The 55,562-nt window shown below is 64.9% G+C and carries 54 protein-coding genes (1 of these 54 running past the window's edge); 29 read left to right on the forward strand and 25 right to left on the reverse strand.

Features of this window, described 5'->3' with window-relative positions:
• Nucleotides 1–43 precede the first annotated feature (43 nt).
• Nucleotides 44–445, reverse strand: a complete 402-nt coding sequence (locus I6F17_RS15115) for a DUF1330 domain-containing protein (protein WP_225126814.1) — start codon at nt 443–445, stop codon at nt 44–46.
• 92 nt (nt 446–537) lie between these two features.
• Between I6F17_RS15115 and I6F17_RS15120 the strand changes: the two genes are divergently transcribed.
• Both I6F17_RS15120 and I6F17_RS15125 read left to right on the forward strand, forming a co-directional pair.
• Nucleotides 538–1,473 carry a DMT family transporter gene (locus I6F17_RS15120; protein ID WP_036041062.1) on the forward strand — a complete coding sequence of 312 codons (936 nt, stop codon included), beginning with the start codon at nt 538–540 and terminating at the stop codon, nt 1,471–1,473.
• Between the two features lie 97 nt (nt 1,474–1,570).
• On the forward strand, nt 1,571–2,548 hold the full coding sequence (locus I6F17_RS15125) for a tripartite tricarboxylate transporter substrate binding protein (protein WP_036041063.1): 978 nt from the start codon (nt 1,571–1,573) through the stop codon (nt 2,546–2,548).
• A gap of 155 nt (nt 2,549–2,703) precedes the next feature.
• On the opposite strand, the gene I6F17_RS15130 is transcribed toward I6F17_RS15125, so the two are convergent.
• Nucleotides 2,704–4,389, reverse strand: coding sequence for a methyl-accepting chemotaxis protein (locus tag I6F17_RS15130; protein ID WP_225126812.1), 1,686 nt, complete (start codon nt 4,387–4,389; stop codon nt 2,704–2,706).
• Nucleotides 4,390–4,642: 253 nt separating this feature from the next.
• Between I6F17_RS15130 and I6F17_RS15135 the strand changes: the two genes are divergently transcribed.
• The 4 genes from I6F17_RS15135 to I6F17_RS15150 all read left to right on the forward strand — a co-directional run bounded on the left by I6F17_RS15135 (nt 4,643) and on the right by I6F17_RS15150 (nt 9,108).
• Nucleotides 4,643–5,686, forward strand: a complete 1,044-nt coding sequence (locus tag I6F17_RS15135) for a C-terminal binding protein (protein WP_036041065.1) — start codon at nt 4,643–4,645, stop codon at nt 5,684–5,686.
• A gap of 86 nt (nt 5,687–5,772) precedes the next feature.
• Nucleotides 5,773–7,113, forward strand: a complete 1,341-nt coding sequence (locus I6F17_RS15140; protein WP_225126810.1) for an extracellular solute-binding protein — start codon at nt 5,773–5,775, stop codon at nt 7,111–7,113.
• A gap of 146 nt (nt 7,114–7,259) precedes the next feature.
• Entirely contained in the window at nt 7,260–8,216 is a 957-nt protein-coding gene (locus I6F17_RS15145) for a sugar ABC transporter permease (RefSeq protein WP_035998865.1), read from the forward strand.
• A 49-nt stretch (nt 8,217–8,265) separates the two neighbouring features.
• Nucleotides 8,266–9,108 carry a carbohydrate ABC transporter permease gene (locus tag I6F17_RS15150; protein ID WP_225112986.1) on the forward strand — a complete coding sequence of 281 codons (843 nt, stop codon included), beginning with the start codon at nt 8,266–8,268 and terminating at the stop codon, nt 9,106–9,108.
• A gap of 5 nt (nt 9,109–9,113) precedes the next feature.
• On the opposite strand, the gene I6F17_RS15155 is transcribed toward I6F17_RS15150, so the two are convergent.
• Nucleotides 9,114–10,007 (reverse strand): LysR family transcriptional regulator, encoded by an 894-nt coding sequence (locus I6F17_RS15155; protein ID WP_225126808.1) that lies wholly within the window; start codon nt 10,005–10,007, stop codon nt 9,114–9,116.
• 133 nt (nt 10,008–10,140) lie between these two features.
• On the opposite strand from I6F17_RS15155, the gene I6F17_RS15160 reads away from it, so the two are divergent.
• Complete coding sequence (locus I6F17_RS15160) at nt 10,141–11,148, forward strand: alpha/beta hydrolase (RefSeq protein WP_225126806.1); 1,008 nt, start codon at nt 10,141–10,143, stop codon at nt 11,146–11,148.
• Nucleotides 11,149–11,296: 148 nt separating this feature from the next.
• Nucleotides 11,297–12,652, forward strand: a complete 1,356-nt coding sequence (locus I6F17_RS15165; RefSeq protein WP_225126797.1) for an esterase-like activity of phytase family protein — start codon at nt 11,297–11,299, stop codon at nt 12,650–12,652.
• 237 nt (nt 12,653–12,889) lie between these two features.
• Here the strand turns inward: I6F17_RS15165 and I6F17_RS15170 are convergent, their stop codons facing one another.
• The 6 genes from I6F17_RS15170 to I6F17_RS15195 form a co-directional block, all read right to left on the reverse strand.
• The gene (locus I6F17_RS15170; protein ID WP_225126795.1) at nt 12,890–13,717 is read right to left on the reverse strand and encodes a TonB family protein; all 828 of its coding nucleotides are present in this window, start codon (nt 13,715–13,717) and stop codon (nt 12,890–12,892) included.
• Complete coding sequence (exbD, locus tag I6F17_RS15175) at nt 13,717–14,157, reverse strand: TonB system transport protein ExbD (protein ID WP_225126793.1); 441 nt, start codon at nt 14,155–14,157, stop codon at nt 13,717–13,719. Before exbD ends, I6F17_RS15170 begins: the two co-directional genes overlap by 1 nt.
• A 3-nt stretch (nt 14,158–14,160) precedes the next feature.
• Nucleotides 14,161–14,937 (reverse strand): tonB-system energizer ExbB, encoded by a 777-nt coding sequence (exbB, locus tag I6F17_RS15180; RefSeq protein ID WP_225126791.1) that lies wholly within the window; start codon nt 14,935–14,937, stop codon nt 14,161–14,163.
• Between the two features lie 23 nt (nt 14,938–14,960).
• Nucleotides 14,961–15,476: a heme utilization cystosolic carrier protein HutX gene (gene hutX, locus I6F17_RS15185; protein ID WP_225126789.1), complete on the reverse strand. Its 516-nt coding sequence runs from the start codon at nt 15,474–15,476 to the stop codon at nt 14,961–14,963.
• A gap of 24 nt (nt 15,477–15,500) precedes the next feature.
• Nucleotides 15,501–15,836 carry an antibiotic biosynthesis monooxygenase gene (locus tag I6F17_RS15190; RefSeq protein WP_036041102.1) on the reverse strand — a complete coding sequence of 112 codons (336 nt, stop codon included), beginning with the start codon at nt 15,834–15,836 and terminating at the stop codon, nt 15,501–15,503.
• Between the two features lie 126 nt (nt 15,837–15,962).
• Nucleotides 15,963–18,353: a TonB-dependent hemoglobin/transferrin/lactoferrin family receptor gene (locus tag I6F17_RS15195; protein ID WP_225126786.1), complete on the reverse strand. Its 2,391-nt coding sequence runs from the start codon at nt 18,351–18,353 to the stop codon at nt 15,963–15,965.
• A 262-nt stretch (nt 18,354–18,615) separates the two neighbouring features.
• Between I6F17_RS15195 and I6F17_RS15200 the strand changes: the two genes are divergently transcribed.
• The 4 genes from I6F17_RS15200 to I6F17_RS15215 are packed head-to-tail and all read left to right on the forward strand — an operon-like array spanning nt 18,616 to nt 21,669.
• Nucleotides 18,616–18,822, forward strand: coding sequence for a hemin uptake protein HemP (locus I6F17_RS15200; RefSeq protein WP_035998834.1), 207 nt, complete (start codon nt 18,616–18,618; stop codon nt 18,820–18,822).
• 5 nt (nt 18,823–18,827) lie between these two features.
• Complete coding sequence (locus tag I6F17_RS15205; RefSeq protein WP_225126784.1) at nt 18,828–19,778, forward strand: hemin ABC transporter substrate-binding protein; 951 nt, start codon at nt 18,828–18,830, stop codon at nt 19,776–19,778.
• Nucleotides 19,775–20,860 carry an iron ABC transporter permease gene (locus I6F17_RS15210; RefSeq protein ID WP_225126782.1) on the forward strand — a complete coding sequence of 362 codons (1,086 nt, stop codon included), beginning with the start codon at nt 19,775–19,777 and terminating at the stop codon, nt 20,858–20,860. The genes I6F17_RS15205 and I6F17_RS15210 overlap by 4 nt, the downstream gene beginning before the upstream one ends.
• On the forward strand, nt 20,857–21,669 hold the full coding sequence (locus tag I6F17_RS15215; RefSeq protein WP_225126780.1) for a heme ABC transporter ATP-binding protein: 813 nt from the start codon (nt 20,857–20,859) through the stop codon (nt 21,667–21,669). Before I6F17_RS15210 ends, I6F17_RS15215 begins: the two co-directional genes overlap by 4 nt.
• Before the next feature lie 172 nt (nt 21,670–21,841).
• Here I6F17_RS15215 and I6F17_RS15220 read toward each other — a convergent pair whose 3' ends face one another.
• Both I6F17_RS15220 and I6F17_RS15225 read right to left on the reverse strand, forming a co-directional pair.
• The gene (locus I6F17_RS15220; protein WP_225126778.1) at nt 21,842–23,521 is read right to left on the reverse strand and encodes a mucoidy inhibitor MuiA family protein; all 1,680 of its coding nucleotides are present in this window, start codon (nt 23,519–23,521) and stop codon (nt 21,842–21,844) included.
• A gap of 166 nt (nt 23,522–23,687) precedes the next feature.
• Nucleotides 23,688–24,308 carry a response regulator gene (locus I6F17_RS15225; RefSeq protein WP_225126775.1) on the reverse strand — a complete coding sequence of 207 codons (621 nt, stop codon included), beginning with the start codon at nt 24,306–24,308 and terminating at the stop codon, nt 23,688–23,690.
• A gap of 200 nt (nt 24,309–24,508) precedes the next feature.
• Here I6F17_RS15225 and I6F17_RS15230 point away from each other — a divergent pair, with 200 nt between their 5' ends.
• Nucleotides 24,509–25,537: an AraC family transcriptional regulator gene (locus I6F17_RS15230; RefSeq protein ID WP_225126772.1), complete on the forward strand. Its 1,029-nt coding sequence runs from the start codon at nt 24,509–24,511 to the stop codon at nt 25,535–25,537.
• A gap of 2 nt (nt 25,538–25,539) precedes the next feature.
• On the opposite strand, the gene I6F17_RS15235 is transcribed toward I6F17_RS15230, so the two are convergent.
• Nucleotides 25,540–26,751 (reverse strand): NnrS family protein, encoded by a 1,212-nt coding sequence (locus I6F17_RS15235; RefSeq protein ID WP_225126769.1) that lies wholly within the window; start codon nt 26,749–26,751, stop codon nt 25,540–25,542.
• Between the two features lie 128 nt (nt 26,752–26,879).
• Between I6F17_RS15235 and I6F17_RS15240 the strand changes: the two genes are divergently transcribed.
• Complete coding sequence (locus I6F17_RS15240) at nt 26,880–27,590, forward strand: Crp/Fnr family transcriptional regulator (protein WP_225126767.1); 711 nt, start codon at nt 26,880–26,882, stop codon at nt 27,588–27,590.
• Between the two features lie 103 nt (nt 27,591–27,693).
• Here I6F17_RS15240 and I6F17_RS15245 read toward each other — a convergent pair whose 3' ends face one another.
• The 3 genes from I6F17_RS15245 to I6F17_RS15255 all read right to left on the reverse strand — a co-directional run bounded on the left by I6F17_RS15245 (nt 27,694) and on the right by I6F17_RS15255 (nt 29,589).
• Nucleotides 27,694–27,891 (reverse strand): DUF1858 domain-containing protein, encoded by a 198-nt coding sequence (locus I6F17_RS15245; protein WP_225126765.1) that lies wholly within the window; start codon nt 27,889–27,891, stop codon nt 27,694–27,696.
• Between the two features lie 179 nt (nt 27,892–28,070).
• Complete coding sequence (gene hemN / locus I6F17_RS15250; RefSeq protein ID WP_225126763.1) at nt 28,071–29,423, reverse strand: oxygen-independent coproporphyrinogen III oxidase; 1,353 nt, start codon at nt 29,421–29,423, stop codon at nt 28,071–28,073.
• Nucleotides 29,413–29,589: a hypothetical protein gene (locus I6F17_RS15255; RefSeq protein ID WP_225126760.1), complete on the reverse strand. Its 177-nt coding sequence runs from the start codon at nt 29,587–29,589 to the stop codon at nt 29,413–29,415. The genes hemN and I6F17_RS15255 overlap by 11 nt, the downstream gene beginning before the upstream one ends.
• On the opposite strand from I6F17_RS15255, the gene I6F17_RS15260 reads away from it, so the two are divergent.
• From I6F17_RS15260 to I6F17_RS15280, 5 genes are all read left to right on the forward strand, one after another.
• Nucleotides 29,588–29,788, forward strand: coding sequence for a hypothetical protein (locus I6F17_RS15260; protein ID WP_035998787.1), 201 nt, complete (start codon nt 29,588–29,590; stop codon nt 29,786–29,788). The genes I6F17_RS15255 and I6F17_RS15260 overlap by 2 nt on opposite strands.
• A 302-nt stretch (nt 29,789–30,090) precedes the next feature.
• On the forward strand, nt 30,091–31,188 hold the full coding sequence (nirK, locus tag I6F17_RS15265; RefSeq protein ID WP_225126758.1) for a copper-containing nitrite reductase: 1,098 nt from the start codon (nt 30,091–30,093) through the stop codon (nt 31,186–31,188).
• A 58-nt stretch (nt 31,189–31,246) separates the two neighbouring features.
• The gene (locus tag I6F17_RS15270) at nt 31,247–32,125 is read left to right on the forward strand and encodes an SUMF1/EgtB/PvdO family nonheme iron enzyme (protein ID WP_225126757.1); all 879 of its coding nucleotides are present in this window, start codon (nt 31,247–31,249) and stop codon (nt 32,123–32,125) included.
• Nucleotides 32,126–32,289: 164 nt separating this feature from the next.
• Nucleotides 32,290–33,315 carry a Fe(3+) ABC transporter substrate-binding protein gene (locus tag I6F17_RS15275; RefSeq protein WP_035998784.1) on the forward strand — a complete coding sequence of 342 codons (1,026 nt, stop codon included), beginning with the start codon at nt 32,290–32,292 and terminating at the stop codon, nt 33,313–33,315.
• Between the two features lie 67 nt (nt 33,316–33,382).
• Complete coding sequence (locus I6F17_RS15280; RefSeq protein WP_036041149.1) at nt 33,383–35,017, forward strand: iron ABC transporter permease; 1,635 nt, start codon at nt 33,383–33,385, stop codon at nt 35,015–35,017.
• 81 nt (nt 35,018–35,098) lie between these two features.
• Here the strand turns inward: I6F17_RS15280 and I6F17_RS15285 are convergent, their stop codons facing one another.
• Genes I6F17_RS15285 through I6F17_RS15295 form a run of 3 tightly spaced genes read right to left on the reverse strand, consistent with a single transcriptional unit; the run spans nt 35,099 to nt 37,131 of the window.
• Entirely contained in the window at nt 35,099–35,734 is a 636-nt protein-coding gene (locus I6F17_RS15285) for a GNAT family N-acetyltransferase (RefSeq protein WP_225126755.1), read from the reverse strand.
• 20 nt (nt 35,735–35,754) lie between these two features.
• Nucleotides 35,755–36,405, reverse strand: a complete 651-nt coding sequence (locus I6F17_RS15290) for a CoA transferase subunit B (RefSeq protein WP_035998776.1) — start codon at nt 36,403–36,405, stop codon at nt 35,755–35,757.
• Nucleotides 36,406–36,423: 18 nt separating this feature from the next.
• Nucleotides 36,424–37,131, reverse strand: a complete 708-nt coding sequence (locus tag I6F17_RS15295) for a CoA transferase subunit A (protein ID WP_035998773.1) — start codon at nt 37,129–37,131, stop codon at nt 36,424–36,426.
• Nucleotides 37,132–37,418: 287 nt separating this feature from the next.
• Here I6F17_RS15295 and I6F17_RS15300 point away from each other — a divergent pair, with 287 nt between their 5' ends.
• The 4 genes from I6F17_RS15300 (at nt 37,419) to I6F17_RS15315 (ending at nt 43,017) form a co-directional block, all read left to right on the forward strand.
• The gene (locus I6F17_RS15300; RefSeq protein WP_225126753.1) at nt 37,419–39,317 is read left to right on the forward strand and encodes an AsmA family protein; all 1,899 of its coding nucleotides are present in this window, start codon (nt 37,419–37,421) and stop codon (nt 39,315–39,317) included.
• 499 nt (nt 39,318–39,816) lie between these two features.
• A complete protein-coding gene (locus I6F17_RS15305; RefSeq protein ID WP_225126751.1) occupies nt 39,817–41,202 on the forward strand; it encodes an ABC transporter substrate-binding protein in 1,386 nt (461 codons plus the stop codon).
• 94 nt (nt 41,203–41,296) lie between these two features.
• On the forward strand, nt 41,297–42,169 hold the full coding sequence (locus I6F17_RS15310; protein WP_035998764.1) for a sugar ABC transporter permease: 873 nt from the start codon (nt 41,297–41,299) through the stop codon (nt 42,167–42,169).
• Complete coding sequence (locus I6F17_RS15315) at nt 42,166–43,017, forward strand: carbohydrate ABC transporter permease (RefSeq protein ID WP_225126749.1); 852 nt, start codon at nt 42,166–42,168, stop codon at nt 43,015–43,017. The genes I6F17_RS15310 and I6F17_RS15315 overlap by 4 nt, the downstream gene beginning before the upstream one ends.
• Before the next feature lie 141 nt (nt 43,018–43,158).
• Here I6F17_RS15315 and I6F17_RS15320 read toward each other — a convergent pair whose 3' ends face one another.
• From I6F17_RS15320 to I6F17_RS15340, 5 genes are all read right to left on the reverse strand, one after another.
• Nucleotides 43,159–43,971, reverse strand: a complete 813-nt coding sequence (locus I6F17_RS15320) for an ABC transporter permease subunit (protein ID WP_036041161.1) — start codon at nt 43,969–43,971, stop codon at nt 43,159–43,161.
• A 4-nt stretch (nt 43,972–43,975) separates the two neighbouring features.
• On the reverse strand, nt 43,976–44,890 hold the full coding sequence (locus I6F17_RS15325; protein ID WP_225126747.1) for an ABC transporter permease: 915 nt from the start codon (nt 44,888–44,890) through the stop codon (nt 43,976–43,978).
• On the reverse strand, nt 44,887–46,059 hold the full coding sequence (locus tag I6F17_RS15330; protein WP_225126745.1) for an ABC transporter ATP-binding protein: 1,173 nt from the start codon (nt 46,057–46,059) through the stop codon (nt 44,887–44,889). The genes I6F17_RS15325 and I6F17_RS15330 overlap by 4 nt, the downstream gene beginning before the upstream one ends.
• Nucleotides 46,060–46,228: 169 nt before the next feature.
• Nucleotides 46,229–47,701, reverse strand: a complete 1,473-nt coding sequence (locus I6F17_RS15335; protein ID WP_225126743.1) for a glycerol-3-phosphate dehydrogenase — start codon at nt 47,699–47,701, stop codon at nt 46,229–46,231.
• Between the two features lie 136 nt (nt 47,702–47,837).
• Nucleotides 47,838–50,522, reverse strand: coding sequence for an EAL domain-containing protein (locus tag I6F17_RS15340; RefSeq protein ID WP_225126741.1), 2,685 nt, complete (start codon nt 50,520–50,522; stop codon nt 47,838–47,840).
• A gap of 202 nt (nt 50,523–50,724) precedes the next feature.
• Here I6F17_RS15340 and I6F17_RS15345 point away from each other — a divergent pair, with 202 nt between their 5' ends.
• The gene (locus tag I6F17_RS15345) at nt 50,725–51,849 is read left to right on the forward strand and encodes an NAD(P)/FAD-dependent oxidoreductase (RefSeq protein WP_036041195.1); all 1,125 of its coding nucleotides are present in this window, start codon (nt 50,725–50,727) and stop codon (nt 51,847–51,849) included.
• A gap of 146 nt (nt 51,850–51,995) precedes the next feature.
• Here the strand turns inward: I6F17_RS15345 and I6F17_RS15350 are convergent, their stop codons facing one another.
• Nucleotides 51,996–52,178 (reverse strand): DUF465 domain-containing protein, encoded by a 183-nt coding sequence (locus I6F17_RS15350; RefSeq protein ID WP_008546178.1) that lies wholly within the window; start codon nt 52,176–52,178, stop codon nt 51,996–51,998.
• 331 nt (nt 52,179–52,509) lie between these two features.
• Here I6F17_RS15350 and I6F17_RS15355 point away from each other — a divergent pair, with 331 nt between their 5' ends.
• The 3 genes from I6F17_RS15355 to I6F17_RS15365 all read left to right on the forward strand — a co-directional run bounded on the left by I6F17_RS15355 (nt 52,510) and on the right by I6F17_RS15365 (nt 53,327).
• A complete protein-coding gene (locus tag I6F17_RS15355) occupies nt 52,510–52,716 on the forward strand; it encodes a DUF465 domain-containing protein (protein WP_008546179.1) in 207 nt (68 codons plus the stop codon).
• A gap of 118 nt (nt 52,717–52,834) precedes the next feature.
• On the forward strand, nt 52,835–53,053 hold the full coding sequence (locus I6F17_RS15360) for a hypothetical protein (protein WP_035998725.1): 219 nt from the start codon (nt 52,835–52,837) through the stop codon (nt 53,051–53,053).
• A gap of 22 nt (nt 53,054–53,075) precedes the next feature.
• Nucleotides 53,076–53,327: a hypothetical protein gene (locus tag I6F17_RS15365; RefSeq protein WP_036021965.1), complete on the forward strand. Its 252-nt coding sequence runs from the start codon at nt 53,076–53,078 to the stop codon at nt 53,325–53,327.
• Nucleotide 53,328: 1 nt separating this feature from the next.
• Here the strand turns inward: I6F17_RS15365 and I6F17_RS15370 are convergent, their stop codons facing one another.
• Nucleotides 53,329–54,036 carry a GGDEF domain-containing protein gene (locus I6F17_RS15370; RefSeq protein ID WP_225126738.1) on the reverse strand — a complete coding sequence of 236 codons (708 nt, stop codon included), beginning with the start codon at nt 54,034–54,036 and terminating at the stop codon, nt 53,329–53,331.
• Between the two features lie 142 nt (nt 54,037–54,178).
• On the opposite strand from I6F17_RS15370, the gene purE reads away from it, so the two are divergent.
• Together purE and I6F17_RS15380 are read left to right on the forward strand one after the other, a co-directional pair.
• Nucleotides 54,179–54,667, forward strand: coding sequence for a 5-(carboxyamino)imidazole ribonucleotide mutase (gene purE / locus I6F17_RS15375; RefSeq protein ID WP_035998720.1), 489 nt, complete (start codon nt 54,179–54,181; stop codon nt 54,665–54,667).
• Nucleotides 54,664–55,562, forward strand: partial view of a 5-(carboxyamino)imidazole ribonucleotide synthase gene (locus tag I6F17_RS15380; RefSeq protein ID WP_225126736.1) — the 5' portion only. The gene runs 208 nt beyond the window's last position; 899 of the gene's 1,107 nt are visible here — the first part of the coding sequence; it begins with the start codon at nt 54,664–54,666; its stop codon lies beyond the right edge, outside the window. The genes purE and I6F17_RS15380 overlap by 4 nt, the downstream gene beginning before the upstream one ends.

The following is a 55,562-nucleotide window of genomic DNA, read 5'->3' on the forward strand; positions in this document are numbered from 1 at the left end:
GATCGACCCTCCCCCTCCAGCGGAGGGTAAGCAAGAGCGCCCGCTACTTCGTCTTGAACTTGCTGTAGGCCTCGCTCGTCGCAATGATCACGTGCTCGGCGCAGGCGTTGACGCGATGCGGATCGGCTTCGCGCTCGTAAGCCTCCGACGTCATCATGTCGAGAAAGGCCGAGACGGACGGGTAATGGACCAGCGCGAGGAAGTCCCAATCGTTGCCCGCGTGCGGACCGAGTGCGACCGCCTTGGCTTCGCCGGTCCAGAGCAGCGTGCCGCCGCGCGCCTTGATCATCGGCACCGTGATCGCACTGTAGCGCAAATATGCCTCCCAGCCCGATCCGTTGCCATCGCGCGAGCGCGCGCGGAAGCGCATCAGGTTCAGCATCACCACCGGCGCATTCGGGTCGAGCCGCTCCAGGCCCTCGATGTTCAACATATTGACCGCCAATGGCACCTCCTCAAGGCTCGGCTGCATTGTAGCATTGCGGTGTCGTGACTTGTGCCATCGCCGCAATCGGGCGCAAGTTGTATCCAACGCCCATGACGACCGCTTCGCCCGCGCCACCGGCCGCCAATCCGGCCAGCTGGCTCAACAACCAGCCTTATCTGCTGCTCAGCCTGACCTCGCTGTTCTGGGCCGGCAACATCGTGATCGCGCGCCATGTCGGGGCGCATGTGCCGCCGCTGACGATCACCACGATCCGCTGGTTCGGCGTGTTCCTGATCCTGTTGCCGTTCGCCTGGCCGCATCTGAAGCGCGACTGGCCTGCGTTGCGCAAGAGCATGCCCCTGATGCTGTTCCTGTCGCTGGTCGGCTTTGCCTTCAACAACGCGATCTCGTACTGGGCGCTGCAATACACCGAGGCGCTGAATGCGCTGCTGATCCAGTCGGCGGGTCCGCTGTTCGTGGCGCTGTGGTCGCTGGTGCTGTTCGGCGTGCGGCTGACCGGCGCGCAGCTCGGCGGCATCGCGATCTCGCTGCTCGGCGTGCTGATCATCATCCTGCGCGGCGACCTCGCGGCGCTGGCAAGCATCAGCTTCAACAGGGGCGACATCATGTTCGCCTCCTCGCTGGTGGCGTTCGGGCTCTACTCGGCCTTCATCCCGCGCCGGCCGAAGATCCACCAGCTCTCCTTCCTGTCCTTCACCACCTGCTGCGGCGCGACGATGCTGCTGCCGACGGCAATCTGGGAGGCGGCGAGCGGCCGCGTGCTGCAATTCGACGCGACCACGCTGGCGACACTGGGCTACATCCTGATCTTCCCCTCCACCCTCGCCTATCTCTTCTTCAACCGCGGCGTGGCGCTGATCGGGCCGAACCGGGCGGCGCCGTTCTTCCATCTGGTGCCGGTGTTCGGCTCGGCGCTGGCGATCCTGCTGCTGGGCGAGAAGCTCCAGCCGTTCCACCTGATCGGTTACGCCCTGGTGCTCGCCGGGGTCGTGCTTGCATCGCGCCGGGGCTCGGCGATGACATAATTCCGCGCGACGGACGCGGTCACGACCTATAGCCATCTTCCGATTCCCCTTTGGACAAGCTAGGTTCCCCGCCAACCAAAAAGAGGGAACGACCGAGATGATTTCAGGGCTGATTCGAAACCTGCGGACCGTCGCCGCGGCCGCGCTATGCCTCACGGCAGCATCCACCGCTCACGCCGACACCTATCCCAGCCGCAACATCACGCTGGTGCTGCCGTTCGCGGCCGGCAGCGGCACCGACACCACGACGCGACTGATTTCGCAGCATCTGTCGCAGGCGCTCGGCGTTGGCATCGTGATCGAGAACAAGGCGGGGGCCAACGGCATGCTTGCCGCGACCTATGTCGCGAAGGCTGCTCCCGACGGCTACACGCTGCTGGTGACGACCAACACTACGCATTCGGCCAATCCCTATCTGCTCAAGAGCCTCACTTACGATCCGGTCAAGGATTTCACCCCGATTGCCCGCACCGGCGATCTGCCCTTCATGCTGGTCATCAATCCCGAGGTGCCGGCCAAGACGGTCGGAGAGCTGGTGGCCTATGGCAAGGCCAATCCGGGCAAGCTGAGCTACGCCTCGGGCTCGTCGGCGGCGATCGTGTCGGGCGCGACCTTCGCGCACAATGCCGGGCTCGACCTGCTGCACGTGCCCTACAAGAGTTCGCCGCCGGCGCTCAACGACGTCATGGGCGGCCGCGTGTCGATGATGTTCGTCGACATCCTGACCGGCCTGCCCCATGTCAACGGCAACGCGCTGCGCGCGCTCGCCGTCACCACCAAGAACCGCACGCCGCTGGTGCCACACCTGCCCTCGATGCAGGAGGCCGGCGTGCCGGACTTCGACATCACGTCCTGGCAGGGCTATTTCGGCCCGGCCGGCATGCCGAAGGAGATCGTGACCCGGCTCAACACCGAGATCCGCAAGATCATCGAGAACCCGGAGATCAAGGCCAAGCTCGCCACGCTCGGCATGGACGCTTTTTCCGGCACGCCGGAGCAGCTCGGCACCTTCGTGAACGAGCAGCTGGTGCTGTGGGAAAAGCTGATCGCCAACGCGAAGATCGAGAAGCAGTAGAACGCTAGCGCGAGCGGCTCTGCGCATTCTCCGTCATGGCCGGGCTTGTCCCGGCCATCCACGACTCGCCGCGCGTACGGTGCGCAAGAACGTGGATGCCCGGGACAAGCCCGGGCATGACGTCGTGATCGATAGTAGCGCTCGTGCGCAGGAATTTACGCCGCGCGGACCTTGGCGAGGAAGCCATCGACGGCGTTGCGCAGCGCGCCGGACTGGGTGTCCAGCTCGCGGGCGTTGGTGAGCACATCGCTGGCCGCGCTGCCGGTCGCTTCGGCGGCCGAGGTGACGCTGCCGATATGGGCGTTGATTTCACTCGAGCCGGCCGCGACCGACTGGATGTTGCGGGCGATCTCGCGCGTCGCCTCGCCCTGCTGCTCGATCGATGCGGAAATGCCGGCGGTGATCTCGCTCATCTCGGCGATCGTCTGGGTGATGCCGGAGATGGCCGACACCGCGTCGCTGGTCGAGGTCTGCATCGCCGCGACCTGGGCGGAGATCTCCTCGGTCGCCTTCGCGGTCTGGTTGGCGAGCGCCTTGACCTCGGAGGCGACGACGGCGAAGCCGCGGCCGGACTCGCCGGCACGCGCCGCCTCGATGGTGGCGTTGAGCGCGAGCAGGTTGGTCTGCGCCGCGATCGAGTGAATGAGCTTGACCACCTCGCCGATCTTCTCGGCACCGGTGGAGAGTTCCTGCACCGTGGCGTTGGTGCGCTCGGCATCGCTGACGGCACGGCTCGCAACTTCAGTCGAGCGCGTCACTTGGCGGGAGATTTCCGCAACCGAGCTCGACAGCTCTTCGGCGGCGGCCGCAACGGTGCCAACATTGCCGGACGCCTTCTGCGAGGCGGCACCGACGGTCGCCGCGCGCGAGGAGGCATCGCTGGCGGTCGCGGTCATCGATTGCGCAGTGGTCTGCATGCCGGCTGCGGCCGAGGAGACCGAGCGGACGATGCCGTTGACGCTGCGCTCGAAATCGTTGGCGATCTCTTCCATGGCGCTGCGGCGATCCGCCGCGGCGCGCTCCTTGGCGTCCGCGTCGGTCTTCTCGAGGTCGCGGATGCGGACCGCGTTGTCCTTGAAGATCTGCACGGTCGAAGCCATCGCGCCGACCTCGTCACCGCGACCGACGCCGGGGATGTCGCCTTCGAGCTTGCCGTCGGCCAGCTCCCGCATCCGGGTGCCGAGCAGCCCGAGCGGAGCACTGATGCTGCGGCCGATCATCCAGGCGACGCTGCCGGCAACGATGACGATGCCGAGCACAGCGAGGCCGAGCAGCCAGTAGACCGGACCCATCTTGGCGTCGATGTCATCCAGATAGGCGCCGGTGCCGAGATACATATCGAAGCCGGGGACCGCGACGGCGTAACCGATCTTGCGGATCGGCGTCTCCTGGCCGGGCTTCATATATTCGTAGTGAAGCACGATCTCGCCGTTGGCCTTGACGCCGTTCATCAATTCCAGCGACAGCTTGCGGCCGTTGGTCACGACGTCCATTCGGTTGGTGCCGATCACCTTCGGATCGGGCGCAAGCTGGGTGAGACCGTCATAGGACGTGCCGAACAGGTAGCCGGCACCCTTGTCATAGGTCATCGCGTTGCCGTAGCGGCGAAGCTCGGCCATCGCGGCGTCCTTCGTCATCTCGCCGGCATCGACGCGCTTCTTCAATGCGGCGGCATAGTTGCGCGCCAGCTCGACGATCGCCTTGGCCTGGTCGATGCGCGCATTCACCATCTCGCGCTTCATCAGATAGCCGGCGAGAACTCCGGAGATGCAGAGGCCGAACAGCGTGACGCCGACGAGAATGCCAAGCTTCGAGGCGATCTTCAGATTGCTCAACTTCACGGGTTAGCTCCGGCAATAATGGGGTACGGGCGCACGACGAGATCGATCAAATTCGAATCAAGTCTTAGTGGCGGAGCCCTTAGCAAGTTACTTACGCACCTCCGTAGAAGCCCGGAGCCTGAACGGAAAAGCGGAAATATACCTCGCCTGCAACAACCGTGAATTGTACGCACTCGCCCGGATTTCGCGTAAAAGACGCAAAGGCCCGCTCGTCGAGGCGGGCCACGACAAGAAACCAAATCGGGAGCAGAGAATGCCGAAATACAGGGTGGTGACGCCGAAGGGTGCGAGCTTCACGGTCGCCGGCAGCGATTATTCCTATGAGCGCGAGGCGCTCGATCCGATCGATGCCGAGATCGTCGAGGCGCCCGCCGATGAGGCCGGGTTCATCGCCGCCGCGAAAAACGCCGACGCGATCTACGCCAAGGGCATCCCGATCACCAAGTCGATCATCGACGCGCTCGAGAGCTGCAAGGTGATCACGCTCGGCTCGGTCGGCGTCGACAGTGTCGACGTCAAGGCCGCCACGGCCCGCGGCATTCCGGTCACCAACATTCCCGACACCTTCATCGAGGAGGTCGCCGACCACGCCATGATGCTGCTGCTCGCCGGCTTCCGCCGCCTGGTCGAGCAGGACCGCATGGTGCGCGACGGCCGCTGGGCCGAGGGCCGGCCGGCGCTTTTGAAGATCCCGCGGCTGATGGGCCAGACGCTCGGCTTCATCTCGTTCGGCCGGGTTGCGCGTGCGGTCGCGAAACGCGCCGCGCCTTTCGGCCTGCGCATGATGGCCTACGATCCCTTCATCCAGGAAACGCTGATGTACGAACACGGCGTGATCCCGGCGACGCTGAACGAGGTGCTGTCGCAATCCGACTTCGTCTCGATGCATGCCCCGGCGCGGCCCGAGGTGCACCACATGCTGACCGAGAAGCACTTCCGGCAGATGAAGAAAGGCTCGATCTTCATCAACACCGGCCGCGGTGCCACCGTGGACGAGGAGAGCCTGATCAAGGCGCTGCAGGAGGGCTGGATCGCGCACGCCGCCCTCGACGTGCTGGAAAAGGAGCCGCCCTCGCACAACAATCCCCTGCTCGGCATGGAGAACGTGACCCTGACCGCCCATGTCGCCTCGGCCTCGGCACGGTTCGACGAGGCGCGCAAGCGCCGGGTGGGCTACGAATTGTCACTGGTGCTCCAGGGCATGTGGCCGGTAAGCTGCGTCAATCCGTCGGTGCTGCAGAACACCGCGCTCCGCCGCTGGCAGCCCGTCAGCATGGACCGCGGGCCGAACAGCTAGGCGGGCGGCGCAGCAAGCGCCCACGACCGAAACGGCCCTTCACCGGCGATCAACGCCGGGAAGGGAGACATCATAGGGAGGTACTGATGAGGAACGACATCACACGTCGTGATGCCTTGGCGCTGGGCCTGTCCGCTGCAACGCTCGCGGCCACCGGTGCTGCAGCGCAAACAACCGCTATCAAGGCTGCCGACGTCCCGGCACCCAAGCGCGAGATCGAAAAGGGCGCGTCCTTGCGCATGCTGCGCCCGGTGCGCTTCGTCCAGGCGGACGAGGACGTGTTCCGCGCCAATGCGGCAAAGTTCACCAAGGACACCGGGGTCGAGGTCAAGGTCGACTTCGTCGGCTGGGAGGACATCAACCAGCAGACCGCGGTGACCTCGAATTCCGGCGCCGGCCCCGATATCATCATCGGCTTCTCCGACGCGCCTCACATCTACATCGACAAGCTGATCGAGCTCACCGACGTCGCCGACTATCTCGGGAAGAAGTACGGCGGCTGGCTGCCGCTGGCGCAACGCTACGGCAAGAAGAACAAGAGCGAGTCCTGGATCGGACTGCCGTTCGGCGCCACCGCAGGTCCCCTGATCTACCGCAAGTCGGTCCTGCAATCGGTCGGCTTCGACAAGGTTCCGGAAGATCATGCCGGCGTGCTCGACCTCTGCCGCAAGCTGCACAAGGCCGGCAAGCCGGCCGGCTTCGCACTCGGCAACGCCAAGGGCGACGGCAACGGCTTCGCCAACTGGGCGCTGTGGTCGCACAATGCCTCCCTGCTCGACGAGGAGGGGAACGTCACCATCAACAGCAAGGAGACGATCGCCGCACTCAACTGGGTCAAGGAGCTGTATCCGACCTTCATCGCCGGCACGCCGTCCTGGAATGACGTCAGCAACAACCGGGCCTATTCCTCGCAGGAGATCGCGCTGACCGCCAACGGCGTCTCACTGTACTTCTCGCTGAAGAACGATCCGGCCACCAAGGCCATCGCCGAGGACAGCGAGCATCAGCTGCTGCCCAAGGGCCTCGCCAAGGTCTCGCCGATGGCGGGCCTGACATTGAACGCCATGGTGTTCAAGCACAGCCCGTACCCCAATGCCGCCAAGGCCTTCCTGCAGTACATGCTGGAGAAGGACCAATACGAGCCGTGGCTCAATGCCAATTCGGGCTACTGGTCGCAGCCGCTGGCCGCCTATGCCGAGGCTGCCGTGTGGTCGCAGGATCCGAAGGTGAGCCTGTTCAAGAACACGATGAACAGCACTTACTATGACGGCTACAAGGGGCCGATCTCGACGGCCACCGGCGCGGTCAGCGCCGATTACGTGCTGATTCAGATGTGCGCGTCCGTCGCCACCGGAGCCGCCACGCCGGAAGCCGCGGCTGCGGAAGCCGAGCAGCGCTGCAAACGCTACTTCCGGCGGCAGCGGTAGAGCGCGACGACGACGACAGAGCCGCCGTCATTGCGAGGAGCACTTGCGATGAAGCAATCCAGACGATCACCACGCAGACAGACTGGATTGCTTCGCTTCGCTCGCAATGACGGTGTCGTGACACTTCAGACGGGACAAACCAATCTATGTCCGTGACCACCCTCTCCTCCCACGCACTGGCGCAACGGCAGCCGAACTGGATCGTGCGCCTGTTCGACTACAAGCCGTTCCTGATCGTGATGTGCCTCGCGCCCGCGCTCGGGCTGCTCACGGTATTCCTGACCTACCCGCTCGGCCTCGGCGTCTGGCTCGCCTTCACCGACACCACGATCGGCCGCCGCGGCATCTATGTCGGGATCGAGAATTTCCAATACCTGCTCACGGACCCCTTGTGGTGGAACGCGGTGTTCTACAGCGTGTTCTACACGGCCGTGGCGACCTTCGGAAAATTCGCGCTCGGCTTCTGGCTCGCCCTGCTGCTCAACAATCATTTCCCGTTCAAGAGCCTGCTGCGCGCCATCGTGCTGCTGCCCTGGATCGTGCCGACCGTGCTGTCGGCGCTGGCATTCTGGTGGATCTACGATCCGCAGTTCTCGATCATCTCCTACCTCCTGGTCGACGTGCTGCATTGGCGGGACAGCAATATCGACTTCCTCGGCTCGCCCTGGCCGGCGCGCTTCTCGCTGATCGCCGCCAACATCTGGCGCGGCATTCCCTTCGTCGCGATTTCGCTGCTGGCGGGCTTGCAGACCATCTCGCCCTCGCTCTACGAGGCCGCGATGCTGGACGGCGCCAGTGCCTGGCAGCGCTTCCGCTACATCACCTTCCCGATGATGCTGCCGATCCTCGCCATCGTCATGACCTTCTCGATCATCTTCACCTTCACCGACTTCCAGCTGGTCTACGCCATTACCCGCGGCGGTCCGGTGAACTCGACGCATTTGCTGGCGACGCTGGCGTTCCAGCGCGGCATCGCCGGCGGCGAGCTCGGCGAAGGCGCGGCCATCGCGGTGTCGATGATCCCGTTCCTGGTGTTCGCGACACTGTTCTCCTATTTCGGCCTGGCGCGCCGCAAATGGCAGCAGGGAGAGGCCAATGACTGAAACCGCAGCGCAATCGACCGTCGCGGACGCAAAAGCACCTCCCGACACCATGGCCTGGGATTCCGGGTTGCGGCGGCTGATGATGATCTATCTGCCGCTCGGCTGCTTCGTTCTGATCCTGCTGTTTCCGTTCTATTGGATGGCGATCACCTCGTTCAAGCCGAACGCGGAGCTGATGAACTACCGGGACAACAACCCGTTCTGGATCTCCTCGCCGACCCTGGCGCACATCAAGCATCTGTTGTTCAACACCGCCTATCCGCAATGGCTGAAGACGACGATGCTGGTCGCGATCGGCTCGACCACGCTGTCGCTGATCGCGAGCACGCTGGCGGCCTACGCGATCGAGCGCCTGCGCTTCCGCGGCAGCCCCTATGTCGGCCTCGGCATCTATCTCGCCTATCTGGTGCCGCCGTCGATCCTGTTCATTCCGCTCGCGACCGTGGTGGTGCAGTTCGGCCTGTTCGACTCGCCGCTGGCCCTGATCCTGGTCTATCCGACCTTCCTGGTGCCGTTCTGCACCTGGCTCCTGATCGGCTATTTCAAGTCGATTCCTTACGAGCTCGAGGAATGCGCGCTGGTCGACGGCGCCACGCGGCTGCAGATCCTGCGCCGGATCACGCTGCCGCTCGCAGTGCCCGGGCTGATCTCGGCCGGCATCTTCTCCTTCACGCTGTCCTGGAACGAGTTCATCTACGCGCTCGCCTTCATCCAGAGCGGCGCCAACAAGACCGTGCCGGTCGCGATCCTGACCGAGCTCGTCACCGGCGACGTCTATCAATGGGGCGCGCTGATGGCGGGATCGCTGCTCGGCTCGCTCCCGGTCGCGATCTTCTACTCGCTGTTCGTGGATTATTACGTCTCTTCGCTGACGGGTGCGGTGAAGGAGTAGCAGAATTAGGCCAGCCGGGCCTTGAGGCGCGGAGTGGCCCAATCCAGAAAGGCGCGAAGCTTGAGCGGCGCAGGCTTTCGCTCCGCATAGACGATGTACACGGGCCAGGGCTCCTGCTCGAATTCCTCCAGCATGAGGACGAGCTTTCCGGCCCGCCGCGCAGCCTCCATCTTGTAGGACATCACGCGCGTGATGCCCGCACCTGCGACGGCTGCTTCGACCGCTGCCTCCGAATCGCTCAGCGTCAATCTCGACCGTATCGGCACCGTGACTTCGCTGCCGCCCTTGACGAACTTCCAGCTCTTCGGCGCCGCATGGCTGTCGACGCCGATGCAATCGTGCGAGGCGAGATCGGCGGGCTCAGTCGGACGCCCTCGCTTCGCGAGGTATCCGGGACTGGCACACAGCACGAACCGGACCGAGCCAACCCGTGTCGCGATCAAGTTGCTGTCCGGCAGACTGCCGATTCGAATCGACACATCGATATTCTCTTCGACGGTGTTGACGATGCGATCGGTAAGGACGAGCCGCAGCGCGATGTCGGGATAGGCCTCCATGAACTCGAGCGCGATCGGCAAAAGGTGCATGTGGCCCAGTCCCCAGGGCGAAGTGACCGCAAGGTCGCCCCTCGGATTTCTGTACTCGCCGGAGACCTCCCTCTCGGCCTCGTCCACCTGCTCGATGATCCGCTTGCAGGCCTCGATATAGGATCGTCCCGCATCGGTCAGCGTCATCTGGCGCGACGACCTCTGAAACAGCTGGGCGTTCAGCCGCGCCTCCAGCTCGGCAACCGTTCGGCTGATTGTTGCGACCGGCATACGAAGGCGCCGGGAGGCCGCCGAGAAGCTTCCTGTATCATTGACGGCGATGATCACCGACATCGCCTCCAGCCGGTCCATCAGACGCGTCTTTCCGTAACTTGAGAAGAAGCTTCTCGATCATATGGACTGATCCCACCAGTCGCAATCGGTTACCCGAAGCTTGCCGCGGACTTTGGAATGCGACGGCTAGAACCTTGCCTGGAAAATGATCATGACCACCGAGAGCATCACACCTCCATCAGCCGGCCTCGATCGCCGACACCTCTTCCTTGGCTTGTCCGGGGTAGCCGTTGCCGCTGCTACGCCGGCTGCCGCGGCGAAGCCGCAACGCGATCGCTCCGGCACCGGCAACGGCTATCCGGTCACGTACCATCGGACCAAGACGATCGACGGAATCAACATCTTCTACCGCGAAGCCGGGCCGAAGGATGCGCCCGTGGTCCTGCTGCTGCACGGCTTTCCGACCTCCTCCCACATGTTTCGCAACCTGATCCCGGCCCTGGCGGATCGGTATCATGTGATCGCTCCCGATTATCCCGGCTACGGCCAGAGCGACATGCCGCCGCGCACGTCATTCAAGTACACGTTCGATCGCTTCGGCGAACTCGTCGACGGCCTGCTGGACCAGCTCGGCGTCAAGCGTTACGCGATGTACGTCATGGACTACGGTGCCCCCGTGGGCTGGCGCCTGGCGCTGAAGCATCCCGAGCGCGTCAGCGGCCTCATCATTCAGAATGGCAACGCCTACGACGAAGGACTGAAGGAGTTCTGGAATCCGATCAAGCAATACTGGGCCGACGGATCCGCGACGAGCCGTCAGGCGCTGATGAAACTGCTGACGTTGGAGACGACCAAATTCCAGTACACCGACGGCATGTCAGACGTGAGCCGGATCTCGCCCGACAACTGGATCCATGACCAGGCGCTGCTCGACCGGCCGGGCAACAACGACGTCCAGCTCGACATGTTCTACGACTACCGCACCAATCTGCCGCTGTATCCGGCGGTGCAGGCCTACTTCCGCAAGCACAAGCCGCCGACGCTGATCGTCTGGGGCAAGAACGATTTCATCTTTCCTGCCGATGGTGCCCATCCCTACAAGCGCGACCTGCCCCAGGTAGAATTTCATCTGATCAACTCCGGTCATTTCCTGCTCGAGGACAGGTTCGACGAGGTCACGCCCCTGATCCGCGATTTCCTCGCGCGCAAGATTGCCTGACCCTGCCGGATTCCGCGAGGGTCGTCGCGCACGCGGCCCCTCGTCGGATTGGACGAGGCGTTGGAGAGCGCTGCGGCCTTTGGCCCGGCTTCACAATACTGCAACATGCGATCCGCATAAGCGTTGCGTCCGCCAACAGGAGACGCACATGCGCGCGACCTTTCTTTGCACCGTCGCCACGATCATCCTCACCGCGAGCACAGCCCTCGCGCAGAGCGAGGGCGAATTTCCCGCTAAGCTCGCCGGCCACGCGGTGATGCCGGCCGAAACCTTCATCGAGGCGCCGGCTGATGCCCCCGCCGATCTCAAAGCGGCGGGCAAATATACCACCGGCAAGCGGGTCGACGCGCTCGGCACCGTCATGGGCAAGTCCTTCGAGCGTCCGACCGGCGTGTCGCTGCCGTTCAAGGGCCAGCCGCTGCAGGGCCATTCCGGCATCAAGACCCTGCCCGACGGCACGTTCTGGGTTCTCACCGACAACGGCATGGGCGCGCGCGCCAACTCGCCGGATTCGATGCTGTACCTCAACCGCTGCAAGATGGACTGGGCCAGCGGCAAGATGGAGCGGCTGGAGACCATCTTCCTGCACGACCCCGACAAACGCGTCCCCTTCCGCATCGTGCATGAGGACACCCAGAAGCGCTATCTCACCGGCTCCGATTTCGACACCGAAGGTTTCCAGATCGTCGGCGACACCTTCTGGATCGGCGACGAGTTCGGCCCCTATGTCCTGAAGGCGGACAAGTCAGGCAAAATCCTCGGCGTGTTCGATACGGTGGCCGACGGCAAGCCGGTGCGCTCGCCCGACAATTGGGCGGTGGGGACGCCGGCCGCGCCGGGCGCGACCTACACCAATGTCAATCTCCGCCGCTCCAAGGGCTATGAGGGCTTCGCCGCGTCCAAGGACGGCAAATTCCTCTACGGCCTGCTCGAGGGACCGCTGTGGGATGCGGAGAAGAAGGACTGGGAGAAGGTCGACGGCAAGGAAGCCTCGCGCATCCTCGAATTCGACGTCACTGCTGAGAAATTCACCGGCCGCTACTGGCACTATGTGTTCGAGCAGAACGGCAACGCCATCGGCGACTTCAACATGATCGACCAGACCTCCGGCCTCGTCATCGAGCGCGACAATGGCGAGGGCGCCGCCGACAAGGCCTGCCCGCAAGGCCAGCGCGGCGAGAACTGCTTCCCCGACCTCGCCAAGTTCAAGCGCATCTACAAGATCGAGCTGACCGACGCCAATGTCGGCAAGCCCGTGCGCAAGATCGGCTATATCGACCTGATGAAGATCAGGGATCCCGACAAGAAGGCGCGGAAGCCGCTCAACGACGGCGTCTACACCTTCCCGTTCTTCACCATCGAGAACGTCGATCGCGTCGACGACACCCACATCATCGTCGGCAACGACAACAACCTGCCGTTCTCCTCCAGCCGCGATCCCAACAAGGCCGACGACAACGAATTCGTGCTGCTCGAGGTTGCGGATTTCCTGAAGGCGAAGTGAGGCGAGGCTCGCTCTCTCTCCCTCCTTCCGCTCTTGCGGGAGGAGGCCTGGAACGAGGGCGGTCGCCACTCTCCGTCATTGCGAGCGCAGCGAAGCAATCCAGAATCCTTCCGCTGCGGCAGTCTGGATTGCTCGCAACGAAGGGGATAGACTCCATTACTGCGCTCACGATGCGTTCGCAGAGATGGCCCCTCGCTCCTCCTCCGTAAGAATGGGTTCAGCGCGTGTGAGACAGTATCAGCGCACCGTAAAGTCCACGGGAACAGTGAAGTCCATCGAGCTGTTCTTGATCTCCGGCGGAATCGGCGGAAACGGCGCGGCCTGCCGTAGCATCGACAGAGCCTTGGCATCGAACGCAGCAACGCCGGACGAGCTGATGCGACTGGAAATGATCTGGCCGTTGCGTCCGATCGTAAAACCCACCCGGACCAGCCCTTTCTGATCGTTACCGCCCGACGGATAAGAATGAAAACGCATCAGGTGCGCTCGAACGCGATTATTATAGCTCGCAACCAGAGACGCGAGAGCACCCGCACTCATGGCGGAAGCCATCGGGGCCTCGCGCTCGGCCCGCGCCGGTGCGCTGGTGCGCGGCGCCGGGGTGGCGTCTGACGGCTTCTTCGCCTCGCGGCGGACCACTTTCGGCTTCTCCTGCGCGGGCTTTTCCACCGGCACGATCTTCGCCGGTTCGGGCTTGGCCGGCGCCGGCTGCAGCTTCTGCTCCGGCGGCGCGACCACCTCCGGCTTTTCGTGCGGCGGCGTCGGCGCGATGGTCTCCTCGACGGCCTGATGCTGCACCGGCTCCGGCGGCGAGGCATCCGCCTCCTGCATAAAGGTCCCCGGTGCGACGTCGTCCAGCGCCGGCTGCGGCGCCGACGTCACCGGCGTCATGTCGATCATGATCGCAGGCAGGCTGACGCCCTGTTCCGGCTGCGATCTGAGCCAGTTCATCGCCAGTAACGCGGCGCCGAGATGCAACGCCACGATCATCGCCGCCGAGGCGCCCCAGCGCGCGCCCTCCCGCTCGTCAAGCGGCTGGTGCAAGGCAAAGGCGTTCGCGGCCATCAGCTGCGTCCGTCGAGCCCGACGAGGGCGACCTTGAGATAGCCGGCGTTGCGCAGGGTGTTCATCACCTCCATCAGGTCGCCATAGGGGACGGCCTTGTCGGCGCGCAGATAGATGCGCTCGTCCTTGCGGCCCTTGGTTGCGGCATCGAGGGAGGTGCTGAGCCCGTCGCGAGCGACGATGTCCTCGCCCACGGCGATCGAAAGGTCCGGCTTGACGGTGACGAAGACCGGCTTGTCGGGCCGTGGCGCAGGCTCGGCCGCCGTCGTCGGCAGATCGACGCCGATGTCGACGGTGGCAAGCGGCGCCGCCACCATGAAGATGATCAGGAGCACCAGCATGACGTCGATGAACGGGGTGACGTTGATCTCGTGGGTGACCTCGAGTTCGCTCGCGTCGCCGCGCGAGCCGAGCTTCGATGTCCCGAGCTTGGCGGCCATGGCCTACTCCGCTGCCCGCGCCAGACGGAAATGGCCTTGGTCGCGCTGGCGGCTCACCAGCAGCATCAGCTGCGCCGAGGCGTCGCCGAGCAAAGCGCGGTAATTGGCGATGCCGCGGACGAGATGATTGTAGATCACGACCGCCGGGATAGCGGCGACGAGACCGAGCGCGGTGGCGAGCAACGCTTCCGCAATGCCGGGTGCGACCACCGCAAGACTGGTGGTGTGGCTCTCGGAGATGCCGATGAAGGAATTCATGATGCCCCAGACGGTGCCGAACAGGCCGACGAACGGCGCGATGGCGCCGATGGTCGCGAGCACGCCGGTACCGCGCGCGATCTGCCTGGACATCGCCGCCTCGACCCGCTCCAGCCGCAACGCGACGCGCTCCTGCAGGCCGTCGTCGAGAATGCCGCCGGAGAGCTCGGCCTCCCTGGCGCAGGACTGGATCAGCTGCGCGACGGCATCGCGCGCGTCGCCGGTCCGCGCGGATGCTTCGGCCAGCGTCATGTTGCCCTCGAGGGTGCGCGTCCGCTGCAAGGCGAGCGAGCCCTTGCGGCGCAGCTCGATGCTCTTGGCGAGCCACACCGTCCATGTCACCAGCGAGGCAACGGCAAGCCCGACCATCACGACCTTCACGACGATGTCGGCACCGAGGAACATGCCCCAGGGCGACAGATTGCGCGGCAACAGCGCCGCGTCGATCGCAAAGGCCGGCGCCGGCACGAGCGCCAGCGCGATTGTGAGGATCACGTGCCCTAGCTTGGAATTGCTCTGCATCCTGATCTCCCGACAAATGGAGGTTACGCCGAAGGCTTCGCCGCGATCCGATCCGCAAGCCGCCGGAACCGCGCCAGCTGATCCGCCCGCAGCGCCCTCGTCTCGTCGCGGCCGACGAAGACCTTGAACATGATGCCGCCGTCGGCGTTCACGAAGGCGACGAAGGCCGAGGACTTGCCCATGAAGGGCCGCTCGACGAAGGCAATTCCCGCGCAGCGCTCGTGGCGGAGATGGCCGTGCAGGCCCTTTGGCTGCATCAGGTTGAAATAGCCGCGGCCGATCTCGCCCGCGGGAATGGTCCCGGTGAACTCGAAGATCGCATCATCGGTGTGGACGATCAGCGTGACCTCGCCCCATTCCGCGATGTCCTGCATGGCGGCGGCAAAATGTTCGCCGCTCTCGATGCGCACCATTGACGGCGGCAACGCCTCGATCACCGCGCGCGGCGTGACGCTGCGCTCGCGCGCGACGTCCTCGATCACGGCACCCGGATTGTCCGCCATATGCGCCTTGAGGTCGGCGAGATCGGTGCTCAGCATATCTGGCTCCTCAACCCCGGCGCCTCAAGCGGCCGCGCTCGCCTTGCGCTCGGTCATGATGACCTCGAAACCTTCGAACTTGGGGTGACCGAGATAGAGGCTCTCGCCGGTCTTGTTGTCGGCGCGCGCATGAGCGCGGCGGAATTCCTCCGAGCGCGTCCAGGCCTCGAAAGCCGCCTTGTCGACCCACACGGTATGCGAGGAATACAGCGTGTGGTCCTCGGCGACCGGCCCCTTGAGCAGATGGAATTCGACGAAGCCCGCCATGCTGCCGAGATAGGACTCACGGGTTCGCCAGACGGTTTCGAACGTGGCTTCCGAGCCGGGCTTCACCTGGAAGCGATTCATGGCGATGAACATTCGACTTTTCTCCTGTGACTTGTAGATCGGCAATTGCCGACCGGATATTTCAGAACGGGTCGAAAGCCACGCTGACGCATCAGCGTGGCTTTCGAGATCAGCAAGGCATAACCTGCGGTGTCTTCCTCAGGTGCCGCCAAAGTGGTATTTGAGACCTCCCTTGATCACGAGCCCAGCACCGGCGCTCGCCCACTTCACGTCGTTTTGCGTTTCGCCCGTGCTACCGACCGGAATGGCGTACGGACGATAGTAGCGGTTGAAGAGGTTCTCGACGGAGAAGTTGAGCGTGAGATCGGGCGTCGGGTGATACTGCGCGTAGAGATTGACGAGATCATACGACGTCGCCGGCGTGTAGGTCCTGGGGATGTCGTAGTTGGCGATTGCCGACGTCCACATCATCGAAAGGATGAGGGTGCGGTCGAGCAGACGCACGCCGGCCGTCGTCGTGATCTTCTGCGGCGGAATGCTGTAGAGGCCGAAGCCGGTCTGCAGATTCTTTCCGCTCTGATAGGTCCCGGAGAGGCCGAAGAACCACAGGTTCGCGTCATACATCGCCTCGGCCTCGACGCCTTGAATAAGCGCGGACGCCACGTTCTGATACTGCAGGAACGGGAGCACCGTGATCGACGGCGCCGGAGGCGGCCCGGTCGGGACCAAGAGCGGGTTTCCGTAAGCGACCTGGTCGATGAAGTCGCTGATGTCGTTGCGGAACACGTTGATCTTGCCGCGCAGCGTGTCGCCCGCCGTGAACAGATCGTTCTTCTTGATGTTGAAACCGATCTCCTTGTTCTTGCCGACCTCGGGGCGCAGGTTTGGATTGGGCACGAAGCAGAAGGTCGAATCCGCGCCCGGTCCCGGCGTGCCCGACGGACAGCGGAAGAACGAGTCGTTGACCGTCGCGCCGGCATGTGGCCCGCTTACCAGCGTCTCCGTGATCGAGGGCGCCCGATAGCCTTCCGCGTAGCTGGCATAGGGGGTCACGACCGCGGTCGGAACGAGAGCAATGGTGATCTTCGGCGAGAGGCGATCGCCGCCCGACGACGAGGACGCCGACGAAAGCTGATAATTGTCGTAACGGAGCGCACCGATCACCTCGAGCATCGAGGTGTAGTTCGCCCTCCACTGCACGAAGCCGCCAGACACCGTGCGCTGGCCGCCCGGCGTCGTCACTTCGCCGGTACCGGTCCTATCCTGGGTAGATACTTTGTCCTGGAACGCATCCAGACCGTAAGTCACCGCGTGGCGCCAGCTTCCCGTTTCGAAGCGTGTCGTGTTGTGCACGTCGATACCGATCGTATCGAGCAGGTATCCGCGGTTGCTCCCGATGCACCCCGAAACGGCATTGCCCGGCACGCCACCGCAATAAACTGACGGCGTCGTGGTGGTGTGCCTGGTCTTAGTCTGGTCGTTCTCGGTGCGATTCCAGTAGATCTTCGCATCCCAGTCGAACCACTGATCATCCGGTTGCGAGTATTTCCAGCCGAGCGTCGTGGTGTAATTCTTCACGTTGGAGGCGTAGATCGACGTGCCGTTCAGATTGTTCGTGCCGTTCGCATTGGTCGAATTGGGATCGCCCGCGCGTCGCGGCGGCTGGCCCAGGCTGTAGATGTCTTCCTGGAAGATGGCGCCGAGCTTGACCTCGTGGCCGTCCGCCGGCCGCACCGTCAGCTTGGCGATGCCGCTGCTGAGCCGATTGCCGGTATTGGCGACCTCGAAGCCGGTGCCGTCCTTGTAGCTCTCCTGCGTCGAATAGGTGCCGCCTGCGAACACGTCGACGTTGGGGTTGACGTGAACACCGCCAAAGGCGGATCCGAGTGCACGTCCGTAGTTGCTGCCGAGGATGGTTTTCACGTCGACGCCCCAGCGCTCTCCCGCGCGGACAACGTCCTCGATGTCCTTGGTGCGGAACGAGGCCACGCCGCCGATCGCACCGGAGCCGTAGATGTTCGCGGTCGGGCCGCGCACGATGTCGATGCCGCTGATCAGCTCGGGGTTGAGGAAGAAGGAGCCGTTGGCGAAGTGACCCGTGCGCTGATAGTTCTGCCGCGCGCCATCGGCGACCACGGCGACGCGGCCGAAATCCTGCAGGCCGCGAATGTTGATCGAGGTCGACGGCTCGTCGCCCCGATTCTGAACCCATACGCCTGGCACATTGTAGATGAGGTCACCAACCGTGCTGGCCTGACGTCCCTCGATCTGCGCCGAGGTCACGACGCTGACCGGTGCCAGCGCATCCACGGCACGCTCCTCGGTCTTCGTGGCGGCAGCCGTGATGGTATCGAGCGCCTGGACGCCGACGACCACCTGCGCGTGCGCATCACGCACGCCGGCGCTGGTCTGCTGCTGCGCAACTTGCGACGCCTGCTTGCGCTTGGCCTGCTTCGGCCTTTCCGACGACGCGTTTTCACTCTGCGGCGATGCGGTCTGCGCGAGACTGCCCTCCGCCGTCATTGCCGCAATTGAAACCACCGACGCGCCCAAAATCAGGGCGCGCGAATACCTAGCCCCGTCAGCCATATCAGCCCCAGCCTGCACTTCACTTTAGTTTTTGATGTCGTCTGGCTGGCGCGCGCTCGCAACGCGAGCGACTGGCTGGCTGATTGTCTAAAGAGGCGGGCGAGTTCCCCGCTGTGAGAAATGGTTACGTGGCAACACTCTGACGGTCAATGACATCGGGTTACAGTTTATATCGATTGTAAACTGCGATGGTTGGAATGCGCTTGGCGCCACCTGTACAAACGGGCGGTACTCCAGCTTTCGAAAGCGCATCACACCGACAATGTCAGCAACATCAGGAGACAGCAGCGGCAGCGCGGCAGGACGGGCACAAAGCCCTTCTGCAGCAACGCGAACTCTCACCATGCGCGGCAGCCGGATCGACAGCCGCGAGCTGTTTGCCGCCGAGCGCGAGATCATCATTGCGCATGGCGAGGACAGCTATCGTCTCCGCCTGACCTCGCAGAACAAGCTGATCCTGACGAAGTAACTGCAATGACATGTTGCCGCACCCTCGCCCGTCTCCTGCTCTCCGGCGGACTCGCGTTCGCGTCTGCTGCGCACGCCGCGGGCATCACCGTGCATGACGCGCGCAATCGCGATGTCACTGTTACCGATTTTGCCCGCACGGTGTCGATCGGCGGCGCCATCACCGAGATCCTCTATGCGCTGGGATTGGAAAGCCGGCTGGTCGGCGTCGACACAACGAGCCTCTATCCGGCGGCGGCACTGCAAGACAAGCCGAATGTCGGCTATGTGCGCCAGATCTCGGCCGAAGGCGTGCTCAGTCTCAACCCGACGCTGATCCTGGCGATCCAGGGCTCGGGCCCACGCGAGACCATGGACATCCTGGAGACGGCGAAGGTGCCGCTGGTGCTGGTGCCCGAGACCTTTTCCGAGGAAGGCCTGATCGAGAAGATCAAGCTGGTCGGCCACGCCATGGGCGTCCATGCGCGTGCCGAATGTCTCAGCGCCGCGGTCGGCGCCGATCTTGCACAGCTCCGTGCCCTGCGCGCCAAGGTGACGAAGCCGGTGCGGGTGATGTTCGTGATGTCGCTCCAGAACGGGCGGGCGATGGCGGCGGGCCACAAGACCGCGGCGGATGAGATCATCCAGCTCGCGGGCGCGGCCAACGCGGTCGAGGATTACGACGGCTACAAGGTCATCAGCGACGAGGCGATCGTGGCCGCAAAGCCCGATGTCGTGCTGTCGATCGAGCGCGGCAAGGATTCGCTGCAGGCCGATGCAGTCTACACGCACCCCGGCTTTGCGCTGACGCCGGTCGCGGCCAACAAGAGCTTCATCACCATGGATGGGCTCTATCTGCTCGGTTTCGGGCCGCGCACCGCGGCAGCGGCGCGCGATCTCTCGGTCAAACTCTATCCGGCCTTGGCCGAGGGCGGCGCGTTCGCGTCGGCGCTGTCGACGGCGAATTGCCGGCAATGAGCGTGGCCGCCGGGATCGAAGCACGGAGCCCGCGACACAGCGCGGGACAGCGGGCAGCATCGTTCGCGATTCCCCTCCTGCTCGTGGTGCTCCTGGTCACCGCGATCGCCGCTCTGACCGTCGGCGCCGCCGGCATCCCGCTCTCCCGGCTGCCAGCCGCGCTGGGCTTGGCCGGCGAAAGCACGTCCATGACGGCCCGCGACCAGCTCGTGCTGTGGTCGATCCGCATTCCCCGGATCGCGGCGGCCGTGATGATCGGCGGCCTGCTTGCCGCGGCCGGCGCGATCATGCAGGGGCTGTTTCGCAACCCGCTCGCCGATCCCGCCCTGGTCGGCGTCTCCAGTGGCGGCGCGCTCGCAGCCGCGAGCGCGATCGTCTTCACCGATTCCCGCTTCGGCGAGGCGCTGCGCTTTCTCCAGACCGAGCTGTTGCCCCTCGCGGCCTTCGCGGGTTCGCTGGCGACCACCACAATCCTCTACGGCATCTCCAGCCGCTCGGGACGCACCTCGATCGCGATCTTCCTGCTCGCCGGCGTCGCCATCACCGCGATCGCCAATGCGGGCATCGGCCTTCTGGTATTCATCGCCGATGACCGTCAGTTGCGCGACATCACGTTCTGGATGCTGGGCTCGATGAGCGGCGCGACCTGGACCAAGGCCGCCGTGCTCGCGCCGGTGCTCATTGCCGGACTCGCAGGCTGCGCCTTCATCGCGCGCGGCCTCGACCTGCTGGTGCTCGGCGAGGCCGACGCCTTTCACGGCGGCGTCGACGTCGAGCGCCTGAAGCGGATCTCGATCGTGATCGTCTCGGCCATGACCGGCGTCGCGGTGTCGATCAGCGGCGTGATCGGCTTCGTCGGCATCGTCGTGCCGCATCTGCTCCGTCTCGTGATCGGCCCGGCGCATCGCCTGCTGCTGCCGGCCTCGGTGCTGTCAGGCGCGATCCTGATGGTCGGGGCCGACACGCTGGCGCGCACCATCGTCGCGCCCGCGGAGATGCCGATCGGCATCCTGACGGCTGCCGTCGGCGCACCCGTCTTTCTCTTCATCCTGCTGCGGCAGCGCGGGCTCGCCGCGCTATGACCGCGGTGCTCGAAGCACGACAATTGGGCAAGCGCGCCGGCCGCGCGACGTTGCTTGACGGCGTCGGCCTGACGGTTGCGGCCGGCGAGGTGGTCGCCATCATCGGCCCGAACGGCGCCGGCAAGTCGACGCTGCTGCGGCTGCTCTCCGGCGATCTCCGCCCGAGCGCCGGCGAGGTGCGGCTCAAGCAGCGCGACATCGGCAGCTTCGCGCCGCGCGAGCTCGCCGCGCGCCGTGCAATGCTGTCCCAGCACATCAACGTCACCTTCCCCTTCACCGTCGAGGAGATCGTGCTGATGGGCGCGGGCGAGCGCAGCTTGCGCGAGGCCGGCCCGCTCGTCGACGCCGCGATGGACGAGGTCGGACTGTCGCATTTCCGCGAGCGGCAATTGCCGACGCTGTCGGGCGGCGAGCAGCAGCGCGCTCATTTCGCCCGCGTGCTGGTGCAGCTCGCCTGCGGCGAGGCCGAGCACGGCCCCGGGCTCTTGCTGCTGGACGAGCCGACATCGAGCCTCGATCTGCGCCACCAGATCGACCTCGTCGAGGCGGCGCGCCGCCGCGCGGCAGCCGGCACCGCCGTGATCGCGATCCTGCACGATCTCAACCTCGCGATCCGCTTTGCCGACCGGCTGGTCGTGCTGGCCGGCGGCAGGCTCGCCGCGGACGGTCCGCGCGCCGATGTCGTCACGCGCGAGAGGATCCGGGATATTTTCGAGATCGACGCGGTCGTGCATCAGGTTGACGGCGTGCCGTATGTGCTGCCGCAGTCGATGCGGGCTGCGGGGCAAGCTGAACTGCCGCCACGGTGAAGGTGCGCTCCCTCGCCCCGTTCTTACGGGGAGAGGGTTGGGGTGAGGGGCCTCTCTCCACACGCGAGATGGTCGAGAGACCTGTACCCCCTCACCCGGATTGCATCTTCGATGCAATCCGACCTCTCCCCGCAAGCGGGGCGAGGTGAAGCTGCGCCACCTGTGCAGGAAATCAGCCCGCCGGGACGATCACCATGCTCTTGTCCTTCGGCCAGCGGATGCGCCAGGCGAAGTTGATGTCGCGGGCCTCGCCGGGCTTGGCGTCGAACGACCATTCCAGCACGCCGCGCTTGTCGCGGATGTTGTTGGCGGTCGGCTGGGTGCTCGAGGGCAGCATCTCGACGACGATGTCCTCGTTCTCGCTGACCGGAAGCTGATCCTCGATCGCGACGCGAATCGGGAAATCATGCCCGTTGCGGATCGTGGTCTTGAACGAACGCTCGTCGGTCTTCGACGTCGTGACCAAGAGGCCTGCCGAGCCTTCGTTGCGCTTGAGCACGGCGCGTTCGATCTTGACCTTGTCGTCGGCGCCGAACCCGAGCCGCACGATGTCGTCCTTGGCGGACGCCGTGATCTTGCTGCGGCCGACGAAGGTGCCGTCGCGATAGATCGCGACCTTGCCCGGCAGCAGGGTCGTGTCGTCGGTCTGCTTGAAGCTGGCTTCCAGGAATGCGGTCGGATCCAGCACCGGCGCGGCGCGCACCGCGAGATCGGCGGGCACATTCACCGAAGCGATACGTAGGCTCTTGGCACCGTCGGCGGCGCCGAGGCTGACGCGGCCGGGAATCCTGAAGGTGGCCTGGAAGTCGCCGATCTCGGCGACGGCCTGTTGCTCGTCGGCGCGCTCGCGCAACTCGGTCGCTTCGGCAGCCTTGGACATGGGCTCGTACGAGCGCTGGCGAACAGTTGGCGCAGGCCGCGCTAGATCCGAGGCCGTGCCAAGGGCCATGGGCTTCGGCACTTGTGGATATTGCGCGATCAGCGAATGCAGCTCCGGAGCACTGCCGCCGCGGCTGATGCGCACGGTGGAGACGCCGAGCGTCACGTTCGACCAGTCCTCGCCGGTGGCCTGCGTCACCTCGGCGCGACGAACCAGTTCGAGCTGCGGCTTGCGATCCTTGGCGCCGGTATCGAGCCGCGCATCGTAGAGCGGCACCCAGCGCGCGTTGCGCACGGCATAGGTCACGCGCAGCGTCGCCTTGGTCGCGGCGGCCGAGGCGACGTCGATCCGCACTTCCAGCTTGCTCGGCGGCTTAGCCGAGCGCTCGGCTTCCAGTTGCGCGATCTGGCGGTCGAACTCGCGCTGTTTTCGCGTGGCATCGCGAATTGCGCTGTCGGCGGTCGCGATCTCCTCGGCGACCGCGGCAAAGGCCGCGCGCCATTCAGCAATCGGGCGCGCCTCGCCCTTCTCGCCGAGGCCGGCCGGCGACGCCTCGGCAAAATGCTGCGCGAACTTGCGCCGGGCATTGGCCGAGTCGATCGCACCCTGCAGGTCGGCCCGTTGATCCCTCAGCGCTTCGATGCGCTTGTCGAGCTCGGGCAGGTTGACCGGCGGCGCGGCCTTCGGTGGGCGTGCATCGATCGTGCCGATGGTGAGCTTGGCGCCCGCCTCGCCTTCGACGCGGAGGGAAGATGGATCGAGCGAGAGCGGAAAATCCTTGGCCACCAATGTCGAATCGCCGGAGGCGAGATCTAGCGAAATGACGCGGGTGACGGTGGCACCGTCGGGATAGACGGTGACCGTGTCGATCGTCGAATTGGCGTCCACATTGGCCGCCCATAACGGCGATGCGAGCGCCGTGGTCACCAGGACCAGGCCCGTGGTTGCCAAATATCTTGCGGTGATGCGCATAAAGTCCCTCCTGCCGGTATCGCCGCGCCGCCAGCCGGACGCGCGCGATGAGATGCCTCGCCATCGTGGTTGGACGCGGCAGGGAAGGAACCGGTTCGATTGAGACTTCGTGGGGCGCCGCCGCGGCGGCACCATGTCTGTGGAACGCTCGGTGGTCCGGGCGGCTTCAGGCCTGGGTCGGCGAGCCCTGGCCGAAAATGCGCCGGAGCAGATCGGTCACGTTCTTGGCGCCGGCCTTCTTCAGGACGCTGGCGCGGTAACCTTCGACCGTCCGCGCGCTCAGATGCATCCGCCGGGCGATCCCCTTGTTGGTGAGGCCGGCGGCAAGATGCTCGAGCACGTCGGCTTCGCGCGCGGTCAGAGGCTCACAGCCCGGCAGCCAGCGTTGCCGGATCGCCCCGGGTTGCGCGAATTGATCGATGGCGGCATCGATCCGGTTGACGATGTCGTGGGTGCGGAACGGCTTTTCGATGAAGTCGGTCGCGCCGCTCTTGATGGCGTCAACCGCCATGGCGATGCTGCCATTCGCCGACGTCACCAGCACCGGCGCCATGCAATTCTCCTCGCGCAGCCGCCTGAGCACCTCGAGAGCGGAGCGATCCGGCGGCATCTCCAGCAGCACACAGGCCGGCATCCGCGTCTTGGCTTCCGAGAGCAGAGAGGCACCATCTGCAAAGCAGATCACGTCATAGGCGCTCTGTTCGAGCGCGGCGGAAAGTTGTTCGCGGGAGGCGGCGTCAGTGTCGATGACGAATACCTCGCCCTTGGAATGCATGTTCCCCGGCATAGTCCCGATCCAGCAATGTCTTGGTCAAATGGCCCGAGACGGCCGGGCCCCGTCGCGCCCGCCGTCAATGCGCACGGCATTCACGCCAGTGCATCGGTCTTTCCTTATGTATGCGCCACCGGGTTCCCCGATTTGACGTATTGAGACAGAAACTTTACAATTCGGGACATCTGCGGGTATGGCTGGCAGGAACGGTTTGCATGACCGACCTCATTCGCAGCGCAGGCTTGAGCTGTTACCCCGACGTCGCGCGGTCGGTCGGGCTGGACCCCAGCCAGATGATGCGCAAGGTCAGGCTCCCGCTGGCCTGCCTCGACCAGCCCGACATCCCCATCGCCGTCACCGGCCTGCGCCGCCTGCTCGAACTATCGGCAAAGGCGTCCGGTGCAGAGGATTTCGGCCTGCGTCTCGCCGAGCGCGGCGGCCTCACCAATTTCGGCGCGGTCGGCCTGATCGTGCGCGAACAGGCGACCGTCGGCGAAGCGATCGAGGCGTTTTCGCGCTTCATCCATATCCATCACGACGGCATGCGGCTCGAGGTCACGCGTGACGAGCGGACCGTGACCATCACGCTGCGCCTGCGCGGCCGGCAGCCGCGCGCGCCGCGGCAGTCGATCGACATGGCGCTCGGCAGCGTCCACCGCATCATCCAGTCGCTGTTCGGAGGCGATTGGCGGCCGCTGGAAGTGCATCTGCACTACCTGCCGCCGCTCGACCGCAAGCGCTACCGCGACTTCTTCGGCTGCCGGGTGAGCTTCAACGCGGACGACGATGCGATCCTGTTGTCGGCGCACGACCTGGAGCGCCGGATCCCGAGCGCGCATCCCTTGATCGCGAATTACCTGCGCAAGCGGATCGAGGCGATCGAGAGCAGGCCGGCAAGCTGGGAGGCGAAGGTCGACGAGGTGGTGCGGAGCCTGCTCGCCAGCGGCGATTGTACGGTCGAGCGCGTCGCCGAGCATCTGGCCTGCACCCGCCGCACCATCCACCGCCGCCTCGCCGCATCGGGCACCAGCTTCTCGGCCATCCTGGACGCGCAACGCGCCGATCTCGTGGTCCAGCTGATCGAGGATCACGCCCGGCCGCTGGCCGACATCGCGGTGCAGCTCGGCTTCTCCGCGCAGAGCGCCATGGCGCGCTGGTTTCGCGGCCGTTTCGGCTGCACCATCACCCAGTGGCGCAAGGGCGCGCGGCCTTCCTCGGCGCCGCCCTCGGCGAGTGCAGCCTGACTTCAGCGCGCGGGAGCGGGCACGCCCATCGTGGCGAGCGCCCGCCGCCCGCTGCCGGCGAGCAGCGGGCCGAACGCGACGGCAAATCCGAGGAAGGCGAGGATCCAGCCGCAGGCAGCGACGTACAGCAGCACGTCGCCATACGCGGGCAACACGACGGCACCGATTCGGGCCAGAGCCGCGATGACGATTGCAGCATAGATCGCCTGGACCGCCGGCGAAGCCGTCAGCGCCTGTCCGGTATGGCCGAGGCTGGCGCGGGTCATCACCGCGAGCGTCATCGTTCCCGCAGCACCCGCCATCCAGGCATGGATGCCGGCGCTCGGCGGCAGCTCGCCGAAGGCGGCCACAGCGTTCAGGATGAAGCCGAGCGGCACGAAGACATAACCGACATGAAGGATCAGCAGCAGCCGCTCGCGCGTGGTGCGATCGCCGGCCCAGCGTGCAAGCCGAACCAGATGCAGCACGCCCACCGCCGCCATCGCGACGCCGGTGATCATGTTCAGCGGCGCCGCGATCCATGCGATCAGCGCCAGCGCGCTCAGGCCGATCACCGCGCCGTCAAATCGCCCGAACGGCACCGGCAGACGGCCGGGATTGAACTTGACGAGCCAGTTGCGGGTGAAGCTCGGAATGATGCGGCCGCCGATCAGGCCGATCAGCAGAATGACCACGCCGATGCCGACGCGGATGCTGATTTCGGCCGCGCCTGCGTAGTGCGTCTCGACATGGAAGGCCACGTTGCCGGCGAGCAGAACCAGCACCAGCCCGACCACTGGCAGGTTGCGCCAATTGCCGCCTGCGATGATCTCGCGCGTCGCGGCAGCAACGACCAAGGCCAGGAACGCGGCATCGACGACCAGCGCAAACGCCCAGCCGGTATTCGCCGACAGCGTCACCACGACGCGCCCGGCGAGCCAGACCGTCAGCAAGGCCGCGAGCGGCCCGCCCTGGATCGGCAGGCGTCCCGTCCAGTTCGGGATGGCGGTGAACAGGAAGCCGGTGATGACAGCCGGCAGGAAGCCATAGAGCATCTCGTGGACGTGCCAGTCGCGCGGCGCGAACGCGGAGCTCACCGACAATTCGCCGTAGAACATCGGCAGCCAGGCCAGGATCGACAGCGCCGCCTGGATTGCGGCGAGCAGGAAAAAGGGGCGAAAGCTGTTCGCAAACAGCGGCCAGCCCGCAAAGTTGCGGGATCGGGCGCCAGCCATGGGTCAACTCCAATCAATTCAGACCGTTGCTTGGAAAAATACTGCCGCCGGGCGGCCTCGTTTTGCGCTAACGCAAACTACCTGACGATTGCAGGTGCCATCACACTCCCTGATGCCAGGGAGGCAGAATGGCCAAGGTCGACACATCGCTGGTTGCACATCTGCCGCTGTTTGCGGGGATGACGCCGGAAGCTCTCGACGAGATCCTGCGCGAGGCCCGCTCGGCGCGCTATCCCAAGAACAGTGCGATCTTCGAGCAGGGGGCGGACGCGCAGTCCTTCTTCCTGCTGCTGCACGGCCATGTCCGCGCGGCCAAGACCACGCCTGCCGGCGAGCAGATCGTGGTGCGCTATGTCGCGCCCGGCGAGACGTTCGGGCTCGCGATGGCGATCGGAGCCGCGCGGTATCCGGCGACGGCCATGGCGGTCGACGACAGCGTCGTGCTGATCTGGCCGACCTCGGCCTGGCCGCGGCTGGTCGAGCGGTTTCCGGCGCTCGCCGCCAACACGCTCCAGACCGTCGGTACGCGGCTGCAGGAAAGTCACACCCGCATCCTGGAAATGTCGACCCAGCAGGTCGAGCAACGCATCGCGCACGCGCTGCTGCGCCTCGCCAAGCAGTCCGGCAAGAAGCTCGACCACGGCATCGAGATCGACTTCCCGATCAGCCGCCAGGACATTGCGCAGATGACGGGCACCACGCTGCACACCGTCAGCCGCATCCTGAGCGGCTGGGAGAGCCAGGGCTTGGTCGAGAGCGGCCGCCAGCGCATCATCCTGCGCGAGCCGCACAGAATTGTGGTGCTGGCGGAGCGGAGCGCCGACAGCGGCGCGGCGTGAGAGACACCTCTCTGCTCAAGCTAGGGATGAGGCGCGCTTGCGCTTACGACGCAAGCGCGCCTCATCCGGGAATCCGCGCACATCTGCGCGCTTCCTGACCGTTTCACGCCGGCACGCACACGTTCAATGCGGCGAGGAACTTGTCGCGGTCGATGCCATGCTCGCGGCAGGCGTCGTCGACCGTGTGGAAGGTCGCGATCGGACAGCCGACACAAGCCATCCTGAAGGCGAGAAACACGCGGATCGTGTGCGGCGCCGAATGCATGATGTCATCGACCAGATCGTCGGATCGGAAGGACATGGACAACTCCATTCCGATCGACGATAGCGACGTGGGACCGAGTTTCTTTGTTGGAGCGCAAGCTGGCTCGTCATTGCGGGGCGCGCGTAGCGCGAACCCGGAATCCATCGAGCAGCAACCAGTGCAGTGAAATGGATTCCCGGTTCGCGCCAAGAGGCGCGCCCCGGAATGACGGGGGGCTACACCGCCCGACTGTGCAACTGCTTGCCCGGATCCAGATGCGCGTCGAACGCGGCGGCGACGCTGCGGACCAGGAAGCGCGAATCCCCGGCGACGGCGAGCCGTTCGCCGTCCAGCCTCACGACGCCGTCGGAGATCAGCGGCTTCAGACGAGACGCCGATTTCAGCATGGCGCCGGCCTCCGCGCCGTGGCGCGCGCAGATGTCGCCGAGATCGGCACCGAACTCGCACATGATGCGTTCGATGATGTCGGCGCGCAGCCGGTCGTCATCGGTGAGGCCATAGCCCCTCGCGGTGGCGAGTCGGCCGGCAGCGATGCTCTGCGCATAGGCGCCGATCTGCACCTCGTTCTGGACATAGCCCTGCGGCAGGTGCCCGATCGCGCTGGCGCCGAAGCCGAGCAGGACCTCGCTCCGGTCGGTGGTGTAGCCCTGGAAGTTGCGCCGCAGCGTGCCCTGCTCGAACGCGACGGCCATGGCATCGTCGGGCCGCGCGAAATGGTCGAGCCCGATCTGCACGTAGCCGGCCTCTTTCAAGGCATTGGCGATGGCGCAGGCCTGGTCGTGGCGCGCAAGGCCGTCGGGCAACACGCCTTCATTGATCATGCGCTGGTGCTTCTTGAAGGCTGGCACGTGAGCATAGCCGAACACCGAGAAGCGGCTGGGTGAAAGCGCGAGGCTGCGTCGCACCGTCTCCAGGCACGAAGCCACTGTCTGGTGCGGCAGTCCGTAGATCAGGTCGAAGTTGACACCCTCGATCCCGGCGCCGCGGAGCATCTCGACCACGGAGGCCGTCTGCGCGAAGCTCTGCACACGGTTGATCGCCCGCTGCACCACCGGGTCGAAGCTCTGCACGCCGAGGCTCGCGCGGTTGACGCCGGAGAGCCGCATCGCCTCGATCATGTCCGCGCTCAATGTACGGGGATCGATCTCGACCGCGATTTCCGCCGAGGGCAGCACGAAGAATTCCTGGCGCATCGTCGCCATCAGCTCGGCAAAGGCGTCCGGCGCCATGATCGTCGGCGTACCGCCGCCGAAATGAATGTGCTCGACCTTGATGCGGTGGCCGATGGTTTCGGCCGTCAGCGCGATCTCTCTGCGTAGCGTCCGCTGGTAGCCGGCGATCAGTTCGTCGCGGCGGACGATCTGGGTATGGCAGCCGCAGTACCAGCACATCTCGCGGCAGAACGGCACGTGCAGATAGAGCGAGGCGCTGGCGGCCACGGGCAGCTCCGCCAGCCAGCGGGCATAGGCGTCCGGACCGATCGCCGGCGTGAAATGCGGTGCGGTCGGATAGCTGGTATAGCGTGGCAGGCGTTCCTCGCCGTAGATCGCCGCAAGATCAGCTCTCATAAGTTACCCATTCGTAAATGCCCGCCGCGCGCGAGACATCGCGGCAAATCATGGAATGATTCAAATAACCCGGATCGGCGGACTCGGCTTTGCGCTCGCGCAAAGCGCGGATACCGTTTCCCGGCCATGGTGAGAAAAAATCGCGGCCATCCGGAGCGTTCGCCATGAGGCTTTTCGCACTCGAACTCATTCTCTCCCTGCTCGACGTCCGCGGTCATATCCCGCGTTTCGATGACTTCCGGCCGGCCCCGGCCGCGCCGGCCCCCGCAGGCGCGGTGCGCGCCCTGGCGGCCGCGATCGCCGTCTTCGTCGCGCTGTCACTGGCGATCTGGGGATTGGTCTGGCTCGCCGTGAACCTGCTCTGAACGGACGCGCCTTCGCCAAGGCCTGTCGTGCGATCTCGTCCACGCGCATGAGCGGGGCAACCGAGATCGTCATCCAGCTTGAGCATGCAAACGAGTTGCCGCTGAGTTGACGCTCGGCCTCGATCGGCATCGCGCCTGCGGACGCGGTGAGTTGCCATCGCCGATCCCGCTCCTTCGAGAAATCTAGGTCATGTTGCCGAACGCGAATCCGGCGGAAGCTTGTCGCAGCACAAACACGCTTGCCGCAATCGGCGCACACTGCACTCCGTCATCAAAACCATTTCAGATGAAGGATGCTTCCGATGTTCACCCGCAGAGCCGCATTGATCAGCGCCGCCGCGACCGCCCTGATGTTGGCGAGCCCGGCTTTCGCCGCCGGCGATCTCAAGCTGCCGCGTCAGAAGGTAGAGCTGGTCGCTCCGCCCTTCGTGCACGCGCACGAGCAGGCCACGACACAGGGCCCCAAGATCGTCGAGTTCAGGATGACGATCGAGGAGAAGAAAGTCGCCATCGACGACAAGGGCACCACCTTCCAGGCGATGACGTTCAACGGCTCGATGCCGGGCCCGCTCATGGTCGTGCACGAGGGTGACTATGTCGAGCTGACGCTAGTCAATCCCGCGACGAACACCATGCCGCACAACATCGACTTCCATTCCGCGACCGGCGCGCTCGGCGGCGGCGAGCTCACGCTCATCAATCCCGGCGAGCAGGTCGTGCTGCGCTGGAAGGCGACCAAGACCGGGGTGTTCGTGTATCACTGCGCACCGGGCGGCCCGATGACCCCCTGGCACGTCGTCTCGGGCATGAACGGTGCCGTGATGGTGCTGCCGCGTGAGGGGCTGAACGACGGCAAGGGCCGCGCGCTGAAATACGACAAGGTCTACTATATCGGCGAGCAGGACATGTACGTGCCGCGCGACGAGAAGGGCAACTTCAAGTCCTACGAATCGCCGGGCGAAGCCTTCACCGAGACCGAAGAGGTGATGAAGAAGCTGACCCCGACCCATGTCGTGTTCAACGGCAAGGTTGGCGCGCTCACCGGCAAGAACGCGCTCACCGCGAAGGTCGGCGAGAACGTGCTGATCGTGCACTCGCAGGCCAATCGCGACAGCCGTCCGCATCTGATCGGTGGCCACGGCGACTATGTCTGGGAGACCGGCAAGTTCGGCAACGCGCCCGAGGTCGGGCTCGAGACCTGGTTCATCCGCGGCGGCTCGGCGGGAGCTGCGCTGTACAAGTTCCAGCAGCCCGGCATCTACGCCTATGTCACGCATAACCTGATCGAGGCGGCCAGTCTCGGCGCCACCGCGCACTTCAAGGTCGAAGGCAAGTGGAACGACGATCTGATGATGCAAGTGAAGGCGCCTGCCGAAATACCTCCTGCCAGCACCAACTAGACGCGACGAAGGGGCCGGTCATCGCCGGCCCCTTTTTTCCTTCTGCGGAGGAATGATTGTGCTGATCGCATTCAAGCTCAAGCTGGCACTTGCCTGCGCGGCCGGGCTTGCGGGGCCGCTGGCCGTTGCGCCTCTGGTCTCGGAGCTGATGATGCGCCATGCCGTCGGCGAGCCGGCCTTGGTCGAGGTCGCCCCGGGCAGCTTTGCTTATCGCGAGGCCGGCGATTTCACCCGCGGCGGACAGCAGGCGGAAGCGCCGATGCGCACCATCCGCATCAACCGGCCGCTGCGCATCATGCGGAATCAGGTCGCTTCATCCGACTATCAGCATTGCGTGCAGGATGGCGCCTGCCGCGCACTCGATCGCGACGTGGCAATCGCCCCCGATCGTCCCGCAGTGCAGGTTAGCTGGCACGATGCCGAGGCCTACGCAGGCTGGCTATCGCGCAAGACCGGCCATCAATACCGCCTGCCCAACGACGAGGAATGGGCCTTTGCCGCCGGCTCCCGATTCAAGGACGACGGCGCACCGATCGACGCAAGCGACCCTTCGAAGCGCTGGATCAGCCGTTATGAGCGTGAATCCGAACGCGACCCCTCCGACACCACGGCTCATCGCTTCGGCAAGTTCGGCCCGAACGAGCATGGCGTCGAAGACCTCGCCGGCAATGTCTGGGAATGGACCGCGACCTGCTTCGTGCGCTCGCGTGTCGACGACGCCGGCAATCCCGGCCGCCCGACTGTGAATTGCGGCGTGCGCGTCGCCGAGGGTGCGCACCGCGCCTATGTCACCGACTTCATCCGCGACGCCCGTGCCGGCGGCTGCGCCCAGGGCGTGCCGCCCGCCAATCTCGGCTTCCGCCTGGTGCGCGAGGAGACGTCGTGGCTGGCCAGCGTCTCGCAGCGCTTGAGCAAGGCGCGGCCGGCAGGATCATAGGGCGCCAATCATTTCCCATGACCGTCGCTTCAGTATTAGAATGAGTCTAAAAGATACTTTGGAATTGCTCTAAGCTCATGCCCTCGCGACATCGCGTCGCTAACGTTGTCTCACCGCCTGCGCTACTCAATCGGCGTTCAATCTCGCGCCTGGGAGCAGCCCTTATGATCTATCTTCGCGTCCTCGCCGCGTCTGCGGCGGTGTTGAGCCTGACCACGTCTTTCGTGTCGGAGGCAGCCGCCAATGGCGAGGTCAACGTCTATACCTACCGCGAGACCAAGCTGATCCAGCCGCTGTTCGATGCGTTCACCAAGGACACGGGCATCAAGGTCAACGTCGTCTCCGCAAGCTCCGGTCTGGAGCAGCGCATGAAGGCGGAAGGGGCCAACAGTCCGGCCGACGTGCTGCTGACGGTGGACATCGGCCGCATCGACGAGGCCGTGCAGGCCGGCGTCACCCAGCCGATCAAGTCGGAGGCGGTCGACAAGGTCGTGCCGGCGCAATATCGCGATCCGGACGGACACTGGGCCGGCATCTCCATGCGCGCGCGCGTGATCTATGCCTCGAAGGATCGCGTCAAGCAGGACAAGATCACCTATGAGGAGCTCGCCGATCCCAAGTGGAAGGGCAAGATCTGCATTCGCTCGGGCCAGCACATCTATAACAACGCGCTGTTCGCGGCCTACGCGGCCAAGTACGGCGAGGCCAAGGCCGAGGAATGGCTGCGCGGCCTGAAGGCCAATCTCGCGCAGAAGCCGTCGGGCGGCGATCGCGAAGCCGCGCGTGACGTCGCCGCCGGCAAATGCGATATCGGCATTGGCAACACCTATTACTGGGCGCTGATGATGAACAACGATCCCGAGAAGAAGCCGTGGGCGGAGGCGACCCGCGTCATCCTGCCGACCTTCGAGGGCGGCGGCACCCACGTCAACCTCTCCGGCGTGCTGCTCGCCAAGAACGCGCCCAACAAGGCCAACGGTACCAAGCTGATCGAGTGGCTCGTCAGCGAGCAGGCGCAGCAGATGTATGCCGACCAGAACTACGAATATCCGGTTCGGAGCGGTGTCGCCGTCAATGCGACCATCGCCGGCTACGGCAAGCTCGTCCCGGATCCGTTGCCGATCGCAAAGATCGCCGCCAACCGCAAGGCTGCGGCCTCGCTGGTGGACAAGGTCGGCTTTGACAACTGATCTCTGGCGGCCCACGTCTATCGAACTGCTGGAAGCTACGAGCACACGGCCTCGATCGAGGGGCCGTGTGCACGCCGGTCGCGCCGCAACCGCCATCGCGATCGCAACCGCGGTCCTGGTCGCGGCGCCCGTGATCTCGATCGTTTCGCTGGCTTTGCAGCCTGCATCCGATGTGTGGCACGACCTGATCAACTACGTGCTGCCGGCCGCCCTTCTCGACACTGCCCTTCTGCTCGTCGGGGTCGGCGCGGTCACACTTTTGATCGGCGCCGGCACTGCATGGGTGATGTCGCGCCACGATTTTGCCGGCCGGGGCATGCTGCTGTGGCTGATGCCGCTGCCGCTGGCGATTCCGACCTATCTTGCGGCGTACGTCTATGCCGATCTGTTCGAACCGCTGGGCCTGGTGCATCGCACCCTGGCGACCTGGCTGCCGTTGGGCGATGCCCTCGGCCTTCTGCCCAACCTCCGCTCGCTGCCGGGCGCCATCTTCGTGATCGGGCTCGTGCTCTACCCTTACGTCTATCTCTCGGCGCGTGCGACGTTCCAGGTTCAGTCAGCCGAATTCGCGGAAGCGGCCACGACGCTGGGCGCCGGCCGATGGACCATCCTGTGGCGCGTCTCACTGCCGATGGCGCGGCCGGCGCTGGCGGTCGGCGTGGCGCTGGTCGCGCTGGAAACGCTCAACGATATCGGAGCCAGCGAATATCTCGGCATCCGCACGCTGACGGTCTCGATCTTCACCACCTGGCTCAACCGCGGCAGCCTTGCCGGTGCAGCGCAGCTCGCATGCCTGATGCTTGCGATCGTCGCCGGCCTGATCGCGATGGAGCGTTACGGCCGTCGCAACGCCAGCATCGAATTCTCGGCCGAAAGCCCGCATGTGAGGCGGCGAACCCCGCTGTCGGGCGCAAGAGCGTCGATCGCGTTCGCGGTCTGCGTGCTGCCGGTGCTGATCGGCTTCGTGGTCCCGCTGCTCTATCTGGCGCATCAGGCTCTCGGCCGCGGCCTGCTTGCAAATTTCGACCCGCTGCTGTGGCGCCACACCTTCCATTCGTTTGCCTTTGCGGGGCTCGCAACGCTCATGGCCTTGATGCTTGCGCTCGCCACGACGATCGCGCATCGCTTGCGGCCGGATCCTCTGCGATATGTCGCGCTGAGCATCGCGCAGGCCGGATACGCGCTGCCGGGTCTCGTCATCGCTCTCGGCCTGCTCACCCCGGTGCTGGCGGTCGACAATGCGCTGAGCGCGGTCGCGACCTGGACCGGACGTTCCCTTCCCGGGCTGGTCCTGGTCGGCTCCGGGATGGCCGTCGTGATCGCCTACACGATTCGTTTTCTGGCTGTGCCGGTCGGCATGATCAAGGCCGGGTTCGACAGCATTCCGAGCGACTATGACGAGAGCGCGCGCGCGGTCGGCGCCGGCCAGGGGGTCATGTTGAGGCAGATCTATCTGCCGTTGCTCCGGCCCGCGATGCTTGGTGCCGTCATCATCATGTTCGTCGACTGCCTGAAGGAGCTGCCGGCAACGCTGCTCCTGCGGCCCCTCAACGTCGAAACACTGTCCACGTCGATCTACCAGTACGCAAGCCGCGGCAATTTCGAGGACGGCGCGCTCGCGGCCCTCCTGATCATCGCCGCGAGCATCGGCCCGGTTGCCTGGCTGACCCGGTTCTCCGAGGTGCCCAGCGGCCCCGCTTGAAGGGCCACACCGTCCGCACATTCATGGCGCTTCGACCAATTGATAGCAAACGCTTGGTTGTCGCCGGCGCCTGCAACCTGCTCAAATCTTCCGCGCGAACATGCGAAAACCGGGCGCGCCGATGATTGCCTCGAAATTCGGGTCGCGCTTCTCTTCCGCGAAGACAAAACCCGCCTTCGCGTAGGCGCGCTCGGCCGGCTCGTTGCCGATCAGGAACGATATCGTCGCCCGGGCAAACCCATCTGCCCGCCCTTTGTCCAGCGCATGCGCGATCAACGCCTGCATCAAGCCACGACCACGATAGGCAAGGTCGGTCGCGACATGCTCGATCATCCAGTCGCCCTCGCCGCCCTGGACCCAGCAAGCTCGCGAATAGGCACCGCGCTGGCGGATGGCGTCGAGCTCTGACGCCGTCAGCCCAATTGAGAGACCGACCTCTTCGACCGCGCGCCATGCCGCCGGTCCGGTGCCGGCTGCCGGCACGGCGCAAAGTGCAGCAGCGGGCTTGCCATCAATCTCGGCGACCAGGAACTGCGAAAAATGCCACATCGACACCGCCCGTGCGACGGCGACGCGCGCGACGAAAGCGAGGCACTCCGCTTCCGGCCAGCCGAGCGCCACGTCGAACCAGCCGCGCGGCCGGTGACCGCGCATCGAAATCAGGATGGTTTGTGCGATGAATTCGGCATCTTCGGGACGCGCGGACCGTATCGTCATGCGCGCCCTTTACGGCGACCTTACGTGTTCTTCAGCGCGACGCGGAATTCGGCTTCGGTCTTGGACTTGATCTCGTCGAGCGTGACGCCGTCGGCGAGCTCGATCAGCGCCATGCCGCCATCGCCGTGCTTGTCGATGGTGAAGACGGCAAGATCAGTGACGACCATGTCGACGACGCGCTCGCCGGTCAGCGGCAGATTGCACCTCTTCAAGAGCTTCGGGCCGTCCTTGGCCGAATGCTCCATCACCACGACGACGCGCTTGACGCCTGCGACGAGATCCATCGCGCCGCCCATGCCCTTGACCATCTTGCCGGGGATCATCCAGTTGGCGAGATCGCCGTTCTGGGCCACCTGCATGGCGCCGAGGATCGAGAGATCCATGTGGCCGCCGCGGATCATGCCGAAGGAATCCGCGCTCGAGAAATACGAGGTCGACGGCAGCTCGCTCACGGTCTGCTTGCCGGCGTTGATGAGATCGGCGTCTTCCTCGCCCTCATAGGGGAACGGCCCCATGCCGAGCATGCCGTTCTCGCTCTGCAAGGAGACGTCCATGCCATCGGGGATGTAGTTCGAGACCAGCGTCGGGATGCCGATGCCGAGATTGACGTAATAGCCGTCGCGCAATTCCTTCGCGGCGCGCGCGGCCATCTGTTCACGGGTCCAGGCCATGTGAGTCCCCTGTTGCGCTTAAGCGGCGGTACGCGGGCGGGTGTTGCGGAATTCGATGCGCTTCTTGGCCGTGCCGACCTCGACGATGCGCTTCACGAAGATGCCGGGCGTGTGGATGTGGTCGGGATTGAGTTCACCGGCGGGAACCAGATGCTCGACCTCGGCCACCGTGATCTTCGCGGCGGTCGCCATCATCGGGTTAAAGTTGCGCGCGGTCTTGCGGTAGATCAGGTTGCCGGCGGTGTCGCCCTTCCAGGCGTGCACGATGGCGAGGTCGGCGAACAGGCCGCGCTCCATCAGGTACTTCTCGCCGTCGAATTCCTTCACTTCCTTGCCTTCGGCGATCAGCGTGCCGACGCCGGTCTTGGTGTAGAAGGCCGGGATGCCGGCGCCGCCGGCACGGATGCGCTCGGCCAGCGTGCCCTGCGGATTGAACTCGAGTTCCAGTTCGCCGGCGAGGTATTGCTGGGCGAACAGCTTGTTCTCACCGACATAGGACGAGATCATCTTCTTGATCTGGCGGGTTTCGAGCAGGCGGCTGAGGCCGATGCCGTCGACGCCGGCATTGTTGGAGACCACGGTCAGGCCCTTGACGCCGGAATCCCGGATCGCGTCCGACAGCTCCTCGGCAATGCCGCAGAGGCCGAAGCCGCCCGACATGATCATCATATTGTCTTTTAGAATGCCTGACAGCGCCGACTTGGCGTCGGGATAGACCTTGTTCATGCAAAAAACCTCGACTGAACCTTGGGCTGGCGGGCGTCGCGCCTCATTGGCGGCGATTATTAGGCGAAATCGTCCGAAGCCGTCAATGATACGGGTTCTCCGCTCCGCCCCCGGGTGATAGAAGCTGCCCATGCCGTGGGCATAACCGCGCAGCGGCCTTGAAAGCGTCAAGAAAACCCATCAAGTTGCGGTACTTAACACCATAGGATCTGGGCGTTCGGCACACACGTTTCGCAGCCCGCCCTTCTGGCTCCAACGACCAACCCGATCAGGACATGCCATTGACCATGGCCCAAGGAATGAAGCGCCTCGGGACGCCGATCGCGGCGCTGCTCGGCCTCGCGCTGATCGCCCTGATCGCGACCTCCTGGCTCATCAACCGCGACGCGCTGCGCAAGGCGGTCGAAGCGCAGATCCGCGACGTCACCGGGCTCGAGCTCAATGTCGCAGGCAGCATCGAGATCTCGGTGCTTCCGGCGAGCTACATCTCCTTCCGCGACGTGGGCCTCAAGGGCGGCGGCACCAGCGCTCCCGCGCTCCAGGTCGACGTGCTCACCGCGAATTTGCGGCTGCTGCCGCTCCTGCTGCAGCGTTTCGAGATCGCCGACCTGACGCTGCTGCGGCCGCGCATCCACGTCAGCCTGAAGCCGGACGGCGAGAGCAACTGGACGCCCTTCATCCAGACCATCGCACGAACCATGAAGCCCGGGGCCGAGAACCAGGTCTCGTTCTCCGAAATCCGCATCCAGGACGGCGTGCTCGATTACGAGGACGTTGCCACGCATGCCACCGAGAAGCTCGAGGACATCGACCTGTCGCTGGCCTGGCCTTCGATCTCGCGCTCCTTTGCCGCGACCGGACAGTTCGACTGGCGCGGCGAGCGCGTCGACGGCTCGATCAGCTTTTCCGATTTCGTGGCCGCCCTCTCCGGCGACCGCTCCGGCCTGAAGGCGCGCATCGCCAGCGCGCCGCTCAAGCTCGCCTTCGACGGCAGCGTCGCCAACCGCACCAGCGCGATGATGGAGGGCACGCTCACTGTGGACAGCCCGTCCTTGCGCAACGCGCTGCGCTGGACCGGACAGCCGCAGCCCGGCAGCGGCGGCTTCGGCCGCTTCGTGCTGAAGGCGCGCGCCAACGTCGTCGGCGCCTCGATCGCGCTCACCAATGTCAACGTCGAGCTCGACGGCAATGCCGCCGAAGGCGTCATGACCTACGCCAATAACGGCCGGCAGACGCTGCAGGCCACGCTCGCTGCCGACGCGCTCGACTTCACTCCATATATCTCGACGTTCCGCCTGCTCGCGAGCGGCGCTCGCGATTGGAACAGGCAGCTGTTCGACCTCCAGGGATTGTCGACCACCGACCTCGACATGCGCCTGTCGGCGGCCAAGCTGACGGTGGGGCCCACCAGGCTCGGCCGCACCGCGATCGGTGCCAATTTACGCAACGGCACGCTGGCGCTCTCGGTCGGTGAGGCGCAGGTCTATGGCGGTATCGCAAAGGGCTCGTTCGGCATCGCGCGGTCCGATACGGTCGCCGACATCAAGGCGCAATTCCAGTTCACCGACGTCGATCTGCAGGCCTGCGCCACCGAGCTGTTCGGCCTCAACAAGCTGTCCGGCCGCGGCAATATCAACGTCTCGCTCTTCGCCTCGGGCTCGAGCCCGTTCGGCCTCGTGCAGTCGCTCGACGGCAGCGCCACCGTGACCGGGCATAACGGCGCGATCGCGGGCTTCAATGCCGAGCAGCTGCTGAAGCGGCTGGAGCGGCGGCCGCTGTCGGGCGGCGGCAATTTCCGCAGCGGCTCGACGCCATACGACAAGCTCACGATCTCGGTGAAATTCTCCGACGGCATCGCCACCGCCGAAGACATCCGCATCGAGGGCCCGGCGGCCAAGATCACGCTGACCGGCACCGCCTCGGTGCCGACCCGCGAATACGACATGAAGGGCGTGGCGAGCCTCAACACGGCGTCCGGCTTTCAATTGCCCTTCATGGTGCAGGGCCCCTGGGACGATCCCCTGATCTTTCCCGATCCCGAAAGCCTGATCCGGCAGTCGCCGGCGGCGTCTCCCTTCCTCGATCTCCTCAAGCAGCGCATCACGGGGGGCGGAAAACGTCCCGAGGGATCGCCGACGGCGGAGAATGCCAAGGAAAACGCCAAAGACAACGCCAAGTCCAACTAAGGCAAGATCCGGCGCAGCCGTCACGCGGCCGATGGACGACGCGATGCAATTCCTGATCGTGCTGGTCAGCGTCTGCGCCTTCCGACGTGAAGCGATGGTGCTGGATCAGCGAAACGGCCACGAGCCAGGCCAGCGATGCGAGCACGGTCCGCAGCTGGAACAGCGCCTTGGATTTCACCAGCGTGCGGCGACCTCGCGCCGATGCTGCAGAACACGAGCGGCGCCATCGTCGTCTTGACCAGCTTGATCAAGCCGTCGGCGAACGGGCTTCAGCGCGGGTGTCGCGGACCATCGGCATCGTACTGAGGCGCGGGACACCGCGAGGCGAATTGATTGGCATGTATCGATGCGGCCTTTGGATCGATGCGCGCATTCGCATCTCCAGAGCCTCGCTCCAATCGCGACATAGGTCTGACAAGAAGCCGCTAGATCGGATGACGGCCATGCGCTAGTGTTTTATACGACCGGTTAAAACACCGGCCGTTTGAGGGAGAAAAACGTGAAATCCAAGGTTATTGGCGCAGTTTCATTGGCGGTCGCTGCGGTTGGGCTGTTTGCCGCCACTGCGCCCGCATTTGCGCAACAGAAGACGATCACGGTCTGGTGGGTCAAAGGCTTTTACAAGTCCGAGGACGAAGCGCTCGCCGAGACGATCAAGAAGTTTGAAGCCAAGACCGGCATCAAGGTCGAATTGTCGCAATACGCGATCCAGGACATGATTCCGAAGACCGTCGCAGCGCTCGATGCGGGCACCGTGCCCGACGTCGCCTATTCCGACAGCTACGACGTGCAGGTACAGGGCAAGTGGGCCTATGAGGGCAAGCTCGAGGACCTCACCGACGTCATGGACCCGATCAAGGACCGGTTCGTGCAGAACACGCTGGACGCCTCGATCCTCTACAACGACGTCGCCAAGAAGAAGGCCTATTACGGCTTCCCGCTGAAGCAGCAGAGCATGCACGTCCAGATCTGGAACGACATGCTGGAGAAAGCCGGCTTCAAGCAGAGTGACATCCCGAACGACTGGACCGGCTACTGGAGCTTCTGGTGCGACAAGGTGCAGCCGGCGATCCGTAAGGCCACAGGCCAGCGCATCTATGCCGTCGGCCAGCCGATGGGCGTGGAATCCACCGACTCGTTCCAATCGTTCTACACCTTCATGGACGCCTACCACGTCAAGCTCGTCGACGACGACGGCAAGCTGCTGGTCGACGACCCCAAGGTCCGCGACGGCCTGATCAAAGCGCTGAAGGACTACACCGACACCTACAGCAAAGGCTGCGCCCCGCCCTCCGCGACCACCTGGAAGGACCCGGACAACAATGTCGCCTTCCACAACAAGACGATCGTGATGACCCACAACTTCACGATCTCGATCGCGGCAAAATGGTACGAGGAGTCACAGAACCAGAACCTCACGCCGGAACAGCGCGAGGCCGGCAAAAAGGCTTATGAGCAGGACATCGTCACGGCGTCCTTCCCCAAGGCTCCCGATGGCTCGACCATCAAGTATCGCTCCGACGTCAAGACGGGTCTGATCTTCACCGCGGCCAAGAACAAGGCCGAGGGCAAGCAGTTCCTCAACTTCCTGCTGCAGGAAGAGAACATCCGTCCCTACATCGAGGGCGCGCTCGGCCGCTGGTTCCCGGTGACGAAAGAAAGCCAGGAAAGCCCGTTCTGGCAGGCCGACAAGCACCGCAAGGCCGTCTACACCCAGTTCAAGGGCGGCACCTCTCAGTTCGACTTTACCAGGAACTGGAAGTTCACGATCTTGAACAACGAGAACGTGTGGGCGAAGGCGATGAACCGCGTCGTCAGCGAGAAGGTTCCGGTCGACAAGGCCGTCGACGAACTCATCGCCCGCATCAAGCAGGTCGCGGGCTAAGTCGTCCGCCCCATCTCTCCGCGTTGCGGAGGAGAGTGCAACAACAACACCGGCCGCGTCTCGCGGCCGGCTTCTCTTTGAAGAGTCCGAAAGAATGGCGATCACGCTCTCTGGCGATCAGGCAATACCCGGCCCGCCCCTGTCGTCGCGGCTGACCCCGGCGCAGGTCTGGGGCATCCTCCTGCTAACACCTTATCTGCTCGTCTTCCTTGCCTTTGTCGTCTATCCCGTCTGCTACGGGCTCTGGCTGGCACGCGATCCGGCGAACTATGTGGCGCTGTATCACGACCCGATCTTCGCGCGCGCTGCAATCAACACGCTGATCTTCCTGGTCGTCGGCATCAACATCAAGATGATGATTGCGCTGTTCCTGTCCGGCTTCTTCGCGCAGCAGCGCACCTGGATCAGATGGCTGTCGGTGATCTTCATCCTGCCCTGGGCGGTGCCGTCGATCCCGACCATCCTGTCGGTGCGCTTCATGCTCAATCCCGAATGGGGCATGGTCAACCACTTCATCTTCTCCCTGACCGGCGATGACGGCCCGAACTGGCTGAACGACCCGACCGTCGCGCTGTGCATGGCGATCGCCGTGCACATCTGGAAGTCGCTGCCGTTCTGGACGCTGATCCTGATCACCGGGCGCCTTGCGATCTCGCACGATCTGTTCGAGGCCGCCGAGGTCGACGGCGCCAGCTGGTGGCAGAAATTCCGCTACATCACCTGGCCGTCGATGCAGACGCTCTACGTCACCTGCACGCTGCTCTCGATGATCTGGACGCTGGGCGATTTCAACAGCGTCTACCTGCTCACCGGCGGCGGACCTGCCGACCTCACGCACGTGCTGGCGACGCTCGGCATCCGCTATCTTCGGCTCGACCAGCTCTCGCTCGCGATGGCATCCATCGTCTGCGCGATGCCGTTCGTGCTGCCGCTCGTTTACTTCATGATGAAACGGTTGTCGCGATGAAGCTTCCCTCCCTCCGTGACGTCGCGACGGAAGCGCGGCTGCTGCTGATCGGCATTCCCGTCTTCCTGTGGACGATGATCCCGATCTACCACATGTTCCTGTTCGCGATCTCTCCGAAGGAGGACGCGTTCTCGGGCAAACTGTGGCCGGACCATCCGACGCTGCACAACTTCGAAATCGTGTTCAAGCAGCAGCACTACTTCCTGCGCGACTTCTACGCCCAGTTCTGGAATTCGACGCTGATCGCAGTCTCCGTGGGCGTGCTGACGCTGTTCATCGCGACCGCCGCGGCGTTCGCGATTTCGCGATTGAAGGTGCCGGGCGGCCGCGCCGTGCTGAACCTCGCGCTCTTCACCTATTTCATTCCTGCCGCGTTTCTCGCCGTGCCGATGTATCGCACCATGGGCAATTACGGCCTGCTCAACAAACACTGGTCGCTGATCCTTGCCATGGTGACGATCGCCTCGCCTTACGCGATCTGGGTGCTGAAGCAGGCCTCCGACAAGCTGCCGGTGGAGCTCGATGAAGCCGCAGTGATGGACGGCGCCACCACGCTGCAGATCTTCCGCCTGGTCTATTTGCCGCTGATGATGCCCTCGCTGGTCGCGATCGGCACCTATGCGGTGCTGCTGGCCTGGAACGAATATCTCTACGCGTTCCTGCTGCTGTCGAACGACCGCGACATCACCCTCCCCGTCGCGCTCGGCAACTTCCTCGCCGCCGACGACTCGCCGTGGGAGCTGCTGATGACCACCGGCTTCATCTACGCGCTGCCGCCGGCCGCGGTCTATTACGCCTTCCGCCGCTACATGGTGGGCGGGCTCACGGCGGGTGCCGTGAAGTCGTAAGCTCTTCTTTGGTCATTGCGAGCCACCGGGTCCGCGCGGAGCGCGGCCCGATGACAGGCTCCGCGAAGCAATCCAGACTACCTCTGCAGAGACAGACTGGATTGCTTCGTCGCAAGAACTCCACGCAATGACAGCAGAGCCTCACAGCGGCGCCGCGCTCTCGCCCTGCGAGCTCGACAGCTTGGAGGCGAGCGAAGCGATCACGATCACCACCGCGATCAGGGCGATCACAAGCGTACAGATCGCGTTGATCTCGGGCTTCACGCCGAGCCGCACCTCCGAATAGATGCGGATCGGCAGCGTCGCCGAGCCTGGGCCGGTGGTGAAGCTCGCGATCACGAGATCGTCGAGCGACAGCGTGAACGCCAGCATCCAGCCGGCGACGATCGCCGGCGCGATCAGCGGCAGCGTCACGGCAACGAACGCACCGACGGGATTGCAGCCGAGATCCATCGCCGCCTCCTCCAGCGAGCGATCGAGCGAGCCGAGGCGCGACTGCACGACCACCGTGACGAAGCACATGGTGAGCGTGGTATGGGCGATCGTCACCGTCCAGAAACCGCGCTCGGCGTTCAGCGCAACGAACAGCAAGAGCAGCGACAATCCGGTGATCACCTCGGGCATCACCAGCGGTGCGTAGAGCATGCCTGAGAACAGGGTGCGACCACGAAAGCGTTCACCGCGCGACAGCGCCACCGCTGCGAGCGTGCCGAGCAGCGTCGCGATCGTCGCGGAGGCGACCGCGACCCGCAGGCTCATCCAGGCCGCCTCGATCATGGCGCGATCGTTAAACAACTCATGATACCAGCGCAGCGACCAGCCGCCCCACACCGTCACCAGGCGCGAAGCGTTGAAGGAATAGAGAACGAGGATCAGGATCGGCAAATAGAGGAACGCCAGCCCCAGCGCGAGCGAGGCGATGTTGAAGCGGGACAGGCGGGAGACCTTGCGCATCGCGCTATCTTCCCTGTTCCAGCTGCCGCTTCTGCAGCCGCTCGTACAGCAAGAGCGGCACCAGCAGCACGACCAGCAGCACGATCGCGGCAGCCGAGGCAACCGGCCAGTCCTTGTTGGTGAAGAATTCGAGCCACAGGGTCTGGCCGATCATCAGCGCGTTGGAGCCGGCCAGAAGGTCGGGAATGACGAACTCGCCGACGATCGGGATGAAGCACAAGAGCACGCCGGCGCCGACGCCGGGCAGCGACAGCGGGAAGGTGACGAGCCAGAACACCCGCCAGGGCGGCGCGCCGAGATCGGCGGCCGCTTCCTCCAGCACCGGCTCCATCTTGGCGAGCGTCGCGTAGAGCGGCAGGATCATGAACGGCAGATAGGAATAGACGATGCCGATATACATCGCGGTGTCGGTGGAGAGCCACACCACGGGCTGGCTGACCAGATGCAGCGCCAGCAGGACCTGGTTCAACAGACCGTCGTGCTGGAGGATGTTGATCCAGGCGTAGATGCGGATCAGGAATGAGGTCCAGAACGGCACGATCACCAGCACCATCGCCACCGCCTGCCAGCGCTGCGGCAGCCGCGCCATGCCGTAGGCGATGGGATAGCCGATCAGGAGCAGCAGCGCGGTGGCCGTGAGGGCGACGGTGAGGCTGCGCACATAGGCGAAGACGTAGATGTCGTCGGAGACGAGCAGCTTGAAATTGTCGACCGAGAGCGCAGCGAACGCCGCCTTCAGCGCGTCCCATCCCGCCGTCAGGTCGAACACCGGCTCGTAAGGCGGCTGCGCGATCGCGGTCTGCGACAAGCTGATCTTGAGCACGAAGCCGAACGGCACCAGGAAGAACAGCACCATCCAGACATAGGGCGCGATGGCCGCGAAGCGCGCCGGCTTTGCGAAGATGCGGCGCGAGCTCATGATTGCAGCACCACGCAATCGTCGGGCGTGAACCAGGCGACGACCTGCTGGTTCAGGCTGTAGGCGTCGACGTCGAGCCGCGCGCTGTTAGCGACCGATGCCTGCAGCATCCCGCCGGTGTCGAGCTTCACCTTGTAGGTGGTGGTGCCGCCGAGATAGCAGATGTCCGCGATCACGCCGTCGAGGGCGTTGATCGCGGTCTCACGACCGGCCTCGCTGACCGGGCCGCGCCGCGACAGCTTGACCTTCTCGGGGCGGATCGCGACCGCCAGTTTTCCGGTGCCGACGGCCTCGCGCGGCTCGGCCACCACCAGCGCCCCAGCATCAGGCGTGCCGATGACCAGACGACGACCGTCGCGCAATTTTGACTCGCCGTCGAACAGGTTGACGTCGCCGACAAACTCGGCGATCCAGCGCGAGCGCGGCGCTTCGTAGAGCTCGCGGGGGCTCGCGACCTGGGCGAGCCTGCCTGATTTCATCACGCCGATCCGGCTCGCCATCGTCATCGCCTCCTCCTGGTCGTGGGTGACGATGATGAAGGTCATGCCGAGCCGCCGCTGCAGCTCCATCAGCTCGGCTTGCGTGTTTTCGCGAAGCTTCTTGTCGAGCGCTGCGAGCGGCTCGTCGAGCAGCAGGAGCTGCGGGCGGCGCGCCAATGCGCGGGCGAGCGCCACGCGCTGGCGCTGACCGCCGGACAACTGGTCCGGCTTGCGCTTCTCCAATCCCTCGAGCTTGACCAGCGCCACCATCTCCGCGACGCGCGTGGCGATGTCGGCACGCGGCATGCCGGCGCGCTTCAGGCCGAAGGCAATGTTGTCGCGTACCGACAGATGCGGGAACAGCGCATAGTTCTGGAACATCATGTTGATCGGGCGCTCGTGCGGCAGCGCCTGCGCGATATCCTTGCCGCCGAGCAGGATACGCCCCTCGTCCGGCGCCTCGAGGCCCGCGAGCATGCGCAAGAGCGTGGTCTTGCCGCAGCCGCTCGGGCCGAGCAGCGCGAAGAACTCGCCGGCCTTGATATCGAGCGACACGCCGTCGACGGCGCGGAACGTGCCAAAGGTCTTGGCGACGCCCTCGATGCGCAGCAGCGGCCGGCCGGCCGCGGGACATGCGTCCCCGCCAGCCGTTTCAGCCGCAACGTTCGTTCCGGGCAATTCTTCCGCCATGGTCCCTGCCAACCCCGATTCCGCCGCACGCTAGCGGCCGATCGTGTTTAGCTCAACCGGTTCGAGGAAAACTTACATCGCGCCGCCGTAGCCCGGATGGAGCGAAGCGGAATCCGGGGCTGTTCGCCGGCGCAGAGACTCTCCCGGATTTCGCTTCGCTCCATCCGGGCTACACCAGTGACCGGCTCAGATCCGCCATGAACGCCGCCAGCGCCTCACGGTCCGCCGCAGGCATTGTCAGGCCCAGCTTGGAACGGCGCCACAGAATGTCATCCGGAAATCGCGCCCATTCGTGGGTCATGAGATAGCGCACCTCGGCGCCGGTCAGTTCGGGGCCGAAGGCAGGGCCAAGCTCTTCGCGTGTCGTTGCTTCACCGAGCACGGCCGCCAATCGCGAGCCGTAGGCCGCGACCAGGCGCTGGGCTTCCGGCTCGGACAGAAAGCGCCAGCGCTCGCGTGCGAGGTCGACCTCAGTGTCGAAACGATCCCAGGCGAAATCTCCACCGGGCAGCGCTGCGCCGGCGGTCCAGGGCGGCGACATCGGATAGAACGGCGTCAGCCTCGTCGCCGCCCGCTCGGCGCGCCGGCGCGCGGTGGTGAGGTCGCCGCCGAACATCGTGATCAGCGGTGCCTTGCGCCGGCGCGCGTGGAACAGGGTCGTGTCCTCGCGTTGCCGCGCGGACACCGGCCTCAGATTGACGCCGCAGACCGCCCGTACCACGTCGGTCGGGGCGACGCGCTCGCGGAAGTAGCGGCTCGCCGCTTCGCAGAGATAACCGACATCGGCCCCTCGCACCGCCACGATGGCGGGGTCGCCGGTGAAATCGTGCGTGACCGTGCCGATCAGCGTGAACGCGCGCTCGAACGGGCTTGCGAAGATCAGTCGGCCGTCGCTGTTCTGGAACACGTAGACATTGTCTGAATCGAACAGCCTGGGCACGATAATCTGGCTCATCTGCATGGCCGTCGCGGCGGGCTGCGGCTGGCGCAGGACCGTCTCCGCGACGATCGAGGTCCAGCCGCCACTCGTATTGGCCAGCGCCCTTGCTGTAACGGAGCGGCGGTGGCCGCGATCGACCACGGCGAGCCGCCAGATGTCGGTTCGGTCGGCACGCACGCAGCGCGCCCCGGTCCGGATCGTCGCACCACGCTCGGCGGCGTCCAGCGCCGTGAGCACGACAAGGCGGGAATCGTCGGCGATACAGTCCGAATATTCGAACGCCGTGCCGAACGGGCGTTTCAGCGCGTTGCCGACCGGGTGATGGGTGATGTCGAGGGTCGTCGATCCGGGCAGGCCGCTCCGGCCGGCGAGGACGTCATAAAGAAACAGGCCGGCCCGCAGCAGCCACGGCGGACGCTCGTCCACATGTGCGGGGATCACGAAACGCATCGGCCGCACCAGATGCGGCGCGATGGCGAGCCAGGTCCGGCGCTCGGCCAGTGCCCGGCGCACCCGCCAAAAGCCGCGGCGCTCCAGCACCGAGAGATCGCCGTGGATCAGCCGCGGTGTGGCCGACGACGCCGCGCCGCCGAGATCGCCCTGCTCGAACAGGATCACCCGCAGGCCGCGGCCCGCCGCATCGCGGGCGAGGCTGACGCCGTTCAGGCCGCCGCCGATGATCGCGAGGTCGTAATCCGCCATGAGGCCGTCGAATGGGAGCGAACACTCCCATCACTAGAGCGATTTCCGTTCCGATGAAATCGGAACGGTGGCTCTAGATTCATATTCTGACGCGTTTTCTTGACGCGAGCCGGTATCCACTTCGCTCGAAAACGCTCTAACCGGTCTTCAGCGCAAGCTCCATGGCTTCGGCGCGGCCGACGAACCCGGCATATTTGCCGATCGGCAACGGCTTGCCGAGCAGATAGCCCTGCACCCCGTCACAGCCTTCCTTGGCGAGGAAGGCGAGCTGGTCGAGCGTCTCGACGCCCTCGGCGATGATCGACATTTCGAGGCCGTGGCCGAGGTCGATGACGGCGCGCACGATCGCCGCCGATTGCGGGTTGCGGCCGAGATTGATGATGAAGGCGCGGTCGATCTTGATCTTGTCGAACGGGAACGCCTGGAGATAGCTCAGCGAAGAATAGCCGCTGCCGAAATCGTCCATGGAGATGCGCACGCCGAGCGCCTTCAGGCGGCGCAGCAGCGCAAGGCCGCGATCGAAATCCTCGATCAGAACACCTTCGGTGATCTCGAGCTCGAGCCGGCCGGGTGCAAGGCCCGTCTCGATCAGGATCGAATGGACGAGGCCGACCACGTCGCCGTGCATGAACTGCGCCGGCGACAGATTGACCGCGACCTGCAGCGGCTTCGGCCAGGACGCCGCCTCGCGGCAGGCCTCGCGCAGGATCCACTCGCCCATCTCGACGATGAGGCCGCTCTCCTCGGCGATGGGAATGAATTCGGCCGGCGAAACCTGGCCGCGCACGGGATGCTGCCAGCGCGCCAGCGCCTCGAAGCCGATGATCTCGCTCTCGGCGACGCTGTGGCCCGCGGCCCCCTGCGGCTGGAAGGCGAGCGAGAGCTCGCCGTTCTTGACCGCCATGGAGAGGTCCTGGTGCAGCACGCGGCGGTCGCGGATCTGCTGGTCCATCTCGGGCTGGTAGAGGCTGATCGTGCCGCGCGACTTCTGCTTGGCGCGGAACAGCGCCGCGCCGGCATTGGCGAGCAGCGAGGCGCCATCGGTGCCATTGTGGGGAAAGACCGACATGCCCGTGGTGATGCCGGCGCGGACCGGCCGGCCGTCGATCTGAAAATCCTTCGCGACGGCTTCGCCGATCTGCTGCGCCAGCGCGAGGCCGGCCTCGGGCTGCTTGCCGTCGATGATCAGGCCGAACTCGTCCCCGGACAGGCGCGCGACCACGCCGCCGCGTGCGGAATCCTGGAGCCGATGGGCGACCTCGATCAGGAGCTTGTCGCCGAGCGCATGGCCGAAGACGTCGTTGACCTCCTTGAGGCCGTCGAGGTCGACGCAGAGCACGGCGAACTCCTCGCCGGTGCCCTCGCAAGCCTCGATCATCTGGGTCAGAGCCTGCAGGAAGGCGGCGCGATTCGGCAGATCGGTGAGGCCGTCGTGATAGGCCATGTGCGCCATGCGCGACTCGGTCTGCCGGCGGTCGGTGACGTCCTCGTGGGTCTTGATCAGATATTGCGGCTCGCCGGCATCATTGACCACGGTGGCGCGGCGGGTCAGGAACAGCCGCAGGCCGCCCTTGGTGGAGATCGGGTGCTCCTCGGTGATCATCCCGCGCTTCTTGATCGCGGCCTCGTCGCGCGCGACGATCAGCTTGGCTTCCTTGGCGTTGAAGATGTCGGACGCGGTCAGGCCGGTGGCTTCCTCGCGCCTGCGGTTGAGGATCGTCTCCGCGCTGCGGTTGGCGAGCAGATAGCGGCCGTCCTTGACCTGCTCCACGATCAGCGCAACCGGGATGTTGTCGACCACGAGTTCGAGGAACTTCTTGGTGCTCTCCAGCTCCTGCGACAGCGAGCGGCGGTCGGTGATGTCCTCGAACACGATGAGCAGAAATTCGGGCTTGTTGCTCTCGTTGCGGACCACGATCCGGATCGAGGCAACCATGCGCCGCGCACCGGCACGATCCACCTCGAACTCATTGCGGTACTGGCCATCCGGTGAATTGAGCGCCGCCTGGTCGGCCGCCTCGATGCTGGCCGCCGAGGCCGATGCAAACAGCTCCCGTGCATTCCTGCCGACGGCAAAGTCCCGCGACAATCCCCAGAACTTCTCATAGGCGCTGTTGGCGAAAATGTAGCAGCCGTCCTCGATGTTCTTGGCCGCCACGCAGGCCGGCACATGATCGAGCACCGATTCCAGGAACTGCTTGGTGGAGGCGAGCTGCCGCGACAGGTTGCGCTGCTCGGTGACGTCGAGGTGGGTCGCCACCGAGCCGCCCTTCGGCAACACGAAATATTTCACCAGGATGGCCCGTCCGTCCGGCAGTTCCGTGGTCAGGCCATTGGCGCTCGATGCCTTCTGGTAGAATTCGTCATCGGTGACGCCGAGCACTCCGCGCTCGCGGCGCAGCCTCAGGATGTCGTGGCCGGTCATGTTGGGCCGGAGGTCGGATCGCGTCAGGCCATAGATCTCGAGATAGCGGTCATTGCAGAAGATGACGCGGCGCTGCGCATCCGTCATCACCACGCCCTGGTTGAGGTTGTTCATGGCGGAGGAGATGAAGGCGTTGCGACGCAGCTGCAAACGCCTGGACCGGCGCAGCGAGGAATGGATCCACAGCCCGATCGCGGCAAGGAACGAGCAGACCACGATGCCCGCGATGAGGGCTTCCCAGATCACGCCGGGATCAAGCCTGGTGAGTTCGCCCGGAACGGCAAGGCTGTCCGATGCCGCAAAGGCGCGCGCAGGCGCGCCCGTAACGGCCAGGCATAGGAGGGCGTGCACAGCAATCGAAAGCGTGCTGCCCACGTGCCAGTTCTTCTCAGCCATCAGCCACCCGCGATTTCAACGTCGGATTGTCTGGCCTCGCGGGTTTGGATCGGGTAAACGCCTGTGGGCACAACAGAATAATGTGACGTGAAATACGGCAATTGCCCTGACATGATAAACGACTTCTTAACGGAAGCCCCGCCTGCGCCGCCGCATCCGGACCATGCGCCACCGCTGCTTCCAACTGGTATCCTGCACAACCATGGATAGGGTCGATTGCGTCGTCATCGGAGCCGGCGTGGTCGGGCTCGCGGTGGCCCGGAAGCTCGCCCAGGCCGGGCGCGAGGTGATCGTGCTCGAGGAAGCCGAGGCGATCGGCACCGTCACCTCCTCGCGCAACAGCGAGGTGATCCATGCCGGCATCTACTACCGGGCCGGGAGCTGGATGGCGCGCATGTGCGTGGCAGGCAAGCACGCGCTGTACCGCTACTGCGCCGAGCGCGGCATCCCGCACAAAAATTGCGGCAAGCTGATCGTCGCGACCAGCCCGAAGGAGACCGAGAAGCTGCAATCGATCAAGGCGCATGCCGAGGCCAACGGCGTGCTCGACATGCAGCTGCTCTCGGGCGAGGCCGCACGCGCGCTGGAGCCGGCACTCGCCTGCGACGCCGCGCTGCTGTCACCGTCGACGGGCATCATCGACAGCCACGCCTACATGCTCTCACTGCGCGGCGAAGCCGAGGACGCCGGCGCAGCTTTCGCGTTTCACACCCCGCTGATCCGTGCCAAGGCGGCGGCCGGCCTCATCGAGATCGATGCCGGCGGCGAGGCACCGATGACGCTGCAATGCAGCCTCCTCGTCAACGCCGCGGGGCTGTCGGCAACACATGTGGCGCGCAGCATCGACGGCATGCCGCTGGACCGGATTCCGCCGGCCTATCTCGCCAAGGGAAACTACTTCAGCTGCAACGCCAGGGCGCCGTTCTCGCGCCTGATCTATCCGGTGCCCGAGCCCGGCGGCCTGGGCGTGCACCTGACGCTGGACATGGCAGGACAGGCGCGCTTCGGGCCTGACGTCGAATGGATCGAGACGATCGACTACGAGGTCGATCCGTCACGCGCCGAGCGCTTCTATCCCGCGATCCGCAAATACTGGCCGACGCTGCCTGACGGCGCGCTGATGCCGAGCTATTCGGGCATCCGCCCGAAGATCGTGCCGCCGGCCGTGGCCACACAGGATTTCTTGATGCAGGGCCCGCGCGATCACGGCGTTGCAGGCCTGATCAATCTGTTCGGCATCGAATCGCCGGGACTGACGTCCTCGCTCGCGATCGCCGATCACGTCGCCGAGCTCGCAGACATCGAGAGCGTTTCGAGAAGCGGATGAGTGTGCGCGTCGAGAACCCCGGGTCCAAGCAAGAGTGAGCGCCGCACAACCGTGTTGCACGGTGCACACCTTGCAGCAGGGATGAGCACGGATGCTCTCATCCCTGCGTGAAGGATGTGATCAACTCTACACTGTCACGGGGGTTACTAGTGGAGCGTGTCGCCAGATTGCTTCAGACGCTCGATCTGGTCCTTGACCATCAACTTCCGGCGCTTCAACTCAACAATTTGCAGGTCGTCTGTTGAAAGGTGCACGAGAGCTTCGTGCAATTCGTTTTCGAGAAGTTTGTGCTTCCGTTCCAATTCAACGAGATGTGCCTGAATTGTCATTCGAAACCTCCTCGGTAGGGTTGAACCTTTAGGATTCGATCCGGACGACCCAAGTCTACATCACCGATTCGTCCTGTCGATGGGTATCCGTCGTCGCAGCGTCATTTTTGAAAGTTCATATGTAACGAAGCGTGACTAAGGGAACCACGCCGGAAAAATCCATGATATCAATACGCCGGCGCACCGCCGCAGCTCCTTGCAGAAATATGTTGCGGGAGATCGGTGACGGGGGATCGCAGATCGCTTGCGATCACGCGGCGCAAGGACGATAATTTCCACAGGGCATCCACAGCCCAGATCTCACGCCTATCGGTTTTCGGCCACCGCAGACATGACCAATGAAGATGAGCGTGAGCTCGAAGCCGAGCTCACCCGGTTGCAGCAGGAACACCGAGATCTCGATGCGGCGATCGATGCGTTGCATCAATCGCCCGCCCCCGACCTGTTGCGGTTACAGCGGCTGAAGAAGCGCAAGCTGTTGTTGCGCGACCGCATCGCGTTCATCGAAGACCAGATCACCCCCGACATCATCGCCTGAGCGTGCGGCGGTCTTGCGCGGCGCCCCGCCGCTTCCGAATCCACTTGACTCAATAAGAACAAAATAGGAACATTCGCGGGCGCCCCAACACCTCAAAGAACGCTCAAGGACAACGCAGATGTCGGCAACCGCCCTTTTCGACAACAGCCATTACGAACAGGCCTGCGATCAGGCGATCGCGATGTGCGACGGCAATCTGCGCAGCACCATCAAAGCGCTGATCATGGCCAACGAATATCTGGAAGCCGAGCTGGAGGAATTGCAGGCGGCGATTTCCGCCGGCTGCATTCCGGAGATCTCGCGCAGCAAGATGCGGAGCAAGAGCAGCGCCGCATAATCTTCAACATTGGAGCAACGCCATGTCGGATGTGACCTATTACGTTGCAATGCCCTTCTTGATCGATGACGACGGATCACCCGTCGCAGGCGCGGCAGAGGAGTGTCAGTCCTCGACGGCGGCGCTGCGACGCGCCGAGATGCTGGCGCGCGGCGCCGGCCATATCGGCGCAATCGCGTTCAGCCGCAGCGGCGATCCCATGACGGGCGAATTCGGCGACGCGACGCTGCTGCGCAAGTTCGGCAACGTGCCGGAAGATCTTGCCACCCTGTAGACTAGCGCTCGCCGCCGACCAGCCTGATCCGCGGCTCGTGCCGGCGGCTCGCCTTGCGCACATACATCGCGGCATCCGCCTCCTCCAGGGCGCGGCCTGCAGCGGATTGCGGACCGAGCAGCGCGACGCCGGCCGAGGCGCCCGCGGTCACGTGCTGGCCGCGAAAAACGAATGACAATTCGTCGATCGCCTGCTCCAAGGCCGCGGCCTTCGCCTTGGCATCGGTCTCGCTGAGATTCCAGAGCAGCAGCGCGAACTCGTCGCCCCCGAGCCGGCCGACCACGTCGGAGGCGCGGACCTGTCGCGTCAGCGCGGCGACGATCTCCCTGAGCACCTCATCGCCGGCGGCATGACCGAAGGAATCGTTGATCGGCTTCAACCGATCGACGTCGAGCACGATCAGCGCCCCGCTGGCGCGGTAGCGCTTCATATAGGCGATGGCGCGCGCGAGCTCGCGCTCGAAACCGCGCCGGTTGGGAATCCCGAGCAGGAAATCGGTATCGGCGGCCGCCTCGAGCTCCGAGATCCGCAGCAGGGCCGCCCTGAGCTTGCTCCTGAGGCCGCGGATGATCGCCTTGCCGTCATCGGCAGCCGGCGCTCTGCGCAAGGCCGGTTTGGCCGCGCGGCTCGAAGCGGCTTTGGAGCGGGCGGGGCTGATGTTCCGGCCCTTGCTGGCCTTCGCAGGGCTCGCCCTTTTCGGTTTCTTCATGGGCATCCTGCTCAATGAAGGCTTGCGGGGATTCACCAAGACAGGATAGTGGATTCCCTTCTCCTTGCCACCGCCTTGCGAGCCGCCGGCCGGAATCATTAATCTGGCCTATCTCTCTGTTTTTCTGGGCACAATTGACGTCATGACCGCGCCGATCGCCATCATCATGGGAAGCCAGTCGGACTGGGACACGATGCGGCACGCCGCCGACACGCTTGACGCGCTCGGCATTGCTGCCGACAGCCGCATCGTCTCGGCCCACCGCACGCCCGACCGGCTGTTCGCATTCGCCAAGGGTGCCAAGGCCGCAGGTTACAAGATTATCATCGCCGGCGCCGGTGGCGCGGCCCATCTGCCGGGCATGGCGGCGGCGCTGACGGAACTCCCGGTGTTTGGCGTTCCCGTCGAATCCAAGACGCTCAAGGGCGTCGATTCGCTCTATTCGATCGTCCAGATGCCCGCGGGCATTCCGGTCGGCACCCTCGCCATCGGCAAGGCCGGCGCGATCAATGCCGCGCTGCTGGCAGCCGCCGTGCTGGCATTGTCCGACCCGGCCCTATCGGATCGCCTCGCCGCCTGGCGCAAGGCCCAGACCGAGGCGGTCGCCGAGCGGCCGGAGGACAAGGCGTGACGGACACCAGGCACGTGAAGCTGAAGCCCGGTGACACCATCGGAATCCTCGGCGGCGGACAATTGGGCCGGATGCTTGCCATGGCCGCGGCGCGACTCGGCCTGCGTTGCCAGGTGTTCTCGCCCGATCCGGATTCACCGGCCTTCGACGTCGTGCTGAACGCGACCTGCGCCGAATATGCCGACGTCGAGGCGCTCGAATTGTTCGCCCATGATGTCGACGTCATCACCTACGAATTCGAGAACGTGCCGGCGGCAGCCGCGCTGGTATTGGACGCGCGCCGCCCGGTGCTGCCCAACCGCAAGATCCTCGAGACGACGCAGGACCGGCTCGCCGAGAAGGATTTCGTGACGAAGCTCGGGATCGGCACTGCCGGCTACGCCGACGTCACCTCGGTCTCCTCGCTGCGCGAGGCGATCGCCAGGATCGGCCTTCCAGCGGTGTTGAAAACCCGCCGCTTCGGTTATGACGGCAAGGGCCAGGCCATCATCCGCGAGGGCGACGACATCGCGAAGGTGTGGACCAGCCTCGCCACCAAATCGGCGATCCTGGAGGCCTTCGTGCCCTACGAGCGCGAGATCTCCGTGATCGCCGCGCGCGCGGCCACGGGCGAGGTCGAGTGCTTCGACGTCACCGAGAACGAGCACCGCGACCACATCCTGAAGATATCGCGTGCGCCCGCGCCGATCCCTGACGCGCTCGCCGAGGAGGCGCGCAGCATCGCGAGCAAAATCGCAAGCGCGCTCGACTATGTCGGCGTGCTCGCGGTCGAGATGTTCGTGCTGGCGGGCGGCACCGGACCGAAGGTGCTGGTCAACGAGATCGCGCCACGCGTGCACAATTCCGGGCACTGGACGCTCGACGGCGCCTCCGTCTCGCAGTTCGAGCAGCACAT

It is taken from the genome of Bradyrhizobium sp. NBAIM18, from assembly GCF_020193825.1.
Taxonomy (GTDB): Bacteria; Pseudomonadota; Alphaproteobacteria; order Rhizobiales; family Xanthobacteraceae; genus Bradyrhizobium; species Bradyrhizobium yuanmingense.

What these genes read in the sequence shown, in the direction of transcription:
- purE (WP_035998720.1), top strand. Translation starts at nt 54,179, where the DNA reads ATGACCGCGCCGATCGCCATCATCATGGGAAGCCAGTCGGACTGGGAC.
- I6F17_RS15135 (WP_036041065.1), top strand. Translation starts at nt 4,643, where the DNA reads ATGCCGAAATACAGGGTGGTGACGCCGAAGGGTGCGAGCTTCACGGTC.
- exbD (WP_225126793.1), bottom strand. Translation starts at nt 14,157, where the DNA reads ATGGCCGCCAAGCTCGGGACATCGAAGCTCGGCTCGCGCGGCGACGCG.
- I6F17_RS15140 (WP_225126810.1), top strand. Translation starts at nt 5,773, where the DNA reads ATGAGGAACGACATCACACGTCGTGATGCCTTGGCGCTGGGCCTGTCC.
- I6F17_RS15300 (WP_225126753.1), top strand. Translation starts at nt 37,419, where the DNA reads ATGGCCCAAGGAATGAAGCGCCTCGGGACGCCGATCGCGGCGCTGCTC.
- I6F17_RS15335 (WP_225126743.1), bottom strand. Translation starts at nt 47,701, where the DNA reads ATGGCGGATTACGACCTCGCGATCATCGGCGGCGGCCTGAACGGCGTC.
- I6F17_RS15215 (WP_225126780.1), top strand. Translation starts at nt 20,857, where the DNA reads ATGACCGCGGTGCTCGAAGCACGACAATTGGGCAAGCGCGCCGGCCGC.
- I6F17_RS15225 (WP_225126775.1), bottom strand. Translation starts at nt 24,308, where the DNA reads ATGCCGGGGAACATGCATTCCAAGGGCGAGGTATTCGTCATCGACACT.
- I6F17_RS15315 (WP_225126749.1), top strand. Translation starts at nt 42,166, where the DNA reads ATGAAGCTTCCCTCCCTCCGTGACGTCGCGACGGAAGCGCGGCTGCTG.
- I6F17_RS15145 (WP_035998865.1), top strand. Translation starts at nt 7,260, where the DNA reads ATGTCCGTGACCACCCTCTCCTCCCACGCACTGGCGCAACGGCAGCCG.
- I6F17_RS15120 (WP_036041062.1), top strand. Translation starts at nt 538, where the DNA reads ATGACGACCGCTTCGCCCGCGCCACCGGCCGCCAATCCGGCCAGCTGG.
- hemN (WP_225126763.1), bottom strand. Translation starts at nt 29,423, where the DNA reads ATGAGAGCTGATCTTGCGGCGATCTACGGCGAGGAACGCCTGCCACGC.
- I6F17_RS15210 (WP_225126782.1), top strand. Translation starts at nt 19,775, where the DNA reads ATGAGCGTGGCCGCCGGGATCGAAGCACGGAGCCCGCGACACAGCGCG.
- hutX (WP_225126789.1), bottom strand. Translation starts at nt 15,476, where the DNA reads ATGCTGAGCACCGATCTCGCCGACCTCAAGGCGCATATGGCGGACAAT.
- I6F17_RS15345 (WP_036041195.1), top strand. Translation starts at nt 50,725, where the DNA reads ATGGATAGGGTCGATTGCGTCGTCATCGGAGCCGGCGTGGTCGGGCTC.
- I6F17_RS15125 (WP_036041063.1), top strand. Translation starts at nt 1,571, where the DNA reads ATGATTTCAGGGCTGATTCGAAACCTGCGGACCGTCGCCGCGGCCGCG.
- I6F17_RS15360 (WP_035998725.1), top strand. Translation starts at nt 52,835, where the DNA reads ATGTCGGCAACCGCCCTTTTCGACAACAGCCATTACGAACAGGCCTGC.
- I6F17_RS15355 (WP_008546179.1), top strand. Translation starts at nt 52,510, where the DNA reads ATGACCAATGAAGATGAGCGTGAGCTCGAAGCCGAGCTCACCCGGTTG.
- I6F17_RS15150 (WP_225112986.1), top strand. Translation starts at nt 8,266, where the DNA reads ATGGCCTGGGATTCCGGGTTGCGGCGGCTGATGATGATCTATCTGCCG.
- I6F17_RS15200 (WP_035998834.1), top strand. Translation starts at nt 18,616, where the DNA reads ATGTCAGCAACATCAGGAGACAGCAGCGGCAGCGCGGCAGGACGGGCA.
- I6F17_RS15205 (WP_225126784.1), top strand. Translation starts at nt 18,828, where the DNA reads ATGACATGTTGCCGCACCCTCGCCCGTCTCCTGCTCTCCGGCGGACTC.
- I6F17_RS15170 (WP_225126795.1), bottom strand. Translation starts at nt 13,717, where the DNA reads ATGGCCGCGAACGCCTTTGCCTTGCACCAGCCGCTTGACGAGCGGGAG.
- I6F17_RS15370 (WP_225126738.1), bottom strand. Translation starts at nt 54,036, where the DNA reads ATGAAGAAACCGAAAAGGGCGAGCCCTGCGAAGGCCAGCAAGGGCCGG.
- I6F17_RS15350 (WP_008546178.1), bottom strand. Translation starts at nt 52,178, where the DNA reads ATGACAATTCAGGCACATCTCGTTGAATTGGAACGGAAGCACAAACTT.
- I6F17_RS15285 (WP_225126755.1), bottom strand. Translation starts at nt 35,734, where the DNA reads ATGACGATACGGTCCGCGCGTCCCGAAGATGCCGAATTCATCGCACAA.
- I6F17_RS15245 (WP_225126765.1), bottom strand. Translation starts at nt 27,891, where the DNA reads ATGTCCTTCCGATCCGACGATCTGGTCGATGACATCATGCATTCGGCG.
- I6F17_RS15290 (WP_035998776.1), bottom strand. Translation starts at nt 36,405, where the DNA reads ATGGCCTGGACCCGTGAACAGATGGCCGCGCGCGCCGCGAAGGAATTG.
- I6F17_RS15195 (WP_225126786.1), bottom strand. Translation starts at nt 18,353, where the DNA reads ATGGCTGACGGGGCTAGGTATTCGCGCGCCCTGATTTTGGGCGCGTCG.
- I6F17_RS15260 (WP_035998787.1), top strand. Translation starts at nt 29,588, where the DNA reads ATGAGGCTTTTCGCACTCGAACTCATTCTCTCCCTGCTCGACGTCCGC.
- I6F17_RS15340 (WP_225126741.1), bottom strand. Translation starts at nt 50,522, where the DNA reads ATGGCTGAGAAGAACTGGCACGTGGGCAGCACGCTTTCGATTGCTGTG.
- I6F17_RS15155 (WP_225126808.1), bottom strand. Translation starts at nt 10,007, where the DNA reads ATGGACCGGCTGGAGGCGATGTCGGTGATCATCGCCGTCAATGATACA.
- I6F17_RS15190 (WP_036041102.1), bottom strand. Translation starts at nt 15,836, where the DNA reads ATGTTCATCGCCATGAATCGCTTCCAGGTGAAGCCCGGCTCGGAAGCC.
- I6F17_RS15325 (WP_225126747.1), bottom strand. Translation starts at nt 44,890, where the DNA reads ATGAGCTCGCGCCGCATCTTCGCAAAGCCGGCGCGCTTCGCGGCCATC.
- exbB (WP_225126791.1), bottom strand. Translation starts at nt 14,937, where the DNA reads ATGCAGAGCAATTCCAAGCTAGGGCACGTGATCCTCACAATCGCGCTG.
- nirK (WP_225126758.1), top strand. Translation starts at nt 30,091, where the DNA reads ATGTTCACCCGCAGAGCCGCATTGATCAGCGCCGCCGCGACCGCCCTG.
- I6F17_RS15365 (WP_036021965.1), top strand. Translation starts at nt 53,076, where the DNA reads ATGTCGGATGTGACCTATTACGTTGCAATGCCCTTCTTGATCGATGAC.
- I6F17_RS15230 (WP_225126772.1), top strand. Translation starts at nt 24,509, where the DNA reads ATGACCGACCTCATTCGCAGCGCAGGCTTGAGCTGTTACCCCGACGTC.
- I6F17_RS15275 (WP_035998784.1), top strand. Translation starts at nt 32,290, where the DNA reads ATGATCTATCTTCGCGTCCTCGCCGCGTCTGCGGCGGTGTTGAGCCTG.
- I6F17_RS15320 (WP_036041161.1), bottom strand. Translation starts at nt 43,971, where the DNA reads ATGCGCAAGGTCTCCCGCCTGTCCCGCTTCAACATCGCCTCGCTCGCG.
- I6F17_RS15160 (WP_225126806.1), top strand. Translation starts at nt 10,141, where the DNA reads ATGACCACCGAGAGCATCACACCTCCATCAGCCGGCCTCGATCGCCGA.
- I6F17_RS15330 (WP_225126745.1), bottom strand. Translation starts at nt 46,059, where the DNA reads ATGGCGGAAGAATTGCCCGGAACGAACGTTGCGGCTGAAACGGCTGGC.
- I6F17_RS15165 (WP_225126797.1), top strand. Translation starts at nt 11,297, where the DNA reads ATGCGCGCGACCTTTCTTTGCACCGTCGCCACGATCATCCTCACCGCG.
- I6F17_RS15310 (WP_035998764.1), top strand. Translation starts at nt 41,297, where the DNA reads ATGGCGATCACGCTCTCTGGCGATCAGGCAATACCCGGCCCGCCCCTG.
- I6F17_RS15235 (WP_225126769.1), bottom strand. Translation starts at nt 26,751, where the DNA reads ATGGCTGGCGCCCGATCCCGCAACTTTGCGGGCTGGCCGCTGTTTGCG.
- I6F17_RS15295 (WP_035998773.1), bottom strand. Translation starts at nt 37,131, where the DNA reads ATGAACAAGGTCTATCCCGACGCCAAGTCGGCGCTGTCAGGCATTCTA.
- I6F17_RS15255 (WP_225126760.1), bottom strand. Translation starts at nt 29,589, where the DNA reads ATGGCGAACGCTCCGGATGGCCGCGATTTTTTCTCACCATGGCCGGGA.
- I6F17_RS15220 (WP_225126778.1), bottom strand. Translation starts at nt 23,521, where the DNA reads ATGCGCATCACCGCAAGATATTTGGCAACCACGGGCCTGGTCCTGGTG.
- I6F17_RS15240 (WP_225126767.1), top strand. Translation starts at nt 26,880, where the DNA reads ATGGCCAAGGTCGACACATCGCTGGTTGCACATCTGCCGCTGTTTGCG.